Source organism: Ignavibacteria bacterium, assembly GCA_017303675.1.
In the GTDB taxonomy this organism is placed as follows: Bacteria; Bacteroidota; Ignavibacteria; order Tepidaquicellales; family OLB5; genus OLB5.
Genome location: JAFLBX010000002.1, coordinates 519,042 through 576,712, shown reverse-complemented (window position 1 = coordinate 576,712; position 57,671 = coordinate 519,042). Strand labels below are relative to the sequence as shown.

The following is a 57,671-nucleotide window of genomic DNA, read 5'->3' as shown; positions in this document are numbered from 1 at the left end:
TATTGAAAATCAGGAAGATTATTGCGATGATGACGGATATTACATTGTAGATATGCAGCATTTATACTGGCATATTAATACAGCATGGAATGCAAGAAACAGCAGTCCAAAAGATTCTGAAGAATGCACAGAAGAAAATTGTGAGAAATGGAATGAATTTCCTTCGGATCTTATAATGAATTATTAACTTAATAACATTATGCCTACCAGAATTGAAGTACCCAAAATGTATAAGCTTTATATCGGCGGAAAGTTCACACGGACTGAATCCGAACGCTATACACCTGTAGTAAACCCAAAAACAAAAGAGAAGATCTGCAACATCAGCAGGGCATCAAGGAAAGATGTAAGGAATGCCGTTGTTGCCGCGCGAAGCGGATTTAATACATGGTCAGCCAAAACAGGATATGAAAGGGGACAGATTCTTTACAGGCTCGCAGAAATGCTCGAAGGCAGGAAAGAACAGTTAGCGCATGAAATAACACTTACAACAACCAATACAAAACCACAGGCATCAAAAGAAGTGATGAAGGCAATTGACAGGATAATTTGGTATGCGGGATTAGCCGATAAATACGGCCAGTTAATTGGCACGGTGAATAATGTACAGTCAGGTTACTTTAATTTTTCAATTGCTGAGCCGACGGGTGTTGTGGGAATTCTGCTTCCTGAAGAGCAGCCATTTCTTGCATTGATAAGCAGGCTGTGCGCTGTTATAACTTCAGGCAACTCCTGCATAATTATTCCTTCAGAAAAGTCACCTCTTGCAGCACTTACATTTTCTGAAATTGCAGCAACCAGCGATATACCTGCGGGAGTTGTAAATATTTTGACAGGAAGGAAAAAAGAGCTTCTGCCGCATCTGGCTTCACATATGGATGTGAATGCTTTTGACTACGCGGATAGCAATTCCGCCTTCAAAAAAGAAGTGCAGACTGCATGCGCCAATAATGTAAAGCGCTTTGTTTATTCAGCCACTGCTGATTATTACAACGACGATAAAAATGAGAACATTTTGCAGGTACAGAATTTCACAGAGCTGAAAACTGTATGGCATACAATGGGTCTTTAAAAAGTAAAAATGCCAAATTTTAAATGACAAATGCCAAATACAAATGAAGGTTTCAGAATTAAGGAAATGGAGGGATATACTCCTCAAATTGGCAGATTAGTTTCAATGATGAATTATGTCAGAAGTGTAACATTAGATTCTGTTCAAAACTTAACTACCCCTCAACTGGATTTCCTTTTAGACGAAAAAGCCAACTCAATAGGCGCATTGCTGCTGCATATCGCCTCAACTGATATGTTCTTCCGTATTTTCACTTTCGAAAATCGTGAGTTAACCGAAGAAGAAGATAAGCTTTGGGCACCGGCATCATATATGGGAACGCCTGCAAGAGAGCATATTAAAGGTAATAGTTTGGAATATTATCTTGATGTATTACAATCAGAACGGAACAAAGTCCTTGAATTATTCAAAAAGGTAAATGATAATTGGCTTTATGAAGAAAAGCCTTTATGGTACAACAAGCCCGCCAATAATTATTTTATGTGGTTCCATGTTTTTGAAGATGAGATCCATCACCGCGGACAGATAAACCTGATAAGAAGAAGGCTGCCGAAGGATTTAAATGTATTAAATACCAGTTGTGTGAACTAAATCTTTTTGGCTAATGTTCTTAATATTAATTAAGAATATAATATGAAAAAATTTATTAAGCTTGTTTCCAGTATTTTAATTTGTCAGCTTGCGGGTATAATAGGCTCATTTTTTACTGTAAGCAATATTTCTGGCTGGTTTATTGATCTGAATAAACCGCTTCTGAATCCCCCTAACTGGGTTTTTAGCCCGGTATGGATCACACTTTATTTTTTGATGGGAATAGCATTATTCCTGGTATGGAACAAAGGTCTCGATAAGCCTTTCAACAGAAATGCCTTTATCCTGTTCATAATTCAGCTTGTATTTAATTCCTTATGGAGCATAGTGTTTTTCGGGATGCACCAGTTATTGATCTCAGTTTTTGTTATAATAATATTATGGCTTCTGATCTTCATAAATATCGTTCAGTTCGGTAAGATATCAGAAGCCGCAGCATACCTACTGCTGCCATATATATTGTGGGTCAGTTTTGCCTCATATCTCAATATTGCGATATATATCCTTAACACTTAGCCTAAAACAGCAGAAAATTGGAAGTTCTGAATAAAAAACTTTAAAAAGGAAACTTATTTAGGTATATTGGTGTATATAAGTATAGAAAAAACAAAGAAATTAAGCAATTAAATAAAAATTAATGCAAAAACGTAGATATTTAGTACCGATTTTTTTGATGCTTATCACCATCGGTGTGCTTGTTGGCATGAAGGTCAACACGGCTGCATCCGGTGACGATGTTTTTGATAACGTCAAAAAATTCAACGAAGCTCTCAACCTGGTTCAGAAAAATTATGTGGATGAGGTAAATACCGATAAGCTTACAGAGGCGGCTATTAAAGGCATGCTTGACCAGCTTGACCCGCATTCAACTTACATTACCCAGGACCAGCTTAAAAGGATCAACGAAGATTTCCAGGGAAGCTTTGAAGGTATCGGTGTTGAATTTGATATTGTGAATGATACCATAACAATTGTTACCCCTATTTCAGGCGGTCCATCAGAAGCGCTTGGAATTCTGGCAGGTGATAAAATCGTTAAGATTGACGGAGTGAATGCTGTTGGAATGACAAGGGAAGATGTTCCCAAAAAGCTGCGCGGACCCAAGGGAACTAAAGTTACTGTAGCAATTTCAAGAGGCGGCAGCCCGAACCTCATTGATTTTGAAATTACCCGTGACAAAATACCGCTTTACAGCGTTGACGCATCATTTATGATCAACAATGAAGTTGGCTATGCAAGGGTTACAAGGTTTTCAGCTACAACTTATGATGAATTCGCAAAAGCGCTTGCTGAAATGAAAAAGCAGGGTATGAAGAAGCTTGTACTTGACCTCAGGAATAACCCGGGCGGATATTTAGACCAGGCATTCAAAATGGCAAGTATGTTTATAGAGCGCGGCAAAAAAATAGTATATACAAAAAGCAGGATACCTGCTTACAATGATGAATACATTTCCGAAGGCGGAGAGTATACCAATATTCCGCTTGTTGTCCTAGTAAATGACGGTTCAGCTTCAGCAAGCGAGATCGTTTCAGGAGCAATTCAGGATTGGGACAGGGGAATAATTGTAGGTGAAAATACTTTCGGCAAAGGGCTTGTGCAGAGGCAGTATGACCTTTCAGACGGTTCTGCGATGAGAGTAACAACATCAAGATACTATACACCTTCCGGCAGGCTGATACAGAAACCTTATGAAGGCGGAGAGTATAAGCAGATGCTTATAAATCCGGAAGAAGGAGATAACCTGTATCACAACAAGGATACCAAGGATACTTCAAGGCCTGAATTTAAAACAATGGGCGGCAGAACAGTATATGGCGGCGGCGGAGTTACACCTGATTTTGTTATCAGGCTTGATACGCTTACCGATTATTCGGTTCAGCTCAGAAGAGTTAATCTTTTCCTTGAATTTGCCAATGCATATTATGACGCAAACCGTGAAAATATAAAATCTTCATATTCAGATTACTTAAAGTTCAGGGATAACTTTACAGTTACCCCGAACATGCTTGAAGATTTCAAGTCACTTGCAGCTTCAAAGAACATACCGTTCAACGAAGAACAGTGGCAAAGGGACCTAGATTTCATTACCACGAGCATAAAATCAATAATTGCACGCGATGTTTGGGGCAATAACGGAAGTATGGCAGTATGGCTTCAGACTGATAAACAGTTCGAAAAAGCCATGTCGCTTTTCCCTGAAGCTGAAAAGCTTGCACAGTTAAGATAATTAAATAATTGAATGAGAGTTAAAAGCAATTAAAATGCTCTCAACACATAAAATTCCGGTTTTGATAACAGTCTTGCTGCTTTTTATAAGCAGCAGGACTTTTTCACAATCAGAGGTTTTTTATGAGGGTGAAGAATTATATTATGAAGTGAATTATTCCTTTATTAATATAGGATGGGCTAAGTTTACCACAGAAAAAGTGCCGGGCAGGGAAAATTTTTATCTATGCAAGGCAAAGCTTAAATCCAATAATTCACTTCCTCTGATCGATGTTGATTTTGAATTTATAAGTGAAATTGAAAATATAAACGGCAAGCTGAAGCCTCACAGGTTCACATCGAACCAGTATAAGGATGGTAAAAAGAGTATTGAGGTGTATGATTTTTTATATGACTCAGCCAAAGTGAATATAAAACGAACGGGATATGAAGGTAATGTTGAGATAGAAAAATCTATAAATACTTCAACAGTATTCCAGGATGGGCTTTCGATATTTTACTTCGCCAGGGCAAATACAAATAAAGACAGAACTGAATACGTTCCCGTACTGATGCAGACGGATACTTCAATGATGAAAATAGATTTTTCAACCAAACGCACTGGGATTGAGATAAGCGAAGCGGACTATGAGATTTCATCTGTTTATCTTGAAGGCGTTTCATATTTTACGGCTGTGTTCGGTTTAACTGGTGAGTTCTCAGGTTGGTTTTCAGGTGATGAAGCAAGGATTCCATTAAAAGCAAAGCTGCAGGTTGAAATTGGCAGTATAACGCTTGAGCTTAAATCATGGAAACACGGGAATTGGCAGCCCCCGAAATATTAATTGCTCATTGTTAATTGATAATTATTAATTGAATTATGATTCTACCATATCAAAATAAATATCCTAAGATACACGAATCAGTGCTTGTAGCTGAAGGCGCGCACATAATTGGCGATGTTGAAATTGGCAAGGATTCCAGTATCTGGTTCAATACTGTTGTAAGGGGAGATGTAAATTATATCAGAATAGGTGAGCGGACCAATATTCAGGATCTTACAATGGTGCACGTAACATATAAAAAATTCCCCACATTCATTGGTAATGATATTTCAATAGGTCACAGCGCCGTGATACACGGCTGCAGGATAGATGATTTTGCGCTTATTGGCATTGGCGCGAAATTACTTGATAACTGTCATATCAACTCATTTTCACTGGTTGCGGCTGGTTCAGTGGTAAAAGAAGGCTTTGAAGTACCAGGCGGCGTGCTGGTTGCGGGCGTTCCGGCTAAAATTATGCGTGATCTTAAGCCGGAAGAAATTGAGAAAATCCGCCAAAATGCTAAAAATTACCAATTTTACTGCGAGCAGTATAAAGAATTCAATAAAGGGCTTGGTTTTCAAGAAATTTTGCCACTTGACAAATAATAAATTTCTGTATATTTTTAAGTGTTGAAAAATAAGAAGTTTTGAGAAGATGTTAATGTTACACTTTAATTTTATTTAATTTAAGGTAAGTTTTATTGAACAGGAAACCGAAAAAAGTAAAAAAACACTCAAAAACTGCTATATTGATAAATAATCTCCACCCGTCTTATAAGCTTCCTGTAACACATAATAATGTCAGGGAATTAGTATCTAAAGTAATGGATGGCGAGGATTGCCAATTCAATGAAATTATAGTAAATTTCGTTGATAACAGGGCAATAAAAAAGCTCAATAAGAAGCATTTAAAACACGATTATTTTACTGATATCATTACTTTTCCTTACAATGATAAAAGCACTAAAAATATAGAAGGCGAAATATTTATTTCACTCAATACTGTGAAAGAAAACGGCAAATTTTACGGTTCCGGTTACAAACTGGAACTCTCGCGTGTTATAATACATGGAAGCCTGCATTTAACAGGATATTCTGATAAAACAAAAAAAGAAAAGGAACTTATCAGAAACAAAGAAAATTTCTATTTAAGCAAGTTTTATTAAGCAGGCTTTAAAATTAAAGCTTATTTAAGGGGAAAGATACATAGAATGCTGTACGAAAAAATAATTGAAATAATAGTATATCTGCTATGCGAATTGAAGAACAATAAACAGCTTGCTGATGTTGATATGGAAAACCTGGCGAACCTTGGCTATACGCAGAATGAAATTAACACTGCATTCAGCTGGGTTTATTCAAAAATATATGCAGGTGAAAAAATATTCCTTGATCCCAAATCAGATACAAGGTCACAGAGATTTCTGCATGATGCAGAGCAGAACATCGTCAGCCCGGAAGCATACGGATACCTTGTGCAGCTAAAGGAGCTTGGGCTTATAAATAATATGGATATCGATCTGATTATAGATAAGATCATGGTATCAAGCTACAGTAATGTATCAAAAGAGGATATGAAGTCGATAATTGCAACATACCTCCTTGATATTGATGAAATGAATGATACAAACAGCAGGGTAATGATAAACCTGAATGATACCATTCATTAAAAAAAATTAAAAACGAAAAGAACCGGTAATATATTAAATGGCAAAATCATTAGTAATTGTTGAGTCACCATCAAAAGCGAAGACTATAAATAAATATCTTGGCAAGGGCTACAAAGTAATAGCTTCTGTGGGACATATTAAGAACCTGCCCAAGAGCAAGATAAGCGTAGATTTTGAGAACGGCTATGAGCTGACCTATGAAACTATCCCGGGGAAAGAAAAAGTGATCTCCGAAATGAAGGAGCTTTCAGAAAGCGCTGATAAAATATTCATAGCAACTGACCCTGACCGCGAAGGTGAAGCTATTGCATTTGATATTGCTGAGGAAGTAAAGGATAAGAACTCTAATATATACCGCGTACTCTTTAATGAAATTACGAAAAAGGGAGTTGAAGAAGGTATAAATAACCCGCTGCAAATTGATGAGAAGCTGGTAAGCTCTCAGCAGGCACGCAGGGCGCTTGACAGGATTGTGGGATATAAAGTAAGTCCTTTTTTATGGAAGGTGGTTTATTACGGCTTATCAGCCGGCAGGGTTCAGTCAGTCGCACTCAGGCTTATTTGCGAGCGTGAAGAGGAAATAAGGAATTTTGTGCCTGAGGAATACTGGAGTATACTGGCTAACTTCAGCGACAGGGAAAAGAATAAAGTATTTGAATCAAAGCTTATTTCCAGGAATGACACTTCTTTCAAGTTTAACGGTGATGACCCGAGAATTAAAAGTGAAACAGAAGCCAATGAAATTGTAACTGACCTTAATTCAAAGTTATTTAAGGTCTCTGATATCATAAAAAAAGAAGTAAAGCGTAATCCTTACCCGCCTTTCACTACATCATCACTTCAGCAGGATGCTTCAGTGAGGCTGAGATTTGCTCCAAAGAAAACGATGATGCTTGCCCAGAAGCTGTATGAAGGTATTGATATTGGTGAAGAAGGATTAACGGGTCTTATAACATATATGAGAACTGACTCCACCCGCTTAAGCGAAGATGCAGTTGCCGAAGCACGGGGATATATCAAAGAAACTTACGGTAAAGAATACCTTCCCAAGGAAGCGAAAGTTTATTCAAAGAAAAAAGAGAACACACAGGATGCGCATGAAGCCATCAGACCAACATCAGTATGGCGTACGCCTGAGAGCCTGAAAAAAGATCTAACACCTGATCTGTTGAGGCTGTATGATCTTATATGGAAAAGATTTGTTGCTTGCCAGATGCAGAATTCCGTCAGTGACCAGATAACTCTGCTGATAGATACATTCACGGAATCAAATAATGGCAGCAATAATAATTCATACCAGTTCAGGACAACTGATTCAACAATTAAGTTCAAAGGATTTCTAGCGTTGTATGATGATGTATTTGAAGATGAGAAGGAAGATACGGAGGATGAATTTGCGATTCCCGAAGGTATTGAAATAGGTGACCTGCTTGACCTGAAAGAACTTTTCAGGAAGCAGCATTTTACTAATCCGCCTCCCCGATACACTGAAAGCAGCCTTATTAAGCAGCTTGATAACCTTGGTATCGGAAGGCCTTCTACATATGCGCTTATAGTATCTACTATTATCAACAGGACATACTGCGACCTGCGGGAGAGAAAGCTTTATGCAACTGAGCTTGGCGAAACGGTCAATAAGCTGCTTGCAGCACATTTTGCAGATGTGATCAACGTGCAGTTCACAGCGCAGATGGAAGAAGAGCTTGATAAAATTGCAGAAGGCGATCTTTCATATAAAAAAGTGCTTGATGATTTTTATCTTCCGTTCAATCTTGATCTTGAATTCCTGAATAAAAAAACAAAGGATATTAAGGAATCACTTATAGAACATACTGATATAGTATGTGATAAATGCGGCGGCGCAATGCTGATAAAATGGGGAAGGAACGGCAGGTTCCTTTCATGCAGCAAGTACCCCAAATGTAAAAACGCGCAGCCCTTGCCGGGTGAACAGGAAGAACACCAGGAGCTTGCTGAAGGCAAATTCTGCGGTGTGTGCAGCGCCCCGATGGTTGTTAAATCCAGTAAATACGGTAAATTCCTCGGCTGCTCAAGATACCCCGAGTGCAAAAATATCCAGCCTATTACACTTGGAATTAAATGTCCGAAGTGCGGAGAAGGAGAGATACTTGCACGCAAGGCATTAAAATCCAAAAAGACATTTTACGGCTGTACAAGGTATCCTGACTGTGATTTTATTTCCAACAGCAAACCCAGGGAAACCAAATGCGAAATGTGCGGTAATAACTACATGCTTGAAAAATATTCCAAGAAAAAAGGCGAGTACCTGGAGTGTCCGGAATGCAAACATAAAGTTGAGCTGGAATCCAAAGATGCTGTTGAAACTTCGGGATAATTTCTTTATTTTACACCTTAACATTCTTTAAAAACAATTAATGAAAAGACGAAATTTTATTAAATGCTGCTCTATGGCTTTGCCCGGAGCAGTTTTTGCTAATTCCATAGGGGGTAATGTATTGGGCTCTACCGATAATATTACTATGCCGAGGCATAGAATATATACTGATGATTATATTAAGAAGGTCGCAGATTCCGTAATATTCACCGCTTCAAAAAGCGGTGCTTCTTATTCAGATTTCAGGCTGAGTAATTTCAGGTCGCAGAACGTATCAACTCGCGAGCAGGTAATTCAGTCAATAAGAGATAACGAAAATTTTGGCTTTGCCGTAAGAGTGATAATTGACGGCACATGGGGATTTGCCGCTAGCAGCACTTTCAGCAAAGATGAAGCCATCAGGATAACTAAAATTGCATGTGAAACAGCTAAGGCTAATAAACGCATACAGAGAAATAAGGTTGAGCTTGTCCCAACAGGGGTATATAATGAAACATGGTCAACCCCTATAAAAAAGAATCCGTTTGAAGTTACAATTGATGATAAAGTAAATTTCCTTTTTGGTATTAATGAAAAAGCAAAAAACCTTGGGGCTGATTTCTGCAATTCATTCATATGGGCTGTAAATGAATGGAAATACTTCGCATCATCGGAAGGTTCATATATTAAACAGGACCTCAACAGGATATGGTCTGCGTTTGAAATTACGGTTGTGGATAAAGAAACAGGAAATTTTGAATCCAGGGATTCATTCACAGTACCGATTGGTAAAGGTTATGAATATGTTGAAGAATATGATTATATGAAGGATCTGGAAGAAGCAGTTGAGCATACCAAGATGAAGCATAAAGCAAAATCAGTTGAGCCCGCAAAAAGGGATCTTATCCTGGATTCCAACCATCTATGGTTAACTATACATGAATCATGCGGCCACCCGACAGAGCTTGACAGGGCACTGGGCTATGAAGCCAATTATGCAGGGACAAGCTTTATGACACCCGATAAGCTTAATAAGCTGCAGTACGGCAGCGAGCTTATCAATATGAAAGGTGACAGGACTCAGAAAGACGGTCTGGCAACCCGCGGATTTGATGATGACGGTGTTAAAACAACTGAATGGGATATTATTAAAGACGGAAAATTTGTGGGCTACCAGACCACCCGTGAAATGGCAAAATTCATAGGTGAGGGCGCATCCAACGGCTGCGCTTATGCTGATAGCTGGGACCACTTCCCAATACAAAGGATGCCGAACGTTTCACTGATGCCGGGAAAGAAAAAGTTATCGCTTAGCGATCTTATTTCCGATACAGAGGACGGCATATTCATAAAAGGAAGCGGAAGCTGGTCAATTGATATGCAGAGATATAACTTCCAGTTCACCGGGCAGGAATTCTGGGAAATAAAGAACGGCAAAATAGCAGGAATGCTGAAAGATGTTGCTTACCAGGGCAATACAGTTGACCTGTGGAATTCATGCGACGCGATTTGTGATGAGACCGAATATAAACTTGGCGGCTCATTTTTCTGCGGAAAAGGGGAACCGGGTCAGGTTTCACCTGTAAGCCATGGCTCATCGCCGGCAAGGTTCAGGCAGGTAAATATTTTGAATACTTCAAAGGAGGCAGGAAATTGATACTCAGCGAAACAGAAGCTAAGAATTTATTAACAAAAGTACTTTCACACTCAAAAGCTGAATCAGTTACAGCTACACTGGAAGGGAACAACACATATAATATCCGCTTTGCGAGAAATTCAATTTCTACAAACGGCTTTTCAGACGGATTATCAGTATCAATAACCAGCAGCTTCGGTAAAAAATCCGGTTCGGTTTCAACCAATAAGTTTGATGACGCTTCAATTAAAGAAGCTGTAAAAAGGTCTGAGGATATTGCAAAGGTATCACCTGATAACAAGGAATTCATGCCGCCTTTGGGTCCGCAGAGCTACGTAAGCGCTACAAATTATTCAGAAAGCACTGCTGATCTGAGCGGTTCTGAAAGATCGGATAAAGCAGCATATGTAATAGAAGAATCGGTTAAAAATGATGTAACATCAGCCGGTTACATGGAAGATGGTGTTTCATTATACGCAATTATGAATTCAAACGGACTTTTTGCATACAACCGTGCATCAATGGCCAAGCTTTCATCAACAGTAAGAACCAATGACGGAACAGGTTCCGGCAGGTTTGAAAAGAACTACGTTGACGTAAATAAAATTAATAACAAAGCGCTTGCTGACTGGGCTATAGGCAGGTCAAAGCTCTCTGTAAATCCGGCAGAGATAAAGCCGGGCAGGTATACTGTAATACTGGAACATGCTGCAGCCGCCGATATGCTGAGCCTTTGCATGAATTATATGGGCTCCAGGTGGGCAGATGAAGGTAGAAGTTTTTTTTCAAAAAAAGGCGGCGGTACAATTATTGGCGAAACTATTGCAGATAGCAAGCTGAATATATATTCAGACCCTAATGACCCGGTAGCACCGACATCGCCATTTTCAGGAAGCGGGGAGCCGCAGCAGAAGATCACATGGTTTGAAAACGGTAAATTACTGAACCTTCACCGTAACAGGTTCTGGGCAGAAAAAACTTCCCAGCCGGTTGTGCCTTACCCGGGCAACGTAATAATGCAGGGCGGTACTAAAACAGTTGATGAGCTTATAGCGGAATCAGATAATGCGATACTTGTTACAAGGTTCTGGTATATCCGTTCAGTTGATCCCAGGACTATGTTATTTACCGGGTTGACACGTGACGGTGTTTTTGAAGTTAAAGATGGAAAGATCACACGTCCGGTCAAGAATTTCAGGTTCAATGAAAGTCCAATGAACATTTTTAAGAATATAATTGAGCTTGGAACACAGGAAAAAGCTGTAGGCAGCGAAACGGACGATTACCCGTTAGTTGTGCCGGCAATCAAAGCTGCAAATTTCAATTTTTCCAGTTTATCTGACGCAATATAGAGCGGGCAATGAATTTAATTCAAGCAATTGATAAATTTTCAGCTTACCTTATAAACGAAAAGAATTATTCAAAACATACCCTTATGAATTATATAAAGGATCTGAATGATCTTTACAGCTTTATTGCAAAATCACTGGAAGAAAGCAGCCCGCAAATTGAGCTGAAATATATTGATGAAGCCACGCTTAAAGGCTTTATCGCGGCTTTTGTTATGAACAGGGAGCTAAAGTATTCCAAACGCACAATTTCCAGAAAAATATCGACCCTTAAATCATTTTATAAATTTTTAAACCGTAAGAAGCATTACAGCGAAAATCCTTCGCGCAATCTTGTATTTCCTAAGTTGGGAAAAGGATTGCCGACAGTGCTTGAAGAAACATCACTTACCGGATTACTGAACTCTGATACATTTTCAAAAGATATATGGGGCGTACGTGATAAAGCAATTATTGAGCTTTTGTACAGCTCAGGTATAAGGCTGAGTGAGCTTATCAATCTGACCATCGATAAAGTGGATATGGATAATTTCACAATCAGGGTAAAAGGTAAAGGACGCAAGGAGCGTATAATTCCGGTGGGTCCCGTGGCAATTGGAGCAATCGCCGAATACCTGGATAAGCGCGAAGTATATTTTAATGAAAAGGGGACTGATTTTGATAATGGTGTTATCTTCAATGCAAAGAACGGGAAAAAGCTTTATCCCGCGTTAATGAACAGGATAACAGCGAAATATATTTCAGGAATATCAGAGCTTAAGAAAAAATCACCGCATGTTCTGCGGCATTCTTTCGCTACACATTTACTTGATCACGGAGCGGATATCAGGGCGGTTAAGGACCTGTTGGGCCATTCAAGCTTAAGCACTACACAGGTGTACACTCATGTTTCTGTGGACAGGCTTAAGAAGGTCTACCAGAAAGCGCATCCGAAGGGGTAGAATTTATATGTTGTCGCCCTGAGCGGAGTTGAAGGGTTTTGCGTGCTTCGACTACCACTCCATAGCATAGGCGGGCTCAGCGCACAGCAGAACATTAGTTTTCCCCTTTATTTCTAATACATTTCATTAATCCCTATTTATTGTTAAATTTGTAGAAATCGATATTTTTTTGTAGCAACCTTCAGGTTGCGCAAATTAGTTAAATTTATAACGCAGCTTAAAAGCTGCGACTACTTTTAAGATTATTTATGGCAAAAATACAGTTAAAAGAGATCTGCCACGGCAGGTCAGGAGATAAAGGCGATGCGGCTAATGTGGGTCTGATTGCCTATAAAAAGGAAGATTACGAGTTCATTAAGAAAAATGTGACCGCTGAAGCTGTCAAAAAATACTTTGCAGGCATTTGCGAGGGTGAAGTTGAGCGTTATGAGCTTCCCAATATAAATGCGCTGAACTTTATTCTGCATAACACGCTCGGCGGCGGGGGAACAGTATCGCTTAAAAACGATGCTCAGGGCAAGACACTTGCTTCAGCGCTGCTGATGATGGAGATCGACTACTAACACTGAGCGAAGCGAAGTGTCTTATTCGGTTAGAAATTATTCATATACCATAAATTATCTATTATATTTATAAGGTAATTAACTTAATTTATAAAACAAAAATATAACGTCTATTGGTGAGATCCTTCACTGGCGTTCAGGATTTTGGAACATGTTCGATTACAGTAAATCAGAATTAAAAAAGCTTAAGACAAGGGTTGATAACCTAAGGAGGTTCCTTTGAAATTGATGAGAAGCAGAAATTAGTCTCATCATTACAGGAAAAAACACAGGAAACAGGCTTTTGGGATGATAATACAGAAGCACAGAAGGTGCTGCAGGAAATAAGCAGGAATAATACCTGGATAGACCTTTGGAATGATCTGTATAAAAAATATAATGATATCGAATCCATAATTACCCTTGCGGAAGAAGAATCAGATACTACACTAGAAGATGTAATAGAAAAAGATATTGAAAAATTCACATTGGCTGTGGAAAATGCTGAATTTAAGAATATGCTCAGGGATGAGGATGATAAGCGAGATGCTATATTAACCATTAATTCCGGCGCAGGCGGCACAGAAGCCCAGGACTGGGCGCAAATGCTGATGCGTATGTACCTGCGTTACTGTGAAAAGCAGGGATTTAAAGCGGATATTGTTGACCTTCTTGAAGGTGACGGCGCAGGTATTAAAAGCGCAACAATCGAAGTTCACGGTGAGTATGCCTACGGCTACCTGAAAGCTGAAAACGGCGTGCACAGGCTTGTGAGGATATCACCATTTGATGCAAATAAAAAGCGCCACACATCATTTGCCGCTGTATTTGTATACCCGGTTGTTGATGATAATATTGAAATTGAAATTAATCCGGCTGAAATAAGGGTTGATACATACAGAAGCGGCGGAGCCGGCGGGCAGAATGTAAATAAGGTTGAAACAGCTATCAGGATAACCCATATCCCGACAAATATCGTTGTTCAGTGCCAGAATGAGCGCTCTCAGCATCAGAACAGGGCAAATGCCATGAAGATGCTGAAATCTAAGCTGTACCAGCTTGAAAAAGAGAAGGAACAGGCTAAGATCGATAAAATAGAGGGGTCAAAGAAAAAGATCGAATGGGGAAGCCAGATCAGGTCATATGTTTTCCATCCATATAATATGGTTAAAGATCACAGGACAGATCATGAAACGAGCAACACACAGGGTGTAATGGACGGCAATATTGAAGAGTTTATAAAAAGCTACTTAATGGAATTTTAAATATAACACTTAAGGCAAATTGGCAAACTTTTTTCTTGCAGGCAGATTTTTAAGATCTAAAAAGGAATCAAGCTTTATTTCCTTTATCACAACAATATCTGTTGCCGGTATTGCCATAGGAGTAGCAGCCCTTATCATAGCTGTTTCGGTCTTAAGCGGATTTGAGAAGGAAATTACAGAAAAAACGATAGCCCTTTCATCACATATACAGGTAACTTCGTTTCAGAAAGAGGGAATTGCAGATTATAACAGGGTAATAGCGCAAATGCGTGACCCTGAAAACAACCTATTTGTCAAAGATGCACATCCGTTCGTACAGAAAGAAGCAGTAATAAAGTTTAAGGAACGGACCGAAGGTATTATAATAAAAGGGGTTAGGAACGAAGACAGCGTTTTTTCGAGGCAAAGGAAGATAATTTCAGGAAGCGGCATTTTGGGCGAAGTTGATTCCAGCTTATCAACAATAATCGTAGGAAATAAGCTTGCCGGAAAGCTTGGAATTACTCTTGACAGTAAAATTTTTATACTGGCAACTGTAGGAATACCTTCACCGACAAATACACCCACAGTAAAAGGATTTAAAGTTGTGGGGATTTATGAATCAGGATTAAAGGAATATGATGATGTTTTGTTGTATACATCGTTAAAAGATGCGCAAAAGCTGTTCAGTATGGGTCCGTATGTTACGGGTATTGAGCTTTTCCTTACAAATACCGATAAGATACGCAGGGTTACCAATGAGATAAAAGCGCAAATTGACTACCCCAACAACAATGCGAGGAATGTATTCCAGATATACAAAGGCCTTTTTACATGGGTTGAGCTGCAAAAAGAACCCATACCAATAGTTCTAGGGCTAATAATTATAGTTGCAGCTATCAATATCATTGGATTTTTGCTGATGCTTGTGCTTGAAAAGACAGAAACCATTGGAATACTTAAATCATTGGGAGCTAAAAATACTGATATTATCATGATATTTTTCCTGCAGGGAATGCTGATATCGCTTGCAGGCATCATTGCCGGAAATATTCTGGGTTACGGGCTATGTTTCCTTCAGCTAAAGTATGATCTAATTAAGATTCCTGAGATTTACTATATGTCAGCGGTACCGCTGGAAATTAATTACGGTACAGGCATAGTAATTACTTTAATTGCAATACTGCTAAGTATCCTGGTTACAGTAATTCCTTCGTACATGGCATCAAGGCTGAATCCCATTACATCACTCAGATTCAAATAATGAAATACACCAAAAATAAGGAATTTATTGGGGGAATGTTCGATGAAATTTCTCCAACATATGATAAACTTAATCATCTTCTCAGCGGATACCAGGATAACCGCTGGCGCAAAAGCGCGGTAAAATATCTAGCCTCAATCTCTCAAAACTACGAAAATATTCTTGATCTTGCCTCCGGGTCCGGTGACCTTGGGATGGAATTCCTAAAACTAAATCCAAAAAAAATATTTTCAGCAGACCTTTCACTGGAAATGCTGAAAATTGATAAAAAAAAGCTTCCTGTAGAAATAAATCAAACTGTAAAAGCTGAGGCTGCCAGTTTACCTTTCAAAAATGAATTTTTTGATCTTTGCGGAATCGGCTTCGGCGTGCGGAATTTTGAGAACCTGCCTGATTGTATTGGTGAAATTTCCAGGGTTTTAAAACCCGGTGCAAAATTCATTACAATTGAAATGTTCAAGCCGTTAAAGCAAAATATCGCAAACAGGTCATTCAGGCTGTATTTTGAAAAAGTACTTCCAAAGATAGGGAATACACTTTCAAGAAGTGATTATGCCTACAGCTATTTGTTTGAATCAGTGGATAATTTTATAAATATTCAGCAATACTCCGCAATCCTGCAAAACAAAGGCTTTAAGATCCTTAAAACCAAAAATAATTTCCTCGGTATCGTAAATACTCTCTTCGCAGAAAAATTGTAATAAATTGTATAAATTATTGTGAATTAACAATTCGTTGCTTATATTTACAGCAATTAAATAACTAATTTATGAAAAAAATGAGCAAAGTTGTTGCACTTCGCATTATTACAGTAATAATGCTGCTTTCACTGCCGCTTCTTGGGAGTGACTGCGAAGATGTTATAAACCAGATCACACAACCTACGGGTGATCTTTCTGGTACCTGGTATTTCATTTATAATGCAGGTACTACGCTTGATGTATGCCCCGGGGAAGTTGTGGTTTACCCCAGCGCTTCAGGCGGGTCAGCTACATTAACCTGTCCGAACCAAACATCTATAACAAGAAATTATACCGTATCAGGTTCAACTTTAACTTATACTGATTCTGGTGTCCAGTATAATTTTTCATTTACACAAAGCAATCAGCTGGTCTTAACAGGTGTAAATAATAACAGGATTCTGTATTATTCCAATTCGATAAGCGAAAAAAATAATGTAAATCAAAAAGAAGGCAAAACCGTTTCAAACTATAATTCATCAGAAATAATAAAATAAAACACATGAAAAAAACATATAAATTAAACCTGATTTTCGTTTCAATATTTCTGTGTGTTATAGTTTTTGCATTTACGGCATTTAACACACCTGAAAATACAGAAACGGTTAAACAATCTGAAAATAAGATAGAACACAAGAACTCAGCTTATGAGCTTGTAAACAGCAGAAAAACAGGAGCAAACTTTGAAACTGTTAACCTGCTTAAGAAGAGCGAAAAAGATAATTCAGCAGCATTAAACAATGCGGTGAAAGATGCTTCATTTTTCACACTGGATAGAGCTGCTCTCAGTAATTTGAATTCAAAAGGCTCACAAAATATTACATTTGTGATCCCTTCGAACAAAGGGAATGTTGAGCTTGAACTTTGCAGGGTAAATTTTATTCCTGCAGATTTTAAAATAATGACATCAGACGGAAAATCTGAAGTATATAAACAGGGACTCTATTACCAGGGTATTATTAAAAACGAGGCTAATTCAATTGCCGCTATAAGTATTTTCGAAAATGAAATTATCGGCGTTGTATCAACAAATGACGGTAATTACAATCTTGGCGCAATGGAAAATGATAACAATGAATACATTTATTATAATGACAGGGACCTGAGAAAAAAATTCGAATTCAACTGCCACACTGAAGACGGTTACGGGAAACATTACAGGGATAACAATAACCATGTAAAACCTGACCCGACTCCGAATTCATCTTCAACAGTTAACCCTGTGAAGATGTATTATGTTTGTGATTACCAGATGTACCTGGATAAAGGCAGCAATTCACAAAGTGTTGTGAATTATGTTACAGCAGTATTTAACCAGGTAAATGTACTTTATAACAATGAATCATTAAGCCTGCAGCTGGCATCAGAAATGCTTGTTTATACAAGCGCTGACCCGTACAGACAATACAGCACCAGCCAGACCGCAGAAATACTTTATGCATTTGGAAGTACTATTAAAAACGATATCAGGGGCGGCGGTAATCTTGCGCAGCTGCTTTCAACAAGAACACCTGTTCAGGGTGCAATTGCATGGGTGAATGTTCTCTGCCAGCCTTATGAACCGGGCAGCCAGTCAGGCAGATATGCTTTCAATGAGCTTGAAAATTCATACAATAATGTACCTATTTATTCATGGACAGTTGAGGTAATGGCTCATGAAACCGGCCACAATTTCGGTTCATCACATACACAGGCATGTATTTGGCCATCTTTACCCGGAGGCGGAATTGGTGCTATTGATTCATGTGTAGCTGCTGAACAGGGAAGCTGTTTCAGTCAAACCCGTCCAAATCCAAATGGTACAATAATGAGCTATTGCCATATACCGGTAGGCGGCGCTATTAACTTTAATCTTGGTTTCGGACCGTTACCCGGTGATACTATCAGGTTAAGGTACCAGCAGGCTTTATGTATTGATAACCCGCTGAATTCATCTGAAGCTCCGCTTGATTTTAACCTGCTGCAGAACTATCCGAATCCGTTCAATCCATCAACAAACATCAAATTCGCGCTTCCGCAGGATGGGTTTGTAAATTTAAAGGTATATGATGCTGCAGGCAGGGAAGTAGCTCAGCTGATAAATTCGCAATATTACCCGATCGGTATATTTTCATATACACTTGATGCAAATATGTATAATCTTTCATCAGGGGTATATTTTTATAAACTGGATGTTAGCAGAGAAAATAATTCGGTCTATTCAGAAATTAAAAAAATGGTGCTGATAAAATAATGAAAATAATAACAATACTTTCAATCGCTTTTGTTTTGATATTTAATGCGTGCTCTGGCAGTGAAAGCGAAAAATCAATTTCGCTGAAAACCGGTAAATACAGCTATGTAATTACCGATAGCGCCGGCACAAGCCTTGTAGAAGGTGAGATGTCTGTGGTAAATATAACAAAACAGAAAGCCACCGGTGATGAAAATGACTACGAAGTGACCGGCAGCTATACAATAACTAAAAACACTGCAGATACTTCATACCAGGGCTTTTCTACCATGACAGGCGGTGAATTGAAGGGATATTATAACGATAAGAAAAAATTTATCAATATAAATACAAATCCAAAAATTGCCGATGCTAATGTATTTATTAACGCATTTGTAAAAAGCAAAAACCTTGAAGGCGGCTGGCATTATTCAACATTCCGCGGAACACATAATGAAGGCGGATTGTTCAAAGCTGTATATCTGAAAAAATAACACCAATTAGTTTAAATTAAAAAGGCTCAGAAAATATTTCTGAGCCTTTTGTTTTATACAAAAACTTTGTTCTACAGCTTCACATTTGCATTTCTTTCAGCGCCAACACTTACGAATTTAATTTTTACCCCTAGATATTTTGCAATGAAATTCAGGTAATTCCTGCATTCTGCGGGCAGCTTGCTGAATTTACGGATGCCTGAAACATCTTCCATCCACCCGGGGAAAGTTCTGTAAACAGGCTTAACTTTTGCGAGCTCTTTATAACCGCAATCAGAATAATGTACTTTTTTACCGTTCAGAGTATAGCCTGTACAAACCTTTATTTCCAGAAGCCCGCTTAAAATATCAAGCTTAGTGATAACGATCTCATTTACATTATTTATACGGCATGAAAACCTGACCGCTTCGAGATCGAGCCAGCCTATACGCCTTGGACGGCCTGTAGTTGTGCCGTATTCACCGCCGCGCTCCCTGATAGCATCTGCAAGCCTGCCATGAAGTTCTGTAGGCAGCGGACCGCCTCCAACACGTGATGTGAAGGCTTTTACGATGCCAATTACATTGCCAAGCTCTTTATAAGCCAGCCCTGAGCCGGTATTAACAGAGCCAACCACTGTATTTGAACCCGTAGCAAAAGGGTAGGGTGACCAGTCTAGATCAAGCATTATGCCGTGAGCGCCTTCAAATAATATCTTTTTCTTGTTTGCGGCAGCATCATTTAAAAGCTCAAATGTATCTTTTATAAAGGGCATAATTCTTGAGCGGAGCTTTTTCAGCTTAAGAAGTTCAGCGGAAATATTAACCGGCTTAACATTAAATGTTTTTAAAATCTTATTTTTTATCTTTGCCTGGAAGGTAAACTTTTCAGTGAAGTCTTTCCAGTCAGCCAGGTCATAAACCCTGATACCGTTATAGCTTACTTTATCAGAATAAGCAGGTCCAATACCTCTTTTGGTAGTGCCAAGCTTGTTCTTTCCTCTTGCATTTTCATATGCCGCATCAAGCTGTTTATGGTATGGAAGTATAAGATGGCACCTGGGAGAAATATAAAGCTTGTTCTTAAGGCTTAATTTTTCTTTGATCAGGATATCCATTTCCCTGACCAATACTTCAAGATCAAGGATAACTCCGTTTGCAATTACAGCTTTTGTGTTTTTATGAAAAATTCCGCAGGGTATAAGATGAAAAAAGTGTTTTTTATTACCGACTACAACTGTATGACCGGCATTATTCCCGCCGTGATATCTGACAACATAATCAGCATTTTGGGCAAGAAGGTCAACTATCTTTCCTTTGCCTTCATCACCCCATTGCAAACCAAGAACCGACTCAGCAGGCATACTATTTATTTTTGAGTTAAATTTTCAGAAGAATGGAAGTAAAGCCCGGCAGTTATACCGGGCTTTGAATAATTGATATATTAAGCTTTGCTTACTGCAGCAGTTCTTGCGGCAGGTTTGTTCTTTTTATCAAGGTATCCTTTTGCATCAACCACAAAAGCGCCGGCAACATAAATTGATGAATATGTTCCGGTAATAATACCGATCAAAAATGTATAGGCAAAGCTTCTGTTAACTTCACCGCCGAATATCAAAAGAATAAGCACAGTAATAAATACCGTACCGTTTGTGATAATTGTTCTGTTAAGAGTGTAATTCAAGCTTTTGTTCATAACTGTGAATATGCTTTCGCTTTTAAACAGCTTAATGTTTTCCCTGATACGGTCAAACACAACAACTGTATCATTTACCGAAAAACCGATAAGTGTTAAAAATGCGGCAACCATACCCTGATTTAGCTCCAGGTTCATAGAAGGGAACAAAGCCCCGGTTAATGCAACAATTCCAAGTGTCATTAATACGTCATGAAGCAAAGCAACTACAGAGCCTAGTGCATACAGGAATTCAAACCTGAATGCGAGGTATATAAGGATAGCGATCAGCGAAAATATTGTAGCGTAAATTGCAGAGGTAGTAAGCTCTTTTCCGATCTTGGGTCCTACTTTATCTATCCTTAATACTTCAAACGGATTACCCTGTACATTTTTGGTTAAGCTTTCCTTTATCCTGTCGCTGACTGTTGTGCCTTCGCCGGGTTCAGCGGTTCTGATAAGAATATCTCTATCGCTGCCCAGTGTTTTAATTTCCGCACCGGTTATACCTGAAACATCCATTGCAGACCTGATGCTGTTTATTTCAACATTGTTCTGGAAACGGACTAGCACTTCTGTACCGCCTGCAAAATCGATACCTATTACAAGTCCTTTTGCAAAAAAGGCTACCATACCTATCACAATCAGCGCGGTTGAAGCAAGATAGAACATCTTTCTCTTGCTTAAAAAATCTATATTAGTACTATGAAAAAATTGCATTATAAAATTTTCTTTCTAAATTATCCGAAATTAATTGTGGATTTACCTTTATCAGTCATAATATCAAACACTATTCTTGTCATAACAATAGCGGTGAAGAGGTTTGCTATCAAACCGATAAGCAGTGTTAAAGCGAATCCCTGGATAGGACCTGTACCGAACTGATAAAGAATAATTGCCGTTATAATTGAGGTCACGTGACCATCAAAAATAGCTGAAAAAGCTTTTTTATATCCAATTTCAATTGCCGTTTTTATCGGCTTGCCTCCGGCTAGCTCTTCGCGTATTCGCTCATAAATAAGAACGTTGGAATCCACCGCCATACCAATAGAGAGAATAAGACCTGCGATACCCGGCAGAGTTAATGTTGCATGGAAGCTTGCCATGATACCCAGAATTACGAACATGTTGAACACCAGAGCAAGATCAGCAACACTACCTGCGAAGCGGTAATATATTATCATAAATATAGCAACAAGTATCAGCGCTATGATAGATGAATATAAACCTTTCTGAATTGAGTCTTCACCGAGTGATGGTCCGACTGTTCTTTCTTCAATAATTGAAAGGGGAGCTGGAAGCGCACCGGCTTTAAGCACGATCTCAAGAAGCTTTGCTTCCTGGATATTTGCCATACCTTCGATCTGTGAATTACCGCCTGTAATTTTGCTTCTAACTACGGGAGCAGAATAAACAACGTTATCAAGAACAATAGCAATCTGTTTATTAATGTTTGCGCCTGTTATTCTTGCCCAGTCAGCAGATCCATCGCTGTTCATTTCCATGTAAACAACGGGAGTATTATTAGTAGGATCAATATTCGATCTTGCGTTTATTACAACACCACCTGTGAGCTCAGGAACTTTTTTAAGAATGTAGAACTGGAATATCTTTTCGCCGCCATCAACAAATTCCGAGCGGTTGCTGAAAGCAAAACTTATATCTGTTGGAATAAGATCCTGTATCTCTTTTTTATCAAGCAGCTTCTGAACTTTGGGTTTATCAGTTTCACGGACTAGCCATACAAGTGAGCCATCCTGGTACTGCTGCGGGCGAACGAGGTAGAACCATGGGTTCTTTTTCTTGAACTCCTCTTCGCTCATCTGCTGGTTTGTATCGATCGGATTTCCGTTGCTGTCTGTCAAGCCTGTCAGGTTTGAATCAGTTGGCTTAATGGAATCCTTGGATGTTATCTTTTTGGATGTATCCTTCTTTGTATCTTTTTTTGTAGTATCTTTTTTGGTGATATCCTTTTTGGTGGTATCAGCAGTTTTTACAATCGTAGAATCTTTTTTGATCTTTGTATCGGTTAGCTTGGTTGTATCTTTTTTAACTGAATCAACCTTAGTTATCTTGCTTAATGAATCAGCTTTTATAAGTGAATCAAGATTGCCGCCGGCCATGAAAGTGTTTATCTTTTCCATCACTTTAACAGCGATCTGCGGATCGATAACGAGCTTGAATTCAAGCAGGGCAGTACCCTGCAGAAGCTTTCTTACTTCAGCGATATTGCTAACGCCGGGAAGCTCTACAACTAGCCTGCTTGAGCCTTTTTTCTGAATAACCGGTTCTGAAACGCCATACTGGTCAATCCTGTTCCTTACAACCTGAATAGCTCTATCAATAGCGTTTTCAACTTCTGATTTCAGGTTTGATTTAATTGCAGCGTCTTCATCCCTTATTTCGCCGTAATATGCCTTTAATGATAGTCCTTTTTCTTTAAGCTTTTGCTCAAAAATATCAACAAAATCATCATCAGCATTTTTTGTCTGCTCACTGGTAGCGGCAAGAACCTGCTTAAGTGTTTCATCCTGCTTTTTTGCAAGGTCAGTTAACAGCTTGGCAATATCAACTTCCATGATGACATACATACCGCCCTGAAGGTCAAGACCAAGCTTTATCCTGTCTTCGCGGGCTTTTAATAATTCTGTGCCGTATTTATCAAAAAATGCAGCGCTATCCTGTGCATTAGCCAGATTTTTAATATCTTTGTTGAACTGGTAATCCTTATATGTTGGATACAGGAAGTATAGGGAAAGACCTATAAAAAGTAACGTTAAAATAATTCTGAACCTGTTTTTTCTCAAACTAATCCTCTGTAAATTTTGGAAATCCCTTAAAAAATACTAAGAAACAAATATAATTTTAAAGTCTTTAATAATCAATGAAAAATAGCAGTTAACCAGGGGGTTTGGTTTATATTCACTGCGCTGTTTAGTGGAATTTGGGGTGAGCGAGGGGATTCGAACCCCCGACCCTCAGAGCCACAATCTGATGTTCTAACCAACTGAACTACGCTCACCATAAAACTTGTACGCCCATCAGGAATCGAACCTGAAACCTACAGCTTAGAAGGCTGTCGCTCTATCCGATTGAGCTATGGGCGCAAATTATCTTAATAATTGATGATTTTTTCAATAACAAGTTACAAATATAAAAAATCTGCAAATTAAAAGAAATATAAATAAATATCGCTATTTGTACTTAATTTTCAAAATAAGGATAGTGGTCATAAATACAATTGAAACTGTATTTGCCGCAATTATGGGGATACTGTTTATAAGAATACCATATGAAAGCCAGGTTATAAGGCCTGCTTCAAGCATGATTACCATCGGGAAAGAGATATCCTTGGTATGTTTTGTCCGGATAGCTTTTATGGATTGCGGCAGGTAAGCAAATGTTGTTAAACAGGCTGCCAGCAAACCAAGCGCTAAAGTGAATGTTTCCAAGTTTATTGTATCTGCAGTCTAATGTTCAAGCCAGCTTCATTGGTCGTTCTTGTAGTTATCTGCAGGTTTGAACCGGTAGGTTCAATTTTGGTATATTTATAAAACAGTTGCATAGTTACACTTCTTGAAAGATTATACTGAATCGAAGGATTCAGTGTTGTTGAAGTAGAGCCATTTTGAGAGTTCGATTCCCAGAATCCGCTTAAAAAAGAATAGACCTGAGGATCATTCTTGGTCCGCGTATATGAAAATGAAATTGTCAGATTATTTTCAAGTGATAACCCGAACAGCGGCAGTGAAAATCCGGATTTGGTAAAACTAGCATTTATTGCAATATCACTTGTGGCTGTATTTGTAAGCTTCGCATTGTTTGGCTCCATAATTATATTATCAGTATTGCTCAGCTTAAATGAAGCCGTCAGGTTTCCTCCGGAAAGCTGTTTAAATGTGAAGTTAACACCAATAAGCGGTGTAAATCCTGATGTCAGCGCCTGTGCGCTAATATACTCCGGTTTTAATCCGTCGTAAGTAAGAACTTTACGGTACTCACTTGAATAACCGCTTTCAAGTGTTATCGCCTGTGCAATATTCTGGAACATTTCAAATTTTTCGATACCTGTTAATGATAAATTCCAGCTGGGGAAGGGCATGCTGACAACATTTTTTTCGAAATTTTCCGAGAAGAACTTTGCCGGGCTTAAAGTATCCAGACCTGTCGGAATTCCCAGTTTATCTGCAACTGTTCCAAGGCTTACAAAAAAACTGGGTCTTGTAATTGTCCTGTTCTCAGATGAGTTTACAGGTGTGCCAAGGAATCCAAGTGAATCGGTATTATATGTTAATGCGCTGATCGTACCCGTTCCGGTCTTATAAGTAAAATTAATCTTCAAATTGTCCGGGAAGATCGGGTTAATAAACGTATTGAATGTATATGTTGTATTCAGATTCAGGTTATCAACCAGGTTTGTGAGCGGAATTCTTCTGCCCGGGTCAGTTTCCCAACCAAGCTGGTACATTCTGGATGGACCAAGGTTTTCTTTGGAATTGAACTGCATCCAGAAATTACCAAAACCGGGTCTGCCTTGTATCGCGGGATTCTGAAGCTGTTTGGTCTGCGCATATGTTACTGAAACCTGGTCAGGTAAAAAAGTTTTAAGTATTTTTAACAGATCAGCGGGGTCCTGCTGCTGGAAACCTTTGCCTGAGCCACCCATAATTTTGTTTGTTGAGCTGAAGATATTAAACAGATTCTTAAGCTTTACAAAAGCCGTTGCCTGCATATCGGTGTTATATCCAACATTGCTTCCCTGTGCATTGTTGAAATTGGAAGCACGCCATCCGTAAATAACGCGGTAGCTCCCAGTGAGGTCAATGAAATCCCTTAAGCCGGGAATGTTGAACCTTGGATTAAAAGAAACAGTTTGAGAGTAATCAAGATCTTTACCCCAGTTAATAAGTCCGTTATTAAAGAAAATGTCATCGAAAATTTCAGTATTTGGACGCTGTGTTCTTGCTGAATCATTAAGTGTTTCAAGATATGTGAGGTCGCTGCCTGAACGGAAAGAATAATCGCCCTGCAGGTCAACGATCCAGTTCTCAATGAACTTCCAGTTCATAGTAAAGCCCCTGTTAGCATCAAATTGCCTTGATGTCGGGCTGTTTTCAAAGCTTGATCTTAACTTTTCATCACCGCGCCTTCTGTTAAAGCTTCCGGAAAGCGAAATGTTATTAGTGAATAGGGGAGCAAGCGGCATGAATGGGAAAAAGAAATACATTCTGGCCTGGCTGAACTCTTCACCAAACGGAAGGAATTTTCCTATCTTAAGATTCAGGGTATTCATTAAATCCAAGTCTGAACTTAATCCAACAGAACCGTTCATATCCCATGCATATTTGCTTTCAAGAGTGGGGGTTCTTTCTGTGTAAGAATTCCTAACAAAATTAATTTCAATCTTGTTAAGTATCTGCTGAACAAAAAAGTTTTCGCCCGGGAAAGTGAACTTAGCACCGCTTATAGAGAACCTGTTTGCTATCCTCAATGTCTGCGCTGAAACTCTGATCTGGTCAGCGTAATAAGCAGCAAGCTCCTGGTTGCCGGTTTCAGCAAGTATCTGTGCATAGCGGTTATTTGCTGCTGTTTCAAGATCAATATCAGTTGCCGGCAGGTATTTAGGCTTATCCAGAATTTCCTGGTGTGAAAATGAAATTGGCAGGGTGAAGAAATCCTTGAACTTGACAGATACATATTTTGAAAGCAAAGCATTGAGCACTTTATGGGCATTAACCACTCCTGAAAATTCCCAGCTGTTGGCTGTCGTTAACCCGCCAAAGCTTGTTTCAAGCGAATGGAAATTAGGATCAGTTTTATTATAGCTGAAGTTCAAAGTTGCAAGATCAGCAATTTTTAAACCGGTACTTAAAGTAAACGCATACCCGCTTGCATCATTAGCCTGGATAACCCTCATTTCATCAAACCAGATTGAACCGGTAAGCTCCTTCGGCACAATGGGATTATTATTGTTATTATAAATACCCAGAGATATTTGTTTAATATCACGTATAGAAGGACTTCCTATAACTCCGTAAAAAGCGCCCGGGGGACCGTTTATAACAGGTTCGTAATGAATGATACCTGTACTATCAGCTTTTTGTTTTATAGCAGTTAATTCTGATAAATTGATTATAACTTCATTGAAAGCGTTCCATGGTGTCATTGGCCTTACATCAGGTCTTATGGGAGCGCGGTATTCATAGTAATTCGATGTATCATTACCGATCCTTACCACAACTGCTGCGTCATAATCATTCGGACTGGTATATGTAAATGAGCTGTCACCGTTTACGAATAGCTTAAAAATCTTGTAATTTACAAGATCAAGAGGCCTTGTATTAAATGATTTGAAAACAAACTTATCCTGTCCGGGCAGAAGCTTCTGAACATCCAGTGACATTGACTGTTCGTTTGAAAGCACATTCTGATCTACCTGTGTCTGGTCACGCTGTCTTAAACCATCAACCGGGGGGGAGTAGTAGTTAGGATTATCTTCTATATTTACAACTGATACTGTATAAGTAGTATCATTTTTATTTTCCTTAACCCACTGGTTACCAACTAAATTAAAATCAACGATCTTAATCTGAGTCTGTGTTTCAAAACCCTTGAACCAAACCCTTGCATACTGAATATTGGTTAAAGTGGGACTTCCGCCAACAGTTCTATGCCATTCATCAAGCGGAATAATGAACTGGTACCAGCCAGCATTTCCTCCGCCGGCTATGAACGGGTGATTTTTAAACGAGTTTGAATCAAGCGGAATTACATATTCAAAATAATTATTTATAAGATCAAGGTTACCATTATTATTAAGGTCTTCTGTATCAATTCTTTTTGCTTCGGTTAAATTTGTAGCGTTAAGCTCTGTTCCGTTAAATCCTGAATAATTTGTGCTACCCTGGACCCATGAATAATTATCACGGCTTGGGTCACCTCCTGTTTCACTTACAAGATCAGGGTAATACTGCGCTTCAACTGAGCTTGGCTGGCCGTCAATACCGTTATCTTCACCTACATCCAATTGACCGCTGCCGTTCCTGTCTTCAGTGTGATAATTAATGTTGGGATCAGTTGAATTAAGCGGCATTGTTTTTGAAGTAATGATCCTTTCAGAAATCGCTCCCAGGTCAATAAGCATTTTAGCTGAATCGCTAACAATCGGAATTCCGCCGTTTACCTGCATCCAGACTTCAATGTAATTTATATTTTCATCAATTAAGTTAGTCTGTGATGAGTTAATAAATTTAAAGACACCGCTCCATTTATTTTCAGCCGGACCTTCTGCAAAAAAGTCATTATATTTTAAATAATTATACTGACCTACAGAATCAGGCTTGATATCAAACACCATTGGGGTTAAAGACTGGTTCTGGTTGCTTGCAACACTTCTGAACGGATATACTTCGAGTATTGGAACATTGTTAAGCAGATTATACCAGTTAAGCCTGCCGCGTTTCCTGCTCATTAAGCTGTCTCTTACTTCATCAGTAAATGTTCCGGGAACAAGCCTGTCATCATACGGAATTGATGACAATGTCCATGAAAGGGGATTCAAACCTAAGGGTATAACTTTTTTTACACCTTCGAAGTCATCAATATAAGCAACTGATTCGCCGTTATCACTGGGAATAATACTTTTTAAAGTGTTGGGGTCAGGCAGCATAAATGCAACTTCACCTTTAAAATTAAGTATTGATTCTTCTTTGGTATTATACCCCGGAATTTTATTTACCAGCTTAGTTAAAAAGTTGGTCTTAATATCTGTTGATGCATCGAATCCAATAATTGTATTGTTGGTAGGCTCTTCGCCGATCCTTATCTTATTGTTTAATGTCTGCTGTTTCAGGTTAATAAGGGTAAAGCCAAGATAGCTTGTTTTATTTATCTGAAGCTCAGCCCTGGTACCCAGCAAAGTTTTGGATGCAAGCTGGAAAAGGTCGTTGGTTTCATATGTGATCTTCAGGTTTGCCCCCGCAACAAGCGCGCTGGCATTAATTATCACAAGTTCGCCTAATGCGTAATCTATGGAATAATCTATTCCCTGGGCAAGCTCAACAGAACCATTGAACACTTTTACGCTACCTTCAACCAGGTTGAACCCGAGTGAATATCTTGATGAAGCATCGCCTTTTGCTGTTCCTTTTAAAGTGAACTTTAAATATCCTACACTTTGTGCAGTTGTTTTTGATGAAGTGTAAATAGTATCGTTTCTGCCAACGAAAGTTTCTTCAACGCCTTTATCTCTGAGAGCGGTTGAAAAAGGTCTTAAATACGGAAAGATTATCAATCCATTTTCAAGATCTATAGTATTGCCCGGGAAGAAGTCAAATGCATTATCACCGGCAGGAATACTGTCACTTGGCTGACCATTAATTCTGTAATCAAGGCCGGTCAGGTTCATCCATGACCTGTTGCTGATGGGTGCTGTTTGCCCGTTATACTGTGGATTTGGAGTTAGACCCGGCTCAGTATAATAAATATTAAAAGTCAGGTTTGAAGGATCGTTCTTAATATTTCTGGCATCAATGTGATAGATGTTTTTAAGCATCCTTTCCCACAGGCGGCTGTAATTCGGGTCCTGGTCTGGCGGCTTCATGTTTTCATATCTAAGCAGCCTCAGCTTAACTTTCGCGCTTGGAGAAATATCATTTAAAAAATCACCAACCTGCACATCATTGCCATCGGGTCCATTGTATTTATATGCTACTGCAATAGCATCTTTGCCAAGCGCTTGCAGTGTTTTTAATGTGATATAACCGGCATACCTGTTATATGTGAATTCTGAAGGATCAAGCTTTACAAAATTTCCTATTAATGTATGGCCAAGCTCTGCAGTAGTACTATCCTGAAGAACATAACCGCCTACCGGCCTGCGCCATAAAGTATCGTTTGCATATACAGATCTTTTATTGGGATTGTTAGGCTCAGCATAAACCCATACTTCAATTTGTGTTATATCAATCGGGGTAATACCCGTTGTATAGTAACTGGTAAAATACTGCCCCCATCTTTCATCAAGAAGGTAGTTGGTTTCAGCGTAATCGTATATCGATTTATCAAATGGGGTTTCAACTGAACCGCCGGTGATGTTAACTTCTTTCTTTTCTGATTTTTTCTGTGATGCAATTGTTGTAAGTGTAAGCGGACCCAATTTGAATTGAGCTTTGACACCAAATAATGCCTGTGTGCTACCTATTAAGTTTGAGCGTGTTTCCAGCGAAACGTTACCTGCTTCAATGCTCTGAATTACTTCATCAGGATAACCGGTATATTTTAACTTAAGCTGGTTTTCAAATTCAAAAGTACGCTGAGAGTTCCAGTCAGCATCTACTGTCAGCTTATCTCCAACAGTTCCTTTGGTTGTGACCTGGACTTCCTGCTTAAAATTGATATTATTCTGATTTTGTGATTCGCTTAAAATTGTCTGCAGGTCATTGGTACTCTTTTGATATGAGGCTGTAATATCAATGATACCGTTTATCTTTAAATTGATAGTAGGGGGGCCGAATATTGTTTCAGTTGCAAATGGCAGCGGGATCGTTATTTCAGTTATATTCTTGAAAAGCTTCTCGAGGTCATCTTCAGTTTCAATTATATATGTATCGGTAACAAGGCGGTAGAACTGGTCTTTAACGTTTAACCGGCTTCTGAGCTCGAGGTATTTTTCAAGCGGCAGCACAAGCGGAACTTTAAGCTGTTCGCCATCCAGTGTTTGGGTAATTACAACATTATTGAGTGAATCGAATTTTATATCATAACGTTCAAGCTGAGAGCCGTATAATAAGAGGGGAGAGCGCCAATCGCCGTATTCCGGTACCGGGTCTTCAGTTTTTTCAAATTTGAAATTATTAACCCTTGCAGTCGAGTCAATCGGACCCCTGATCTTAGTTGTATCGCTTATTAGTGAGGTATCCAGGTAAGAGCCTGATGTATCTATGAATCCGATCTGGAACTTACTTCTATCCCTGCCCTGAGCGAAAGTATCATTTGCTGAGCTGAATATAACGATAAACAAAACTGCAGCAAACAGAAACTTCATGTAATTGGTTTTATATTTTAACAATAATTTACTCTAAGATTTAAAACCGTAATTATTGCTTCATAGGCATTTTTAGTTTGTAATTACGTAATTTTAGGTTTTGAACTCAAATAATGCAATACCAAAATTTTTAAATGATAAATTTTGTCATTTTTTAAATTAAACAGCCTCCCTTGCTTATTTTCGGTAAAAATGCTATTTTTATGAATATCTAAATTACAAAGAATCATAACAGTTTTGAAGAAAGGACGTACGACTTCGAATCAGACCATGCATTTGAATTCAGTGACCCCTGGGAACAGCCGTATACTAACGGCAAATTAAGCGGCAAAGTGCTGGTGCTGAACCAGAACTATGAAGCTATGAGTATTTGTAATGTTCAAAGAGCAGTAGTGCTTATCTTTCTGGGAAAGGCTGAGCTCATATCAGCTAAAGATTCCAAAAAAGTTTATTCAGTGAATACAGAGCTTCCGTTTCCGACAATTGTAAGGCTCAGAATATATATAAAAGTTCCTTACAAAAAGATCGTTCTTTCAAGAAAAAATATTCTTCGCAGGGATGGGCATAAATGCATGTACTGCCAGAGGCATGATCTTCCGCTGACAATTGATCATATTGTTCCGAAATCAAAAGGCGGTGATGATACATGGGAGAACCTTGTTACTGCCTGCGTAAAGTGCAACAATAAAAAAGGTGACCGCTCACCCGAAGATGCTAAAATGCAGCTATTCAAAAAACCTACGCGTCCTTCTCATATTACATTCATGAAACACTTCGTCGGCAGGGTAGATGACGACTGGAAACCGTATTTGTATATGAATTAACTCCCGATCCTGAACGAAGTGAAGGATCTTGTTCTTCAATGTCAAATGTCAAAACCCAAATTTCAAAATTTCTAAATTTGTCAATTCAAATTTAAAGGATAATGTATAGCTTTACTGATTCTGAAAATTTATCACGAAATTTTTATTAATTAAAAACATAAACATAACTTAATGCTCGAATACAAAATTTACATAAACGGTGAGTTCAGAAATGCCTCTGATAACGGAACCATGGATGCAGTGAACCCGTACGATAAAAGCGTTTTCGCGAAGCTTGCTAAATCAACTGTTGAAGATACCAAACTTGCTGTAAAAGCTGCACGCAATGCCTTTGATAGCGGTATATGGTCAGGCAAATCAAATGAAGAACGCAGCGCGATCTTAAAACAAATTGCAGATAAGATAAAAGAAAACTCCGCAATGCTGCAGGAGCTTGAAATAAAGGAATCAGGCTCAACTTACAAAAAATCAAAGGACGATATGTTTCTTACATACCGCGCGGCAAGTACATTTGCAAAGCTTGCGCTTACAGATCTTAACGAAACACTCGATATTTCAAAGGAAGGTGTGAGCAAGAATCTATTGGTGCGCGAACCTGTTGGAGTTGTTTCGGCTATTATACCGTGGAACTTCCCGCTGCAGATGGCAATGTGGAAGATAGGTCCCGCACTTGCCGCAGGCTGCACAATAGTACTTAAACCCGCGCCTGAAACATCAGTAAGCGCGCTTGAGCTTGCAAAGATAATTGACTCAACCGATCTGCCCAAAGGCGTTGTGAATATAATTACAGGCGATGCTGAAGTTGGCGAAGAAATGGTAACTAACCCGATGGTTGATAAAGTCGCTTTTACAGGCTCAACTGAAATTGGCAGAAAAGTTATGTCGCTTGCTTCAGCAACAATGAAAAGTGTTACACTTGAGCTTGGCGGAAAATCAGCCAGCATTATACTGGATGATGCGGATCTTGATCTTGCAATAGACGGTTCAGCATACGCGGGATATTTCCATAACGGTCAATGCTGCGTGGCAGGTTCACGATTAATTTTAACAAATAAAAATTACGATGAAGTTGTTGAAAGGCTGAAAGCTAAGCTTGCCAAAATGAAGATCGGCAACCCGATGGATAAAGATACTGATATCGGTCCGATGGTAAGTGAAAAACAGCAAAAGCGTGTATTGGAATATATTGAAATAGGGAAAAAAGAAGGCGCGAAGCTGGTTTACGGGGGTGGAGTACCTAAAGGATTCGAACAGGGATGTTATGTTGAGCCAACACTCTTTGCTGATGTAAATAATGATATGAGAATTGCACAGGAAGAAATATTCGGACCCGTACTTGCTGTAATAAAAGCTGATAATGAAAACGACGCAATTCGTATTGCAAATGCATCAAGCTTCGGACTCGCAGGCGGTGTATGGTCACGTGATAACGACCGCGCGCTAAACGTTGCTAAACAACTGAGAGCGGGAACTGTATGGGTCAACGAATGGCATATACTTAATGATAAAGCGCCTTTTGGCGGATATAAACAATCCGGTATTGGCAGAGAGCTTGGCATTGAAGGCCTGAAGGCTTATACTGAAGTTAAACATATTCACATTGATGAAGTGCTTGACCGGAAGAAGAAGTTCTGGTACAATGTTACAGTGCCGCAGGATTGATTTGTGTGAAACGGTTAAAATAAATTAAAGGCAACTCAATCGGGTTGCCTTTTTTAATAAATAGAATAATCATTATTGTCACTCCTTTATTTATTGAATAAAACGCATTTTTTGGTTAAGTTTGTTAATAAATTATAACCCAAATACAATAAAATACTTGTCTTATAGACATATATAAAAGTGAAAGAAGTACTCGAAAATACTCTGTTACAAACTTCGTCAGATATACGGATTAACACTCCTATAGACTTTAATATAGTTAAACAGAAGATCGAAGAATCAAAACTGCCGAATGTAGGCAAAGCATCAATCAGAGAAATAAGAACCCTTATAAATCAAATAGAAAAAGCAAGCGGCAAAAAATTCATTAGAATGGAAATGGGCGTTCCCGGGCTTCCTGCTTCTAAGATAGGCATTGATGCCGAAATTGAAGCGCTAAAAAGGGGAGTGGCAAACGCTTATCCTGAAATCGAAGGCATCACGGAATTAAAACGCGAAATTTCTAGGTTCATAAAGTTATTCCTTGATGTTGATGTGCAGGAAAGATCATGCATTCCCTGCACAGGCTCAACCAGCGGAAGCTTTGTAACATTTTTAACACTTGCAAGGGCAGATAAGAACAAAGATACAGTGCTTTTTTTAGACCCGGGTTTCCCGGTGCATAAAATGCAGCTTAAGGTGCTGGGAATAAACCAGACTAATATCGATGTTTATAAATTCCGCGGTGAAAAGCTGCGCGAAGCCCTTGAGGCAAAATTAAAACAGGGAAATATTTCCTGCCTGTTGTATTCAAATCCTAACAATCCTTCATGGATTTGTTTTACCGCAAAAGAGCTTCAGATAATAGGCGAGCTTTGCAAAAAGTATGATGTTATTCCCATAGAAGACCTGGCATATTTTAATATGGATTTCCGTAAGGATTATTCAAAGCCCGGTTTGGAACCTCATCAGCCAACAGTTGCAAAGTATTGCGATAATTACATGATACTTGTATCAGGCTCAAAGATATTTTCTTACGCCGGTCAGCGTATCGGCTGTATAATAATTTCAAACAGCCTGTTCAACCGTGAATATCCTGACCTGCTCAGATATTTCAGCAGCGCAAACTTCGGGCATACTATGATATACGGCTCGGCTTACTCCGTAAGCGCGGGAGTAACACACTCCACACAATATGCGCTTGCAGCATTGCTTAAGGCTGTAAATGACGGCGATCATGATTTTGTGAAGGAAGTTAAGATATACGGTCACCGCGCCGGCAAAATGAAAAAGATGTTCCTTGTCAACGGTTTCAGGATAGTTTATGATCATGATGACGGAGATCCTATAGCTGATGGATTTTATTTCACAGTTGCCTATGATGGCTTAACAGGTGAGCAGCTGCTCGAAGAGCTATTGTATTACGGTATAAGCGCAATATCACTCAGCAATACCGGCAGCCTGCGGACTGAGGGGATAAGGGCATGTGTATCATTGGTCCATGATTCACAGCTTCCTGAGCTTGAAGAACGCCTGAAGCTGTTTCACGAAAATCACAAAAAGTAAGTTATTCAGATTACAGGAAAAATATTTATTTCAACAGAAAAAGTAAACATTAAAATTTTAAATTTATAACCAGGTGAACAATATTCTATCAATTCTGATCTTTGCGCCAATTGTATTAGGGATTCCGATTCTGTTTTTTGGAAAGAATGAAAAGTTAATTAAGATCTATTCGCTTGTAATTTCAAGCGGTGTATTCGGGCTTTCATTATACCTGTTTTCAATGTATAATGCTGCTAACCCTGATTACCAGTTCATAGAAAGATACCAGTGGGTAAAAGAATTCAATGTATTCTACCAGCTTGGTGTTGATGGTATTTCTATTTTAATGGTAATGCTTACGGCATTCATCTTCCCGGTAACAATACTGGGGGTATGGAATTCTGTTACTACAAGGGTTAAAGAATTTTACTTCCTGCTCCTGTTGCTTATGGGAGCTTTATTCGGGGTATTTCTTTCGCTCGACCTCATCCTGTTCTACATGTTCTGGGAATTGATACTGATACCGATGTACTTTATAATCGGGTTCTGGGGAGGTAAAAATAAATATTACGCAAATTTAAAATTCTTTTTATATACAATGTTCGGCTCTCTGCTGATGCTTGTGGCTATCATCTGGATATCGCAGTATCTAACGCCGCAGATCGGCAGATTTACAACCGATTATCTTGAGCTGAAGAAAGTATCACCTTACATTCCTGAGAAGATTCAGCTATGGCTATTTATTTTCTTCGCAATTAGCTTTGTCATCAAAGTGCCGATGTTCCCGTTCCACACGTGGCTGCCGGACGCTCACACTGAAGCGCCAACTGCGGGAAGTATCATCCTTGCAGCCGTGCTGCTTAAAATGGGTACTTACGGTCTGTTAAGGTTTTCAATGGAGCTTTTCCCGCTGATTTTCGTATCTTATGCATGGCTGCTTGCACTGCTTGGTGTAATTGGCATCATTTACGGTGCTATGGTTTGCATAGCGCAGAAGGATATCAAAAAGCTTGTTGCGTATTCATCTGTCAGCCATATGGGTTTTATAATGCTTGGCATTGCCGCTATGACCGTGGAATCAATACAGGGCGGGATAATTCAAATGGTGAACCACGGACTTTCAACCGGCGCGCTGTTTATGTTCGTCGGATTCTTATATGACAGACGGCATACCCGTGAAATAGCAGATTACGGCGGTATACTTAAGACTATTCCTATCTACGGATCATTATTCCTGGTAATAGTTCTCTCATCAATCGGTTTACCCGGTTTGAACGGCTTTATAGGTGAGTTTATGATCCTTATCGGTTCATTCAACTCACCGCTGCTACATAATCATACTTACACAATTGCGGCAACAACAGGTGTTGTGTTAAGCGCAGTGTATTTATTGTGGATGTACCAGAGAGTTTTACTTGGACCTATTACCAAAGAAGAAAATAAAACTATCCCTGATCTCAATTTCAGGGAGATCTTTGCATCATCACTATTGCTTATATTCATTATATGGATCGGTGTTTACCCCAATACATTCTTAAGCAAATCAGAAGCATCTGTAAAGAAGCTTATTGAAAATGTTGAAACAGCGAAGAGAAATCTGCTGAAAACTCCGTAACATTAATTTAGAACTAGCTGATTTATTAATGGAACCTAACATACTTAGCGTTCTTCCCTTTGTATTTTTACTGCTTTCCATTGCAGTGATGCCTTTTATTGCCCCTAAGTTCTGGCATGATAATTATCATATTGTATCAGTCGGACTCGGCTTTATTACCGCTGTATATTACATCATAATCACCAAGGGGTGGAGCCTGATGCACTCACTGGAAGAATATGTAATGTTCATTTCGCTTCTAACTGCATTGTATATTGTTTCAGGGGGAATATTAATTGAGATAAAAGGGCTTGCAACACCATTCAGGAATACTGTGCTGCTTGCAATAGGCGGGGTTCTTGCGAATATTATCGGCACAACCGGTGCTTCCATGCTGCTTATAAGGCCTTATATTAAAACCAATAAAGTCAGAATTACCAATTTTCATATAGTATTTTTTATTTTTATTGTGTCAAATGTCGGCGGCGCTTTAACTCCAATCGGCGATCCGCCGCTTTTCCTCGGGTTTTTAAAAGGTATTCCGTTCTTCTGGATATTTGATAAAGTATTCTTTAAATGGCTGCTGGCTATTGTTATACTGCTTATTATATTTTATATAATTGATACTATAAATTTTAAAAAAGCCCCTGATGAAGTGGAAGAAATTGAAAGGAAAGCAAAAGAAAAAATAAAAATAACAGGAGGAATAAATTTTATTTTCCTTGCTGTGGTAATAGGCTCTGTTTTTATAACAAGTCCTCTTTTCCTAAGAGAAGGAATTATGTTACTGACTGCCTTTCTTTCATATAAGCTTACAAAAAAAGAGATCCATAAAAAGAACCAGTTCAATTTCCATCCTATAAAAGAAGTTGCATGGCTTTTTATTGGTATATTTATTACAATGACCCCGGCGCTTGAACTGTTGAGAATTCATTCCACAGACCTTGGTGTTACATCTCCATCGCAATACTACTGGTTCACAGGGATCTTATCCGGATTTCTTGATAATGCCCCGACTTATTTAACTTTCCTTACTGCCGCTATGGGTATTTACGGCCTCGATGTGAACAGTGTGCAGAATGTACTTGCTTTTATTGCGGAACACGAAGCGCATGTTGTTGCGATTTCAATTTCAGCTGTATTTTTCGGCGCAATGACCTATATAGGCAACGGACCCAACTTTATGGTAAAATCTATAGCCGATAACCAGGATGTAGAAACACCCGGTTTCTTTAAATATATGTATATGTTCTCAATTCCCGTCCTAATACCGATATATTTGCTGATTTGGTGGATATTTATTAAGTAAATATTCACTTGTTCAGATTTTTTAATACCTTTATATTTGTAAATGAATACAGGTAAAAAATGTAAATGCGGCTTTTCTGTTGGCGACCCTATGATAATCCCAAAAACAAAGTATAACAAAAAAGGCTACTTCTGGCTTTCAATGGGTTACAGCGCAAAGCCAACTGAAGTTGTTTTCCAGTGCCAGAACTGCGGCGAAATCATAGCTTCATCGACCGATGAAGATATTATCGAAAAATACAGGTATAATTCAGATATCATACAATAAATAATCATATCACAAATGAAAAACACCACTCTCTTAGCCCTGTTTTTTTTATTAATGCTCTCAATGACCAAAGATCCACTTTCTCAAATGACTGCCAGGGAAAGACTGAACTACCCGCTGGCACTTGATATCCCCGGGAAGGTTTATAATACACCCGGACCGGTAAATATGAAGCCGGACCCGCTTGAATTCTTTAATATTAACATATCACAGAATTCAGCTCCGCAGAATGAACCCTCGGTAAGGATCAGCCGAAAAGATACCAACAAGGTTGTTGCCGCATGGCGTGATTTCAGGTATGGTATAGATCCCGCAGCCAACCGCAGGGTTGGCTACAGCTATTCATCCAATGGCGGGCTTACATGGTCAGTTTCCCGAATACTCGATTCAACTCTGCTTCCGGGCGGTCTTACAAGAAACAGCGACCCTGTTGTTACTGTTGATACAGCCGGAAATTTCTATATTGCCGTTGTTGCAATCCAGGGACTCTCAGGCGGTAACCTGACATTAGCAGTTTATAAATCAACCAATGGCGGGCAGACCTTTCCGCAGGCATTTATATGTTCACAAACAGGAACTGAAGATAAGGAATGGATTACCACAGATCTGAGTGATATCAGCCCGTTCTTAAACACTCTGTATATTAGCTGGACAAGCTTTTCACTTGGCGGAATTAAGGTAACAAAATCAACCAATGCTGGCGTAAACTGGAGCACACCCAGCAATGTAAGCGATGCTACCGGCGGAGTGCAGGGTTCAGATATTTGTATAAGCCGTGACGGACAGGTAAATGTAGTTTGGCTGGGTTTCAGCTCTGATGCTGAAGTTACTTTTGACAAGTCCGTAAACGGCGGAGATAATTTCGGCACTGACCAGATAATAACTACAGGAACTTTTCCCTTCGGCTTACCCAATGATGTGAATACTTTCCCAACCATAGCCAGTGATAACAGTACAGGTCCAAGAGGGGGCTGGATATATATAGCATTTGCTGATAACCGCAATGGTGATTGTGATATTTTTCTTGTAAAGAGCACTAACGGCGGAACAAACTGGTCAAGCCCTTTAAGGATAAACAACGATCCTGTAGGTAACGGTAAAATTCAGTACTGGCCAACCATTGCTGTTAATAACCAGGGCAATATTGCTGTGCTGTTCATGGATTCCAGGAATACTGCAGATAACACAATTGTCGAAGCATATATTGCCAGGTCTTATGATGGCGGTGTAACATTTACCAATGAATTATTAAGTACGGAACCTTCTCCAACGCTTATACCCGGCAGCAATGTAAGATTTGGTGATTATATTGACCTGGATTATGCAGGCAAGCGTCTTGTTCCTGTATGGACTGATGAGCGCGCCGGCGGATTTAACCAGGAAATATTCACATCCGAAATTGATGAGCTGCTTCCGGTAAGCGGAAACAGTGGTAATATGCCGGCTGAGTTCAGCCTGATGCAGAATTACCCCAATCCGTTCAACCCGAATACTCGTATTTCTTTCAGCCTGCCGAATGCATCACAGCTTAAAATAGAGATATATTCCTCAATTGGTACATTGATAAAAACTATTGCCAGCGGCAGGTACCCGGCAGGGGAGCATTCAATAAATTTCAATGCCGGCGCTTTGGCAAGCGGTGTGTATTTTTATAAACTCACTGCGGGTGAATTTTCACAAACAAGATCAATGATTTTAGTTAAATAAAATTCTCATATCAAATGAAAATACTTTTTAGCTTCATAATTCTTTTAATCTTGAGTTTACCTGTAAAACTAAAATCACAAACAGATGATAGTTTATATCTACCGTTAACCGTTGGCAATAAATGGTTTTATAATACTGTTACAAGTGGTGGTTTCCCGACAGTTTATGGCCATTTTATTATGTCAATTACAGAGGAAAAGTATATCGCAGGGAAAAAATATTTTAAATGTGAAAAATATTGGGAGGGTTATGATACTATATGGATACGTTTCAATAAACTTACAGGTTACTTAGTAAAATACGATTCGTCATTTTTGAATTGTGAAAATGAAGTTAATTTGTACAAATTTAATGCTATTCCCGGAGATACTATCAGAGATCAATGTACTATAAACAGTTATTCGTGCGTATTATTACAGGATACTACTTTATTCGGAATTACATCTAAGATTAAAATGTATAACATTACTAATATTGGGTGGGCTATTTATATCAGAAATTGGCATTTTTTAAAAAATTTAGGTCTCATTTTCAATAGTAGTGTTTCAGGGCGAAACAATACTATTCATTCTACTCAAACTTTAAGAGGAGCAATAATAAACGGTGTGCTTTATGGTGATACTTCATTAATAGGAATAACAACCATTTCTAATACCGTTCCCAAATCTTACTTGTTATTAAATAATTTTCCAAATCCATTTAATTCTTCAACTAAAATTCAATTTCAAATTATAAAATCAGATTATACTAAACTTACTGTTTATAACATATTAGGAGAAGAAATTAATATTTTGGTAAATAGATTTTTGAAACCGGGTAAATATGAAATTGATTATAATACAATGAGTCTGACAAGCGGAGTGTATTTCTACAAATTAACAGCAGGTGAATTCACCCAAACAAAATCAATGATACTGGTAAAATAAAAAATTATGTTCAAGGATTATAAATTTACATGTGTTGATAGATTCTTAAAGTACGTTCAGGTTGATACACAGTCAGACCCGAATTCCGTAACTTACCCTTCTACCGAAAAGCAAAAGGATCTTGCGAAGATCCTGGTTGCTGAACTGCTTGAAATGGGTATAAAAGATGCCAACATGGATGAGTATGGATATGTTTTCGGCACAATAGAAAGCAATACTGATAAGAAAGTCCCTGTGATATGCTTTTGTTCGCATATGGATACTTCACCTGATTTAAGCGGTGAAAATGTTAAGCCTATAGTTCACAATAATTACCGGGGAGGCAATATAACGCTCCCCGGTGATAAAACGCAGGTTTTAACACCTGAAGTGCACGCTGAACTTAAGAACCAGATAGGTAATGATATAATCACAAGTGACGGCACAACGCTGCTTGGGGCTGATAATAAAGCAGGTGTTGCAGAAATTATGGATGCGGCGAATTATCTGTTGACCCACCCTGAAATTAAGCACGGCAAAATTCGCATTCTATTCACGCCCGATGAAGAGGTTGGCAGGGGAGTGGAAAAGCTTGATATGGCTAAACTTGCCGCTGATTATGGGTATACTATGGATGGCGATAAGGCGGGCTGCGTTGAAGATGAGACGTTTTCGGCTGATTCCGTTACAATAAAAATAAACGGGGTAATAACACACCCCGGCTCAGCTTACGGCAAGATGGAAAACGCAATTAAAATTGCGAGCGATATAATCGCGGCATTGCCCAAGGATACACTTTCACCTGAAACTACTAAAGGTCTCGAAGGATTTATTCACCCTGTTTCAGTAAAAGGCGGCGCTGAATACACAGAGGTAAAATTTATCATACGTGATTTTGTAACAGCGGGCCTTGCTGATAAAGAAAATATTCTAAAAAACATTACAGATAAAGTATTAACTGCTTTTCCTAATAGTAGTTATGAGTTTATAATTGAAGAATCTTACCGCAATATGAATGAGGTTTTAAAAAACGTGCCTTTTGTGACTGAGTATGCATTTGAGGCTGTTAAACGGGCGGGATTAACCCCGTTCAAGAAGTCAGTTCGCGGCGGAACGGATGGCTCGAAGCTCTCGTTTATGGGGCTGCCGTGTCCGAATGTTTTTGCAGGTGAGCATGGCATTCACAGCAAACAGGAGTGGTGCAGCGTGCAGGATATGCAGAAAGCAGTGGAAACAATCGTGCATTTGTGCATGATATGGGAGGAGAAGGCTAAACCAAATTCCATTTCCCCCTGACAGGGGGAACACAAGGGGGTCTTATACCCAATGAATAGATTTAATCTGAAATATAACGTAAAATTCATGGAAGAACGCAGGAGAAAATTGCGTAATAACATGACACACGCTGAAGTTATATTATGGAATTGTATCAGAAGAAAACAAATTCTTGGGGTTAGATTCAGACGGCAATTTAGTATAAAAGAGTATATTGTTGACTTCTATTCAACCGAGTTATTACTAATAATTGAAGTTGACGGACCTACTCACTTTACTGATGAAGAAATTGAATACGATAGATATCGGCAAAGTGAATTGGAAAGCTTGGGACTTACGTTTCTTAGAATTCGAAATGATGATATTTACAATAACATTGATGGGGTAGTTAAAGCAATTTCGATGCAAGTGGAAAGTATGTTAATTCTAAAAAAGACCCCCTCTTTATCTCCCCCTGTTAGGGGGAGATAAAAGCAAAGATTGTTAAGGAATAAATCACATTTTACAAAAAATTTTCCCTAAAACAATGAAAACCGTAATAACCTTAGTTTTACTTACTTTAACAATACCTTCATTCACTCAATCCAACAGAATATATTCTATTTCAGTAAATGGCGGTACAATAATTCCTTTAGAAAAACTTTCTTATAGATTTAATACAGGATATAATGCCGGAATTGATCTAGAAACCCGAAAAGAAAATTTTGCTTTTTTCACCTCAGGAAGAGTTAACCAGGTTAAAGGTTACCGGTGGTATTTCGATCCATATGGTATGCCTATGTTAGGAAAGTGGACATACACAATCGGTGAAATTTCTGCCGGTGGCAGGTGGTATTTAGGCAATTCAAAACCACTCAGCGCGAATGTGGATCTTGCATTCAGTATTTATACAGGTAATTATTTACATAAGATTCCCTGGGGCGTGCAGCCCGGTATTGGTGGTAATGTTAATATTAACAAAAAATTATCGGTAAATCTGAATATGAAGGTAAACGTGTTTGAGGAAGAGGAATGGGAAACTTATGCAGGAGTATATCTTGGATTAAGGTATAGCTTGAATGAATCTAATAAAAATAGAAAATGAAAATTCTGACATTCCTTTTTTTTTATGTTTAGCAGCCGGTATATCTGCTCAGAATAAACAGATCTATTCATCTGCCTTTACTGCCGGTACTTTGATAGTACATGGTTCATTGGGAAATAGAATAACCAACGGTTACAATCTTGGATTGGAATTTGAAACACGAAGTAAAGGAATTGCCGTATATCTAAATTCAAGAATAAATATTACCAAAGAAAACGCAAGTACACAAGATTTCTATTGGGGAAACAACGATAATAAACGATCATTCAGTTTAATTGAAGTAAATGCCGGCCCTAGATTTTACATTGGCAATATGAAAGAATTGTACGTCAACATCGATCTTGGATTCGGCCTTTATACTGGCTCATATTTAAGAGAGACATTATGGGGTCCGCAGATCGGCGCTGGGTTTAATTATCCGGTTACTACAGGATTTTCATTGGTACTGAACGGAAGATTAAACGTAATTGGATTTGATGAAGGGTTTATCTATACCGGAATTCATTCAGGTCTTAAATTCTCGTTTGAATAGTTTGGTAAATACCTGCTTCTAAGCCCCCTTTTAAAGGGGGACTAAATCTTGAAAATTCATAAAGTAACAATTTAACCTATTTTTGTATCCATCATTAATTGACGATGGGGATTTAAAAATCCAGCTTACGGGTTATCCGGAAATGCGCCTTCTTCCCATACATGGAAATTCATACCGAAAGGATCGCTGAACATTATTGAGTGCTCGTTGTATTCAGCGGTGATCTCACAGCCTTCGGCAAGCAAAGCCTGCTTTGCTTCGGCCAGGTTATCGGTCTTGAATTCAAAGAACGCAGAACCTGCGCCTTCGGAATTATCTTCAATTACAAAATTTATCCCGTCTTTGTTCAAATATGTATCGGTGCCGCGTTCATCAACAAATTCCATACCCAGAACCCGTTTATAAAAATCAACAGCCTTTGCGTTATCCTGAACCTGGATAGCTATATATGGTGAAAATTCAAATTTCATTTTTTTGCCTGCCTCCTGAAATATTCCCGCAGAAACCAATAAAAGGCTTCCAATGGTTGTAAATATTAATTATTAATTTCTTAAATTTACAGATTAATTTATTAAAAAAATATGTCACATATAAAAATCAGGCTTGGATATATTGTATTATTTCTCCTTATATTTCGTTTAGAAGCTGCTGCTCAGGTTCACGAAGGTTTCCTGCTGCAGGAAGGTACCTATGTGGTTCCGGTAGATGGTGAGCGGGCTAAGGAGCTTTTAATGACTGAAGATGAATATACATCCATTTTAAGCAGGTTTGATCTAATGAGCAAAACCGGCTCAAAAAGCGATACTGTTAAGCTTTCTGATTACCTGAGGAAAGCTGCTGCAACGGTTAAAAAATGGGATGAGGAATCAATGCAAGACCTAAAAGAAAATGTAGAGTCCGTCAGAAAAAAGATCTCAGACCTGGGGCTTAAGATAAAGATGCCTGAAAAGATAGAAATAGTACTTTCAGATATGTCCAACGAAGGCGGTGCGGCAGGTTATACAAGGGCAAATTATATAGTTCTGCCGGAGGGGAAAATAACGCACAGTACGTTCATTCATGAATTATTCCATGTTTTTTCGAGGTATGATAAAGAGATGAGTGAAAAGGTGTATAATATTATCGGATTCAAAAAATGTAATGAAGTACCATACCCGCCTGAGATCGCGGATTTTAGGATATCAAATCCGGATGCGCCATATAACAATTTTTATATTACAGTAAACCACAATGATACGCCTGTTGATGTAATGCTGATATTATTTTCCGGCAGGGAATTCACCGGCGGCAGCTTTTTTGGTTATATGCAATTGGGACTTCTTGTTGTGGAAGGGGATAATGCCAATAAAAAAGCGGTTTACCTCGATGGTAAACCACTTATATTAAAACTGAAAGAAGTTAAAGGCTTTTATGAGCAGACCGGCAGAAACACCAATTATAATATTCACGCCGAAGAGCTCTCAGCCGATCATTTTGTGATGCTCGTGAATCAGCAGCAGGGATTGCCGAATCCTGAGATTATTGAAGCGATGAAAGTGGTTATGAAATAAATTACATTTTTACTTCTTCACATTTCCGTCAAATACGCTGTGACTTATCCACTGCCATTTATCGCCGGTTTTCTGCCATAAGCTAAGATTGTTAACAAATTTTCCTTTTTCCTCTTCGGTCATTTCAAGATTTTCAGAAAATGATAATTTATAACTGATGACTATGTTAGTACCGGCATCGTTATTTGTAACCACAATATCAGAAAAATGGTAATATTTAAAAGTAATGGATTTTATATAATCTATAGCCACGGTACGTGATTTGGGTCCATCAGCATGCATTGATTGAAAGCCGTTGGCTATGAGTCCCTCAAGAGTGCCCCAGTCTTTATCCTTAACAGCCTGGAACAGGCTTCGCTCCATCTTTTCTCCCGCTGATTTAAGATCATCCTGTGAAAATGATGCTGCTGTAAATAGAAAAACAAAACAGGCTATACTGATGATTGTTTTCATTTTGAAGCTGCTCCTTCTATGTTGGATTTATGGATGAATTGATTTATAGTAACTCGTATCGCTGATTCATGTACAACTCAATTTTAGTGCCAATTACTCCGAACAGCGTTCGGAGCTACATTAATTGAATGGTTCACTGATCTGTTGTAGCTCGAATCGCTGATTCGAGTATAACATGATTTTCGCTTGTATTACTCCGAATGGTGTTCGGAACTGCACATTTTTACTTCTTATAACTTATTTTTCTTGGTACTGTGAACTGCCTTATGCCATCAATCGAGCCGATATAACCGTAACCGCTCTGCTTAACACCGACCCATGGTGTACCGCTCACAGCGCCGATGCCCTGGTTAACGCCTATCATGCCTGATTCGATCTTACGAGCTATATCCAGTCCCTTTTTCTTATTCTTAGTCCACACGGTAGCGCCGAGTCCAAATGGTGAATCATTGGCAAGCTTTACAGCTTCATCTTCAGTTTTGACTTTCTGTATTGCAACAACCGGACCGAAGGTCTCTTCATTCATTATCCTGTGTTTATGGGAAAGATTTGTAAGCAGGGTAGGCTCCATAAAGAAACCCTTATTATTTTTTGGCGCTTTGCCGCCTACAATTAGTTTAGCTCCTTTTTTAACAGCATCCTTAACCTGTGAAAGTACATTTGCGCGCTGCCTTTCACTCACAAGCGGACCCATATGAACAGAATCATCATAACCATTGCCGTATTTAAAGTTCTTTACACCGTTGGCAACAAGTGTTGTGAACTTATCGGCTGCTTTTTCCTGAACATATATTCTTTCAACCGAAACACAAACCTGGCCTGTGTTGCGTAAAGAACCGTTCACTGCAAAGTTCGCAGCCTTTTCTAAGTCTGCATCATTCAGCACTATCATTGGATCCTTGCCGCCAAGCTCTAAAACAATGCGTTTCAGCTTATCGCCGGCAGCTTTCATAATTATTTTGCCAACGGCTTGAGAGCCGACAAAAGCTATCATATCGATATTGCTGTGTATGAGGTAATTACCAACTTCATCAGCACCCTGAACGAGGTTTATAACTCCCTTAGGTAAATGTTTATTGAAAATATCAAATATCGCTTTGCCTGTAAGCGGGACCATTTCAGATGGCTTGAATACGACCGTATTCCCGGCGATCAGGGCAGGGGAGAGCAGGGATTCCGGCATACTTACCGGGAAATTCCACGGTGTGATGATTGCGCAGACTCCCAGCGGTGTGCGGTGCATTTCAGTCCGCAGGTTTTCTTCCTGTAAATTTTCAACAGCAAGAGCAGTTTTAGCCTGTTCAATGGTTTCGCGGATGCCGTAAGCCACTGCGTGGGTTTCACCCACTGCTGATCTGTACAACTTACCCATTTCATCGGTAATTATTCTTCCGATCTTTTCTTTCTGCTTAACAAAATCCTTAGCGCAGGCTTCAAGCATTTTGCTCCTCTGCGCAAGTGTTAATGAAGCCCATTTTTTCTGTGCTGCCCTTGCACTAGCTACTGCGCGGTCAATTTCCTTTTCGGTGGAACACTTAACCTTTTTTATAAGCTTTCCCGTTGCGGGATTGATGTCATCGATGTATTTTAATTTCATTTTACTTTCATTCCCTCGTAAGCGGGAATCTCTATTATTGATTTATTAAATTATCTTATCTTAAATCTGCAATTCTCGATATGAATATGACTTTCATTAAAACTGCAAAGCCCTTCGACTCCGCTCAGGGCGACAAAAAAATGTATTAATTGCTTTCGACTTAGATTTGCTATTAAACTTACTTTTCTATTGAACTTTCCTTATCTGCTTTAATTTCCTCACTGGGTAGCCCTAATATCTCTCTTGAACGGTTCAAAGCGTCATCAATATTGCCCCGAATGTTTTCTTCACCAATTTTTTCAAGCAACCCAGCCCGTTCACTGGCAAACATTGGCTGGGCATGAATACCTGAGAGAATTAAAACAGTGGAGTTCTTTTTACAATCATAATAAAAATCTTCCAGTGTTGCAATGCCAGTTGAATCAATTGCCGGAACATTTCTAAGCCTTAAAATAAGTACTTTTGTTGATTTGCCGACTATCCTGATAGCTTCCTTAAATTTACTTGCTGCACCAAAGAAAAACGGTCCGTTGATCTCATAAATTATAACACCCTTTGGAATATTTTTTCCCTGTATCGAGTTTGCGCCGGTTTCGTCTGATTCAATACTTTCATCAAACTCGCGGTTGATGATACCCACATTTGTAACTTCTGCCATTCTTTTCATGAATAACATTGCAGAAAGTACCATACCAACTTCAATGGCAATTGTCAGATCAAATATAACCGTTAAAAAGAATGTAGTAAGCAGAACAATTACATCACTTTTAGGCATTTTCAGCTGAGCCTTAAATTCCCGCCATTCACTCATATTATATGCAACTACAACCAAAATTGAAGCGAGTACACACATTGGTATCATACCGGCATATTTACCAAAAAACAGCATTATCAGCAGCAATACAACAGCATGCACCATTCCTGCAACCGGGGTTTTACCACCATTTCTAATATTTGTTACTGTGCGCGCAATAGCTCCCGTGGCGGGTATTCCCCCGAAAAGAGGTGTAATTATATTTGCTGCACCGTTAGCTATCAGCTCCATATTAGACCTGTGTTTGCTTCCTATCATACCATCAGCCACAACAGCGGAAAGTAATGATTCAATAGCTCCTAAGATCGCAATAGTAAATGCAGGTCCGGCAAGATTGTAAATTTTATCAAATGTAATAACAGGAATACCCGGTGCCGGAATTGAATTGCTCAATTCCCCGAATTTCGATGAAATTGTTTCTACATTTAACCCGAATATATACACAATCAGCGTACTAAATATCAGTGCAACAAAAGTTGAGGGTATCTTTTTTATAAACCGCCCAAGGAAGATTATAATAAAAAGTGATATAGCTGATACGATTATCGTATCAATATTAAAGGTAGTTATGCTTTTTGCGTAAACTGGAATTTTTGACAAAAACTCAGAAGGCAGCTCATGTATATTTAACCCCAGAAGATCTTTTATCTGTGTTGTAAAGATTATTAGCGCTATGCCTGAAGTGAAGCCGGTTATTATAGGGAGAGGTATGAACTTAATAAGCGTCCCAAGCTTCATAAAACCCATCAAAACTAAAATTATGCCGGCCATAATTGTAGCTATCATCAGCCCGTCAAGTCCGTATTTTTGAACAATACCGTAAACGATCACAATAAATGCACCGGTGGGACCGCCAATTTGTACACGGCTTCCTCCAAGTGCTGAAATTATAAATCCCGCAATTACCGCTGTGATTAATCCATTATTTGGAGAAACTCCCGAAGCTATTCCGAATGCAATTGCCAGAGGTAAAGCTACAATTCCGACTATTACACCTGATGATACATCGCTCAGGAACAGTGATCTATTGTAGGTTTTGAGGGTAGTTACGAGTTTTGGAACTAACATTATTTAGATTTATCTTGCAGCGCAGCGGTTTGGACCGATCTCAAGGTCTTCAGCGTAATCCAAAGGAATCATAACTCCCGCTTTATTGAATTTCTTTATGGTCTCATAATTTGGAGGGGTATTTGGTATGCTGGAAGTAATATAATCTATGAATTTCTGTTTATCATTCATTTTTAAAGGTTCTGAAGAAGCTTTTAAATCACCAAAGCTCATCACAACCGGTCTGATCTCGGTTTTTGTGAAGTGGCTTGGGAATATTTTCACTTCATCACTCAGTTTACCCATTATCGTTTGAAGAGTATCAAACAAAATAGCTGCTCCTTTTGTTGTTTCTTCCTTCGTCCTTGCCAGATCAGGTCTGCCGGGTGATTCCAGCAGAAGCAGGTCACCGCAAAGCAAAGCTTCATTGTTTACAAGAAATGATACGCTTCCATCTGTATGACCGGGTGTGCTCAAAACTTCAAGCTTAGTGCTTCCAATTACAAATTGTGATATATCTTTTAATGACTTAAACTGAAATACTTTATCTACTTCTATTTCATTAACATAGTAATCCATATTTAATTTTCTCGCAAGCTCCATACCGCCGGAAAAATGATCAGCATGAGCATGTGTATCAATTATATATTTCAGTGTAAGTGCATTTGCCCGTATATAATCTTCATACTCATCTATAAATACAGCCGGTTCGATAAGAGCGCATTGCTGTGTTGATTTATCAATGACAATGTAAGAAAGGCATCCTTTACCAATCCTAACGAACTGAATTACAGTAAAATCCGTAAAATCCAGCTTATAAATATCAAAATTCTCGTTCCAGCCTTTCATACCTTTTTCAAGGCTGACTGAATTATAGCCCATATCCCTTAAAATTGAAGCTGCGACCTGTGAATTCAGACCTTTTGCGCAGATAGTAACTATCATTTTATCTTTTGGAAGTGTTTTAAGCATTTCCTTTATGCCGATGTAATTGCCGTCAGAAATAAGGTCGTTTATAGGGATATTTATGCTGCCCTTTATATTCCAGTCCTTATATTCATCTTCTCTTCTTATATCAAGCAAAACGTAGCCGTTTTCTGCTGAATTTATATGATCTTTTACTTCTTTGGGTGAAATTAACAGGTTATCCATATTAGAATATTATTCCTTATTCAGAATTCTGATTTAATGATGCGAAATTAACGGTTAATTACCATAAATAAAATACAATTACAGGTGTAGTTGAACTGAACATGTTTATAAAATTTTATTCCTGAGTTTTAGAAAATAAAGATTTTATAGTGTTATAAACCCGATGTTTATGTATTATATTTGTAATACCTAAGGAGGTTTTTATGAAAAAAATATATTGTTTTCTCACATTGTTTTTTATTTTTACTCTGATTCCTTTCAATGTAACTTCACAAAGCAGCTTATCAGATTTTATTCCACTTCAAACGGGTAATATCTGGGTATATCAATGTTCAACAAATGGCTCAATGTGCGGCGGTTGTTCAGGCAGAGTCAGAATTATATTAACAGGTGATACAACGGCTAACGGTAAAACCTATAAGAAAGCAGTATCAACAAGCAGCGCTATATCAGGGGCCTGCCAAAGCTGCGGAGCTTTAGGATTAATAACGCTTTTCAACACAAGGTTTGATCTGCAAAACGGGAATATTTACCAGTTATATTCAGGGGGCTGTCAATATTCACCCGGAGAGATGATGATTGACAGTTTTAAAGCAAAGCTTGGTGATACTGTAAGAATGAACTGTATGCCACCGAATCAATTTCAGCATTATATCTGCAGTGATACAAATAATGCAACAGTTCTTGGATCAAGCCGGCAGGCAAGATTTTTCAATAATGCAGGTTTTGAAGGAAGTATTTACAGAAAATATGCTAAAGGGATAGGCCTATATCATGCTTACATGCAGGGACTAGATGGAGGCACGTTTGTATGTACCAGACAAATGATACTTCTTGGCTGCGTGATAAACGGTACTGTTTTTGGAGATACAAGTATGCTGGTTGGAATTAACCAGATCTCTGTTGAAGTACCTATGGAATTTTCTCTTTCTCAAAACTACCCAAACCCGTTCAATCCGAATACTAACATACAATTTGCTTTGCCGGAAGCGGCATTTACTAAAATTGTAATTTTTGATCTGCTGGGCAATGAAATTGAAACAATAGTCAGTGAACAATTAAATGCCGGCTCTTATGAAACCCAATGGAATGCAGTTAACTATCCAAGCGGTGTTTATTATTATCAATTAACAGCGGGTGATTATAAAGAAACAAAAAAAATGGTACTGATTAAATAAAGTTTTTAAATAAGGATTTTATCCAGCCGGTTTATTATTAAAGCCGGCTTTTTTTATTATAAAAACCGTATCAAGACTAATCCTCAAGGCACAACAAGACTCCAAGAAAATATTTTTAAAATTATTAAAACCTTTGTGTTACTTAAAGCCTTTGTGTCTTGGTGCCCAAAAGATTTATTACATTTAATGTTATGTTTTGAATTGGTATTATTGAAATAAATTTAGAACATAGATTCCCGCTTTCGCGGAAATATAAATAGCATGAAAATAAAATTTTGCGGCGCCGCTCAAACAGTTACAGGTTCACAGCATTTACTCGAAATATCCGGCAAAAAAGTACTGCTTGACTGCGGTCTTTACCAGGGTAAACGCGAAGAAGCATATAATATCAACAAACATTTCCTTTTTGATCCGAAAGAGCTAGATGTTGTAGTGCTTTCGCACGCGCACATTGATCACTCAGGCCTTTTGCCCGGACTCTATAAATCAGGCTTCAGGGGAGATGTGTATTCAACACCTGCAACCCGTGACCTGTGCGCTATCATGCTGCAGGATAGCGCGCATATACAGACAAGGGATATTGAATTTGTGAACAGGAAAAAGATCAGAAACGGTGAACCGCTTTTTAAGCCGCTGTACGGATTTGAAGAAGTAAGAGGTATTATGAAGCTTTTTAAATGCATGCCTTATAAACGGAAATTTAACCTTAACGGATTCGGAGGAAACGTTCAGGTAACATATTTTGATGCAGGTCATATATTAGGCTCTGCGCAGGTAAGGCTTGATATCAATGAAGGCGGTAAAAAGATAAAATTCGGTTTCACGGGTGATATCGGCAGGCCGCATTTGCCGATACTGCGTGACCCTGACCATATGGGTGATGTTGATTTCATGATATCAGAATCAACATACGGCGGAAGAGTGCATGATAAAGCGGCAGATATGGATGAACAGTTTGCCAAAGTGATACTTGAAGCGCTTCAGCGCGGCGGAAAAATTATTGTGCCCGCCTTCAGCGTTGGCAGAACGCAGGAGCTTGTCTATTCGCTCTCAAAGCTTTTCGCCAAAGGAATAATTCCTAAATTCCCGATATTTGTTGATAGTCCATTAAGCACAAATGTATCAGAAATATTCAAGCTGCACCCTGAGTGCTTTGACAGCGAAACGGCGGAGCTTATCTCGCGCGGAGTTGATGTATTCGGCTTCCAGAACTTAACATACATTAAAGATGCAGAGGATTCCAAAAAGCTGAATTATTTTAAAGGCTCATGTATGATAATAAGCGCAAGCGGCATGGCTGAATCAGGCAGAATTGTGCACCATCTGCGGAATAACATCAGCAGCGAAAAAAATACAATACTCATTGTCGGTTTCCAGGCGCCGCATACTCTCGGCAGGCGTATTGTTGAAGCCGAAGGCAAACAGGGAATGTTCGTTAGAATTTTCGGGGAAGAGCATGCAGTTAAAGCTAAGATATATGTTCTGAACTCATTTTCCGCTCATGCTGATAGGGATGAGTTGAGGGAATATTTCGGTAAGTTCACAAAAGGCACGCTTGAGAAGATATTCCTTGTACACGGTGACCCCGATCAGCAGGAAGCATTAAGATCAATGCTTGGTGATATGAATTATAAAGATGTTGGTATTCCCGCCAAAGGCGATGAGGTGCAGTTGTAAAATGCTGAGGTTGGTTGTAATATTATCCTTTGTTATTACAGCGGCAGTATTTGCGCAATCTGCAGATACTTTGTATCCGGTAAATGTTTATGTTAAAGATAAGCTGATGTATGGGTATATTAATCGTGATGGAGAAATAGTAATTCAACCCAAATATTATCGTGCAACTGATTTTAACAATGGCTTGGCAATTGTGGAAATTGATAGATTATCTGACCTATGGGCATGTATTAATACTAACGATGAGATTTTATTCATAATAAAAGCTGATTATTTTATTGAGGGTTTTTCAGAAGGATTTGCTGTAACAAGCTATAAGAATGATTATTTCTTTATCGATAGAAATGGAAATAATGTTTTTAATAAGACATTTTATTATGCTAATAATTTTCATAACGGATTTGCAGTTGTAAAACTTAATTCTCAAAATAGAAATATTTCAGTAATAAATAAAAAAGGAGAAATTGTATTAGATTCTTTATATAATTTCATATCTGATTTTAATAATGGTTATGCAAAAATTCAAATAAATAATCAAAGAGGTATTATCGATACTAATTTTAACGTTTCTTACTTAGATACTTCCATTCATTTTGCATTTACTGTGAACGAAAATCGAAACATTGTCAGCAATTTTATACCGGTTAAAATTAACAATAAAGTTGGATATATAGATTTGAATGGTAATATAAAAATTAATCCGGTATTTGAAAGAGGTAATGATTTTTATGAAGGACTAGCTTCAGTAAGTTTAGGCGGGAAATGGGGTTTCATTGATACAACATGGAAATTTGTCATTGAACCAAAGTTCAGCAATGCGGGTTGTTTCTTTGAAGGATTGGCACCAGTACATACTGAATATTCAATAAATGGAAGTTTTAACTCATTCATTAATAAGACCGGAAAAGTAATTATCCGGGATTCAACTAAATATCAAAGTAAATTTTTCCCTGATCGCTTCACAAGAAATGAAATATTTTGGCCAAAACCATTCAAAAATGGAATTTGTAATTATTCATCTTATGTAACGCTGACAATTTTTGAAAGATATGTAAGAAGTGATGGAAAATTTATTTGGGTTAAGGATTTATTAGATGAATAGAATATTCCTTTTCATTCTTTTGTTTATTATTGTAGCTTCTGCTTTTTCACAATCTGCAGATACATTATACCCTGTAAAAGCGTTTACAGAATCCGGTTATAAATACGGATATATAAATAATCAGGGTTACTTAAGCATTCAGCCGCAATTTACCTTTGCAAAAGATTACAGCGAAGGGCTTGCATTCGTGAAGTCAGATAATAATTCAAATTTATGGAATTGTATTAGTACAACTGGAACAACTCAATTCCAAATAAACGCAAAGTACGTTTATGATTTCAATAACGGACAGGCTAAGATCATAAATGAAAATGACAGTATATATTTCATAAATGAATCCGGTATACCCGTACAATTCATAACTCCCCCAATTGATCTTGACGCGAAGAAAACTCTAATTCCGTTTTACGAAAATATGAAATGGGGCTACAGGCTCGGACCCGATGTTGTGGTATTACCTGCAATCTACGAAATGGCAGGGGAGTTCAGTGAGGGGCTTGCACCCGTTTTTATTAAGTTCAAAGAATCTGACCTGCCCTCAGATAATTGCTATAATGCATTCATAAATGAAAAAGGTGATGTCATTATCAAAGCTGAACTGAAATATGATGATAAAGGCTTCCTGGAATCAGGTTATTTTTATTCACCCGGCCTATGGCAAAACGGTGTGTGCAGGTATTATACTTCAAACGACCCATTAACAAGGGTTGAAAAGTACATCAGGAGAGATGGTAATATCATTTGGTAATTATTAACCAGTCATTTATTCAAAGTTCTTCATATTGCATTTGTTGAAGGCAAGACTTGCCTGACTTCTGATTGAATATTCTTTTCTCTGTAACTTTGTTTCTCTGTGGTGAAAAGCTTTTAATTTTTTAAATAATTTTAACTTTGGTAAACGGCATTGAAGAGAATCCCTCATTTCCAAAACCATTTATTTCTACTGAGATTGTTGCCTGGATACCCGCTTTCGCGCCTGCATGCTGCAGGCAGGGGTATGACAACATAAGTTATATTTCGTGTAATTAGTGCAATTCGTGGTTATGGCTTTTAGTAATTTTGAAAAAAGATACCTGCTTTTACCCCAATGGAGTAAACGAAGCCATGACACCAACTCTGTTAACCCCGGAAGGAGATTGACATATACCATTATTACAAAGCCCCATAGGGGCGATGTGTTAGTATATAATCAATATACCTGTTGAGTTCCTTCGCTTCGCTCAGGAATAAAGAATTGAAATAGTTAATAAATATTGCTATTTTTGAGGGTTATAGTATAAAAATGAGAATAATAACATTATCTCTGGTTTTATATTTTTTGTTCAGCTCATTCAGCTGTACAAAGGATAAAGTTGACTGGACTCCCGTTCCGGACAGTATAAAAAATAAAAATATACAAAGTAATAATGTGAAAATAAGCTCAAAAAATTCAGTAAATACTACTGAAGATTTTACTGTAACAACATCAGATAAAAAAGAAATATCAGGTTCTTTATTTTTTTCGGAATCAAAAAAGGATGAATCACAGCCTCTGGTTATTCTGGTTCACCAGTTTACTCAAGACCGCAAACAGTGGCAGCAAAGCTTTATTGATTCATTGCTGAACAGCGGATTCAAAGTGCTGGCTTATGATATCAGGGGACATGGTAGGTCAGATAAACAAAACGGTGAGCTTGAAAGTATTTTAAGCGATCCGGAACAGGCACCCCTGGATATTAAGGCTGTTATTGATTGGGCTAAATCCCGAAAGGGGATCGATTCAACCAGGATCGCCGCCATTGGTACATCAGTGGGAGGTAATTTGGCTCTGTATGCAGCGCTGAATTGCGGAGTAAAAATCCCCATCGCCGTTTCCAACGGCAAGCAGACTTTTGAAGCTTTCACGGGATTCAATGAGCTGATGATGGGAAGGCCGAACTTCCCTAAAATGAAAAATGTGATGTTGATATGCGCCAGCAAAGATGGTGATCATGAATCAGGGCAAAAATGGATCTATGAAAATTTTTGTGATAAACCTTCTGAGATGAAAGTTTACGATTCCGGTAAACACGGCAAATTCCTGATAGAAGAAAAACCCGAAATAAATGACCTGATGTTAAGCTGGCTTAAAAAGTATTTATAGTTTTAATTTATAATATTCAAATTTACTGTATATATTAACCGGGGATTTAACACAACTAAAGTTTTAAAACCTCTGAAGTATTAAAACCAAAGGTATATTAACCTAAAGGAACATTAAGTTGATAAATTTTTTAGATTTTGCGAATTCGATTCCGTTATTAATTGTCGCAGGCGGCGCGTTAATGGTAATGCTGCTGGAAACTGTTTTTCCGCGCTCATTTAAAGGCAAAAGTGAAACGATAATATTTTATTTTTCTATTGCAGCGCTTGCAGCGGCAGTTGCTTTTTCATTTGGCGACTTAACGAAAAATTTTGTGATATATAACAAGTTCCTGCGTGTGAACACGCTTACATCAGTGCTTAATATAGCAATGATAGCGGGAATATTTATCACCGTTCTTTCATCTAAAAAATATCTTGAATCAGAAAATATCAATCACGGCGAATATTATTCGCTTCTTTTCTTTTCTCTGCTGGGAATGATGCTGATGTGCCAGGCAAATGACCTGATAGTGGTTTTTGTAGGACTTGAGCTTATGTCAATTTCATTCTACATCCTGGCCGGGTTTATGAGAAGAAAGATCGAATCAAACGAAAGCGCTATAAAATATTTCCTGCTCGGCGCATTTTTGACCGGCTTCCTGCTGCTTGGAATAGCTTTTATCTACGGTTATACAGGCTCAACAAACTTCACAGCAATTGCAGATAAACATCCCGAAAAAGATACTTTCTATTTACTCGGTTTAACACTCGTTTTTATTGCATTTATATTTAAGACCGGAGCTTTCCCGCTGCAGATGTGGATACCCGATGTTTACCAGGGCGCTCCAACAATTGTTACAGGTATGATGTCCAGTGTAGGTAAAACCGCCGCATTCGGCGCAATGATATCTTTCTTTTCAATATTCGGGCTGAACAATATTCCCATGGTAGTTGCAATGGTTGCAATATTAACCATGTTATACGGCAACGTAGTTGCTCTTGTACAGACGAATATTAAACGACTGCTTGCATACTCGAGTATTGCTCATGCAGGTTATATAATGGTTGGCTTCCTTACAATTAACGCATTTTCAATTCATGCAATTTTATTCTATTTGGTTTCATATATACTGATGCAGTCAGGTGCTTTTATAATAATTTCAATGGTTGAAGAAAAAACACCTGATAACGGCTCACGCAATCTGCTTGAAAGCTACAAGGGCCTTGGTAAAACAAATCCCATGCTTTCATTGCTTATGACAATATTTCTATTCTCGCTTGCCGGCATTCCGCCTTTTGCGGGATTCTGGGGCAAGTATTACATCTTCCTTTCAGCTATTCAGCTTAATTATATCTGGGTGGCAATTATCGGGATTTTATTGAGCCTTGTAGGTGTTTACTATTACATCAAAGTGATATTATATATGTGGTTCTATGAACCGGTTGGTGAATCAGTTACCGAGCACAGGCAGGATTTTTCATACACCGCGGC

49 protein-coding genes and 2 tRNA genes (2 of these 51 cut by a window edge) are annotated in these 57,671 nt (G+C 38.5%); 39 read left to right on the top strand and 12 right to left on the bottom strand.

The features are described 5' to 3' along the window. The 20 genes from J0M37_11975 to J0M37_11880 form a co-directional block, all read left to right on the top strand. On the top strand, positions 1 to 187 hold the 3' portion of the coding sequence (locus tag J0M37_11975; protein ID MBN8585802.1) for a hypothetical protein. 68 nt of this gene lie to the left of the window's left edge; only the last 187 of its 255 coding nucleotides appear in the window; the start codon falls outside the window, past its left edge; it ends in the stop codon at positions 185 to 187. 24 nt (positions 188 to 211) lie between these two features. After that, on the top strand, positions 212 to 1,072 hold the full coding sequence (locus J0M37_11970; GenBank protein MBN8585801.1) for an aldehyde dehydrogenase family protein: 861 nt from the start codon (positions 212 to 214) through the stop codon (positions 1,070 to 1,072). 30 nt (positions 1,073 to 1,102) lie between these two features. Next, positions 1,103 to 1,663, top strand: a complete 561-nt coding sequence (locus J0M37_11965) for a DinB family protein (protein ID MBN8585800.1) — start codon at positions 1,103 to 1,105, stop codon at positions 1,661 to 1,663. A 42-nt stretch (positions 1,664 to 1,705) separates the two neighbouring features. Beyond that, positions 1,706 to 2,179, top strand: a complete 474-nt coding sequence (locus J0M37_11960) for a tryptophan-rich sensory protein (protein MBN8585799.1) — start codon at positions 1,706 to 1,708, stop codon at positions 2,177 to 2,179. Positions 2,180 to 2,300: 121 nt separating this feature from the next. Then, positions 2,301 to 3,893, top strand: coding sequence for a S41 family peptidase (locus J0M37_11955; GenBank protein MBN8585798.1), 1,593 nt, complete (start codon positions 2,301 to 2,303; stop codon positions 3,891 to 3,893). 34 nt (positions 3,894 to 3,927) lie between these two features. After that, positions 3,928 to 4,716: a DUF3108 domain-containing protein gene (locus J0M37_11950; GenBank protein ID MBN8585797.1), complete on the top strand. Its 789-nt coding sequence runs from the start codon at positions 3,928 to 3,930 to the stop codon at positions 4,714 to 4,716. Positions 4,717 to 4,751: 35 nt separating this feature from the next. After that, a complete protein-coding gene (locus tag J0M37_11945; protein MBN8585796.1) occupies positions 4,752 to 5,303 on the top strand; it encodes a gamma carbonic anhydrase family protein in 552 nt (183 codons plus the stop codon). Between the two features lie 95 nt (positions 5,304 to 5,398). Then, the gene (gene ybeY, locus J0M37_11940; GenBank protein MBN8585795.1) at positions 5,399 to 5,863 is read left to right on the top strand and encodes an rRNA maturation RNase YbeY; all 465 of its coding nucleotides are present in this window, start codon (positions 5,399 to 5,401) and stop codon (positions 5,861 to 5,863) included. A 45-nt stretch (positions 5,864 to 5,908) separates the two neighbouring features. Then, positions 5,909 to 6,367 (top strand): DUF494 family protein, encoded by a 459-nt coding sequence (locus tag J0M37_11935; GenBank protein ID MBN8585794.1) that lies wholly within the window; start codon positions 5,909 to 5,911, stop codon positions 6,365 to 6,367. Positions 6,368 to 6,404: 37 nt separating this feature from the next. Further along, entirely contained in the window at positions 6,405 to 8,723 is a 2,319-nt protein-coding gene (topA, locus tag J0M37_11930) for a type I DNA topoisomerase (GenBank protein ID MBN8585793.1), read from the top strand. 40 nt (positions 8,724 to 8,763) lie between these two features. Continuing rightward, positions 8,764 to 10,359 (top strand): TldD/PmbA family protein, encoded by a 1,596-nt coding sequence (locus tag J0M37_11925; protein MBN8585792.1) that lies wholly within the window; start codon positions 8,764 to 8,766, stop codon positions 10,357 to 10,359. Further along, a complete protein-coding gene (locus J0M37_11920) occupies positions 10,356 to 11,690 on the top strand; it encodes a TldD/PmbA family protein (GenBank protein MBN8585791.1) in 1,335 nt (444 codons plus the stop codon). The genes J0M37_11925 and J0M37_11920 overlap by 4 nt, the downstream gene beginning before the upstream one ends. A gap of 8 nt (positions 11,691 to 11,698) precedes the next feature. Further along, positions 11,699 to 12,628: a tyrosine-type recombinase/integrase gene (locus J0M37_11915; protein ID MBN8585790.1), complete on the top strand. Its 930-nt coding sequence runs from the start codon at positions 11,699 to 11,701 to the stop codon at positions 12,626 to 12,628. Between the two features lie 248 nt (positions 12,629 to 12,876). After that, entirely contained in the window at positions 12,877 to 13,191 is a 315-nt protein-coding gene (locus tag J0M37_11910; GenBank protein MBN8585789.1) for a hypothetical protein, read from the top strand. A gap of 151 nt (positions 13,192 to 13,342) precedes the next feature. After that, a protein-coding gene (gene prfB / locus J0M37_11905; GenBank protein MBN8585788.1) for a peptide chain release factor 2 occupies positions 13,343 to 14,435 on the top strand; the annotation gives its coding sequence in 2 pieces (ribosomal slippage) (positions 13,343 to 13,411 and positions 13,413 to 14,435; 1,092 coding nt in all). A 19-nt stretch (positions 14,436 to 14,454) separates the two neighbouring features. Continuing rightward, a complete protein-coding gene (locus tag J0M37_11900) occupies positions 14,455 to 15,678 on the top strand; it encodes an ABC transporter permease (protein MBN8585787.1) in 1,224 nt (407 codons plus the stop codon). Further along, positions 15,678 to 16,379 carry a ubiquinone/menaquinone biosynthesis methyltransferase gene (locus J0M37_11895; GenBank protein MBN8585786.1) on the top strand — a complete coding sequence of 234 codons (702 nt, stop codon included), beginning with the start codon at positions 15,678 to 15,680 and terminating at the stop codon, positions 16,377 to 16,379. The genes J0M37_11900 and J0M37_11895 overlap by 1 nt, the downstream gene beginning before the upstream one ends. 68 nt (positions 16,380 to 16,447) lie before the next feature. Next, the gene (locus J0M37_11890) at positions 16,448 to 16,915 is read left to right on the top strand and encodes a hypothetical protein (protein MBN8585785.1); all 468 of its coding nucleotides are present in this window, start codon (positions 16,448 to 16,450) and stop codon (positions 16,913 to 16,915) included. Between the two features lie 5 nt (positions 16,916 to 16,920). Continuing rightward, positions 16,921 to 18,651 (top strand): zinc-dependent metalloprotease, encoded by a 1,731-nt coding sequence (locus J0M37_11885; GenBank protein MBN8585784.1) that lies wholly within the window; start codon positions 16,921 to 16,923, stop codon positions 18,649 to 18,651. Then, entirely contained in the window at positions 18,651 to 19,124 is a 474-nt protein-coding gene (locus J0M37_11880) for a hypothetical protein (protein ID MBN8585783.1), read from the top strand. Before J0M37_11885 ends, J0M37_11880 begins: the two co-directional genes overlap by 1 nt. Before the next feature lie 71 nt (positions 19,125 to 19,195). Here the strand turns inward: J0M37_11880 and J0M37_11875 are convergent, their stop codons facing one another. The 7 genes from J0M37_11875 to sprA form a co-directional block, all read right to left on the bottom strand. Then, entirely contained in the window at positions 19,196 to 20,467 is a 1,272-nt protein-coding gene (locus J0M37_11875) for an adenylosuccinate synthase (GenBank protein MBN8585782.1), read from the bottom strand. An 80-nt stretch (positions 20,468 to 20,547) separates the two neighbouring features. Further along, positions 20,548 to 21,498, bottom strand: a complete 951-nt coding sequence (gene secF, locus J0M37_11870; protein MBN8585781.1) for a protein translocase subunit SecF — start codon at positions 21,496 to 21,498, stop codon at positions 20,548 to 20,550. A gap of 20 nt (positions 21,499 to 21,518) precedes the next feature. Continuing rightward, on the bottom strand, positions 21,519 to 23,585 hold the full coding sequence (gene secD / locus J0M37_11865) for a protein translocase subunit SecD (protein ID MBN8585780.1): 2,067 nt from the start codon (positions 23,583 to 23,585) through the stop codon (positions 21,519 to 21,521). A 138-nt stretch (positions 23,586 to 23,723) separates the two neighbouring features. Continuing rightward, a tRNA-His gene (locus tag J0M37_11860) sits at positions 23,724 to 23,800 on the bottom strand. An 11-nt stretch (positions 23,801 to 23,811) separates the two neighbouring features. Next, positions 23,812 to 23,885: transfer RNA gene (locus J0M37_11855), tRNA-Arg, on the bottom strand. A gap of 87 nt (positions 23,886 to 23,972) precedes the next feature. Then, positions 23,973 to 24,236: a SemiSWEET transporter gene (locus J0M37_11850; protein MBN8585779.1), complete on the bottom strand. Its 264-nt coding sequence runs from the start codon at positions 24,234 to 24,236 to the stop codon at positions 23,973 to 23,975. Then, complete coding sequence (gene sprA / locus J0M37_11845) at positions 24,233 to 30,823, bottom strand: cell surface protein SprA (protein MBN8585778.1); 6,591 nt, start codon at positions 30,821 to 30,823, stop codon at positions 24,233 to 24,235. The genes J0M37_11850 and sprA overlap by 4 nt, the downstream gene beginning before the upstream one ends. 362 nt (positions 30,824 to 31,185) lie before the next feature. Between sprA and J0M37_11840 the strand changes: the two genes are divergently transcribed. From J0M37_11840 to J0M37_11785, 12 genes are all read left to right on the top strand, one after another. After that, positions 31,186 to 31,647 (top strand): HNH endonuclease, encoded by a 462-nt coding sequence (locus J0M37_11840; protein MBN8585777.1) that lies wholly within the window; start codon positions 31,186 to 31,188, stop codon positions 31,645 to 31,647. 171 nt (positions 31,648 to 31,818) lie between these two features. Then, positions 31,819 to 33,309: an aldehyde dehydrogenase family protein gene (locus J0M37_11835; GenBank protein ID MBN8585776.1), complete on the top strand. Its 1,491-nt coding sequence runs from the start codon at positions 31,819 to 31,821 to the stop codon at positions 33,307 to 33,309. 231 nt (positions 33,310 to 33,540) lie between these two features. Continuing rightward, positions 33,541 to 34,854 carry a pyridoxal phosphate-dependent aminotransferase gene (locus tag J0M37_11830; GenBank protein ID MBN8585775.1) on the top strand — a complete coding sequence of 438 codons (1,314 nt, stop codon included), beginning with the start codon at positions 33,541 to 33,543 and terminating at the stop codon, positions 34,852 to 34,854. A gap of 73 nt (positions 34,855 to 34,927) precedes the next feature. Beyond that, positions 34,928 to 36,448 carry an NADH-quinone oxidoreductase subunit M gene (locus J0M37_11825; GenBank protein ID MBN8585774.1) on the top strand — a complete coding sequence of 507 codons (1,521 nt, stop codon included), beginning with the start codon at positions 34,928 to 34,930 and terminating at the stop codon, positions 36,446 to 36,448. A 28-nt stretch (positions 36,449 to 36,476) separates the two neighbouring features. Further along, positions 36,477 to 37,736, top strand: coding sequence for a sodium:proton antiporter (locus tag J0M37_11820; GenBank protein ID MBN8585773.1), 1,260 nt, complete (start codon positions 36,477 to 36,479; stop codon positions 37,734 to 37,736). 42 nt (positions 37,737 to 37,778) lie between these two features. Beyond that, entirely contained in the window at positions 37,779 to 38,003 is a 225-nt protein-coding gene (locus tag J0M37_11815; protein ID MBN8585772.1) for a hypothetical protein, read from the top strand. 15 nt (positions 38,004 to 38,018) lie between these two features. Then, positions 38,019 to 39,710 (top strand): T9SS type A sorting domain-containing protein, encoded by a 1,692-nt coding sequence (locus J0M37_11810; protein MBN8585771.1) that lies wholly within the window; start codon positions 38,019 to 38,021, stop codon positions 39,708 to 39,710. A gap of 14 nt (positions 39,711 to 39,724) precedes the next feature. Next, on the top strand, positions 39,725 to 40,636 hold the full coding sequence (locus J0M37_11805) for a T9SS type A sorting domain-containing protein (GenBank protein ID MBN8585770.1): 912 nt from the start codon (positions 39,725 to 39,727) through the stop codon (positions 40,634 to 40,636). A gap of 6 nt (positions 40,637 to 40,642) precedes the next feature. Next, positions 40,643 to 41,911, top strand: coding sequence for a peptidase T (pepT, locus tag J0M37_11800; protein ID MBN8585769.1), 1,269 nt, complete (start codon positions 40,643 to 40,645; stop codon positions 41,909 to 41,911). A 66-nt stretch (positions 41,912 to 41,977) separates the two neighbouring features. Then, positions 41,978 to 42,361 (top strand): endonuclease domain-containing protein, encoded by a 384-nt coding sequence (locus tag J0M37_11795; protein MBN8585768.1) that lies wholly within the window; start codon positions 41,978 to 41,980, stop codon positions 42,359 to 42,361. 55 nt (positions 42,362 to 42,416) lie between these two features. Then, positions 42,417 to 42,974 (top strand): hypothetical protein, encoded by a 558-nt coding sequence (locus J0M37_11790; protein MBN8585767.1) that lies wholly within the window; start codon positions 42,417 to 42,419, stop codon positions 42,972 to 42,974. After that, complete coding sequence (locus J0M37_11785) at positions 42,949 to 43,506, top strand: hypothetical protein (protein ID MBN8585766.1); 558 nt, start codon at positions 42,949 to 42,951, stop codon at positions 43,504 to 43,506. The genes J0M37_11790 and J0M37_11785 overlap by 26 nt, the downstream gene beginning before the upstream one ends. 125 nt (positions 43,507 to 43,631) lie before the next feature. Here J0M37_11785 and J0M37_11780 read toward each other — a convergent pair whose 3' ends face one another. Continuing rightward, complete coding sequence (locus J0M37_11780) at positions 43,632 to 43,976, bottom strand: VOC family protein (protein ID MBN8585765.1); 345 nt, start codon at positions 43,974 to 43,976, stop codon at positions 43,632 to 43,634. A 111-nt stretch (positions 43,977 to 44,087) separates the two neighbouring features. Here J0M37_11780 and J0M37_11775 point away from each other — a divergent pair, with 111 nt between their 5' ends. Next, complete coding sequence (locus J0M37_11775) at positions 44,088 to 45,056, top strand: hypothetical protein (GenBank protein ID MBN8585764.1); 969 nt, start codon at positions 44,088 to 44,090, stop codon at positions 45,054 to 45,056. Between the two features lie 9 nt (positions 45,057 to 45,065). Here J0M37_11775 and J0M37_11770 read toward each other — a convergent pair whose 3' ends face one another. From J0M37_11770 to J0M37_11755, 4 genes are all read right to left on the bottom strand, one after another. Then, a complete protein-coding gene (locus tag J0M37_11770; GenBank protein ID MBN8585763.1) occupies positions 45,066 to 45,509 on the bottom strand; it encodes a nuclear transport factor 2 family protein in 444 nt (147 codons plus the stop codon). A gap of 223 nt (positions 45,510 to 45,732) precedes the next feature. Then, positions 45,733 to 47,106, bottom strand: coding sequence for an aldehyde dehydrogenase (locus J0M37_11765; protein ID MBN8585762.1), 1,374 nt, complete (start codon positions 47,104 to 47,106; stop codon positions 45,733 to 45,735). Between the two features lie 178 nt (positions 47,107 to 47,284). Then, positions 47,285 to 48,988: a sulfate permease gene (gene sulP / locus J0M37_11760; protein ID MBN8585761.1), complete on the bottom strand. Its 1,704-nt coding sequence runs from the start codon at positions 48,986 to 48,988 to the stop codon at positions 47,285 to 47,287. 9 nt (positions 48,989 to 48,997) lie between these two features. After that, positions 48,998 to 50,119, bottom strand: a complete 1,122-nt coding sequence (locus tag J0M37_11755; protein ID MBN8585760.1) for an MBL fold metallo-hydrolase — start codon at positions 50,117 to 50,119, stop codon at positions 48,998 to 49,000. Positions 50,120 to 50,322: 203 nt separating this feature from the next. Here J0M37_11755 and J0M37_11750 point away from each other — a divergent pair, with 203 nt between their 5' ends. The 6 genes from J0M37_11750 to J0M37_11725 all read left to right on the top strand — a co-directional run. After that, positions 50,323 to 51,297 carry a T9SS type A sorting domain-containing protein gene (locus tag J0M37_11750; protein ID MBN8585759.1) on the top strand — a complete coding sequence of 325 codons (975 nt, stop codon included), beginning with the start codon at positions 50,323 to 50,325 and terminating at the stop codon, positions 51,295 to 51,297. Between the two features lie 261 nt (positions 51,298 to 51,558). Beyond that, the gene (locus J0M37_11745; protein MBN8585758.1) at positions 51,559 to 52,974 is read left to right on the top strand and encodes an MBL fold metallo-hydrolase; all 1,416 of its coding nucleotides are present in this window, start codon (positions 51,559 to 51,561) and stop codon (positions 52,972 to 52,974) included. Position 52,975: 1 nt separating this feature from the next. Next, positions 52,976 to 54,076, top strand: coding sequence for a WG repeat-containing protein (locus J0M37_11740; protein ID MBN8585757.1), 1,101 nt, complete (start codon positions 52,976 to 52,978; stop codon positions 54,074 to 54,076). Next, the gene (locus tag J0M37_11735) at positions 54,069 to 54,824 is read left to right on the top strand and encodes a WG repeat-containing protein (GenBank protein MBN8585756.1); all 756 of its coding nucleotides are present in this window, start codon (positions 54,069 to 54,071) and stop codon (positions 54,822 to 54,824) included. The genes J0M37_11740 and J0M37_11735 overlap by 8 nt, the downstream gene beginning before the upstream one ends. Positions 54,825 to 55,358: 534 nt before the next feature. Beyond that, positions 55,359 to 56,198, top strand: coding sequence for an alpha/beta fold hydrolase (locus J0M37_11730; protein MBN8585755.1), 840 nt, complete (start codon positions 55,359 to 55,361; stop codon positions 56,196 to 56,198). A 118-nt stretch (positions 56,199 to 56,316) separates the two neighbouring features. Beyond that, positions 56,317 to 57,671, top strand: the 5' portion of a protein-coding gene (locus J0M37_11725; protein MBN8585754.1) for an NADH-quinone oxidoreductase subunit N. 79 nt of this gene lie beyond the right edge of the window; only the first 1,355 of its 1,434 coding nucleotides appear in the window; the start codon lies at positions 56,317 to 56,319; its stop codon lies beyond the right edge, outside the window.

What these genes read in the sequence shown, in the direction of transcription:
- J0M37_11775 (MBN8585764.1), top strand. Translation starts at nt 44,088, where the DNA reads ATGTCACATATAAAAATCAGGCTTGGATATATTGTATTATTTCTCCTT.
- J0M37_11820 (MBN8585773.1), top strand. Translation starts at nt 36,477, where the DNA reads ATGGAACCTAACATACTTAGCGTTCTTCCCTTTGTATTTTTACTGCTT.
- J0M37_11740 (MBN8585757.1), top strand. Translation starts at nt 52,976, where the DNA reads ATGCTGAGGTTGGTTGTAATATTATCCTTTGTTATTACAGCGGCAGTA.
- J0M37_11745 (MBN8585758.1), top strand. Translation starts at nt 51,559, where the DNA reads ATGAAAATAAAATTTTGCGGCGCCGCTCAAACAGTTACAGGTTCACAG.
- J0M37_11780 (MBN8585765.1), bottom strand. Translation starts at nt 43,976, where the DNA reads ATGAAATTTGAATTTTCACCATATATAGCTATCCAGGTTCAGGATAAC.
- sprA (MBN8585778.1), bottom strand. Translation starts at nt 30,823, where the DNA reads ATGAAGTTTCTGTTTGCTGCAGTTTTGTTTATCGTTATATTCAGCTCA.
- J0M37_11815 (MBN8585772.1), top strand. Translation starts at nt 37,779, where the DNA reads ATGAATACAGGTAAAAAATGTAAATGCGGCTTTTCTGTTGGCGACCCT.
- J0M37_11730 (MBN8585755.1), top strand. Translation starts at nt 55,359, where the DNA reads ATGAGAATAATAACATTATCTCTGGTTTTATATTTTTTGTTCAGCTCA.
- J0M37_11765 (MBN8585762.1), bottom strand. Translation starts at nt 47,106, where the DNA reads ATGAAATTAAAATACATCGATGACATCAATCCCGCAACGGGAAAGCTT.
- J0M37_11750 (MBN8585759.1), top strand. Translation starts at nt 50,323, where the DNA reads ATGAAAAAAATATATTGTTTTCTCACATTGTTTTTTATTTTTACTCTG.
- J0M37_11925 (MBN8585792.1), top strand. Translation starts at nt 8,764, where the DNA reads ATGAAAAGACGAAATTTTATTAAATGCTGCTCTATGGCTTTGCCCGGA.
- J0M37_11885 (MBN8585784.1), top strand. Translation starts at nt 16,921, where the DNA reads ATGAAAAAAACATATAAATTAAACCTGATTTTCGTTTCAATATTTCTG.
- J0M37_11840 (MBN8585777.1), top strand. Translation starts at nt 31,186, where the DNA reads ATGAGTATTTGTAATGTTCAAAGAGCAGTAGTGCTTATCTTTCTGGGA.
- J0M37_11805 (MBN8585770.1), top strand. Translation starts at nt 39,725, where the DNA reads ATGAAAATACTTTTTAGCTTCATAATTCTTTTAATCTTGAGTTTACCT.
- J0M37_11770 (MBN8585763.1), bottom strand. Translation starts at nt 45,509, where the DNA reads ATGAAAACAATCATCAGTATAGCCTGTTTTGTTTTTCTATTTACAGCA.
- secF (MBN8585781.1), bottom strand. Translation starts at nt 21,498, where the DNA reads ATGCAATTTTTTCATAGTACTAATATAGATTTTTTAAGCAAGAGAAAG.
- J0M37_11965 (MBN8585800.1), top strand. Translation starts at nt 1,103, where the DNA reads ATGCCAAATACAAATGAAGGTTTCAGAATTAAGGAAATGGAGGGATAT.
- J0M37_11735 (MBN8585756.1), top strand. Translation starts at nt 54,069, where the DNA reads ATGAATAGAATATTCCTTTTCATTCTTTTGTTTATTATTGTAGCTTCT.
- pepT (MBN8585769.1), top strand. Translation starts at nt 40,643, where the DNA reads ATGTTCAAGGATTATAAATTTACATGTGTTGATAGATTCTTAAAGTAC.
- sulP (MBN8585761.1), bottom strand. Translation starts at nt 48,988, where the DNA reads ATGTTAGTTCCAAAACTCGTAACTACCCTCAAAACCTACAATAGATCA.
- J0M37_11795 (MBN8585768.1), top strand. Translation starts at nt 41,978, where the DNA reads ATGGAAGAACGCAGGAGAAAATTGCGTAATAACATGACACACGCTGAA.
- J0M37_11875 (MBN8585782.1), bottom strand. Translation starts at nt 20,467, where the DNA reads ATGCCTGCTGAGTCGGTTCTTGGTTTGCAATGGGGTGATGAAGGCAAA.
- J0M37_11880 (MBN8585783.1), top strand. Translation starts at nt 18,651, where the DNA reads ATGAAAATAATAACAATACTTTCAATCGCTTTTGTTTTGATATTTAAT.
- J0M37_11935 (MBN8585794.1), top strand. Translation starts at nt 5,909, where the DNA reads ATGCTGTACGAAAAAATAATTGAAATAATAGTATATCTGCTATGCGAA.
- J0M37_11915 (MBN8585790.1), top strand. Translation starts at nt 11,699, where the DNA reads ATGAATTTAATTCAAGCAATTGATAAATTTTCAGCTTACCTTATAAAC.
- J0M37_11945 (MBN8585796.1), top strand. Translation starts at nt 4,752, where the DNA reads ATGATTCTACCATATCAAAATAAATATCCTAAGATACACGAATCAGTG.
- topA (MBN8585793.1), top strand. Translation starts at nt 6,405, where the DNA reads ATGGCAAAATCATTAGTAATTGTTGAGTCACCATCAAAAGCGAAGACT.
- J0M37_11960 (MBN8585799.1), top strand. Translation starts at nt 1,706, where the DNA reads ATGAAAAAATTTATTAAGCTTGTTTCCAGTATTTTAATTTGTCAGCTT.
- J0M37_11910 (MBN8585789.1), top strand. Translation starts at nt 12,877, where the DNA reads ATGGCAAAAATACAGTTAAAAGAGATCTGCCACGGCAGGTCAGGAGAT.
- J0M37_11950 (MBN8585797.1), top strand. Translation starts at nt 3,928, where the DNA reads ATGCTCTCAACACATAAAATTCCGGTTTTGATAACAGTCTTGCTGCTT.
- J0M37_11755 (MBN8585760.1), bottom strand. Translation starts at nt 50,119, where the DNA reads ATGGATAACCTGTTAATTTCACCCAAAGAAGTAAAAGATCATATAAAT.
- J0M37_11890 (MBN8585785.1), top strand. Translation starts at nt 16,448, where the DNA reads ATGAAAAAAATGAGCAAAGTTGTTGCACTTCGCATTATTACAGTAATA.
- J0M37_11835 (MBN8585776.1), top strand. Translation starts at nt 31,819, where the DNA reads ATGCTCGAATACAAAATTTACATAAACGGTGAGTTCAGAAATGCCTCT.
- J0M37_11810 (MBN8585771.1), top strand. Translation starts at nt 38,019, where the DNA reads ATGAAAAACACCACTCTCTTAGCCCTGTTTTTTTTATTAATGCTCTCA.
- J0M37_11895 (MBN8585786.1), top strand. Translation starts at nt 15,678, where the DNA reads ATGAAATACACCAAAAATAAGGAATTTATTGGGGGAATGTTCGATGAA.
- J0M37_11785 (MBN8585766.1), top strand. Translation starts at nt 42,949, where the DNA reads ATGAATCTAATAAAAATAGAAAATGAAAATTCTGACATTCCTTTTTTT.
- J0M37_11790 (MBN8585767.1), top strand. Translation starts at nt 42,417, where the DNA reads ATGAAAACCGTAATAACCTTAGTTTTACTTACTTTAACAATACCTTCA.
- J0M37_11955 (MBN8585798.1), top strand. Translation starts at nt 2,301, where the DNA reads ATGCAAAAACGTAGATATTTAGTACCGATTTTTTTGATGCTTATCACC.